The organism is Micromonospora haikouensis (assembly GCF_000876225.1).
Taxonomy (GTDB): Bacteria; Actinomycetota; Actinomycetes; order Mycobacteriales; family Micromonosporaceae; genus Micromonospora; species Micromonospora haikouensis.
Map to the genome: position 1 here is coordinate 912,135 of NZ_JXSX01000002.1, position 57,671 is coordinate 969,805.

The 57,671-nt window shown below is 73.9% G+C and carries 44 protein-coding genes and 1 pseudogene (2 of these 45 cut by a window edge); 21 read left to right on the forward strand and 24 right to left on the reverse strand.

Going from position 1 to position 57,671, the window contains the following annotated elements; translation table 11 throughout:
* A protein-coding gene (locus tag TK50_RS20755) for an alpha/beta hydrolase (protein ID WP_043966093.1) crosses the window boundary here: on the forward strand, positions 1-536 show its 3' portion. 274 nt of this gene lie to the left of the window's left edge; the window shows 536 of its 810 coding nt (coding positions 275-810); its start codon lies beyond the left edge, outside the window; its stop codon occupies positions 534-536.
* Between the two features lie 22 nt (positions 537-558).
* Here TK50_RS20755 and TK50_RS20760 read toward each other — a convergent pair whose 3' ends face one another.
* The 4 genes from TK50_RS20760 to mce form a co-directional block, all read right to left on the reverse strand.
* Positions 559-1,734, reverse strand: coding sequence for an AI-2E family transporter (locus tag TK50_RS20760; RefSeq protein ID WP_082106486.1), 1,176 nt, complete (start codon positions 1,732-1,734; stop codon positions 559-561).
* 279 nt (positions 1,735-2,013) lie between these two features.
* On the reverse strand, positions 2,014-4,134 hold the full coding sequence (locus tag TK50_RS20765; RefSeq protein ID WP_043966095.1) for a coiled-coil domain-containing protein: 2,121 nt from the start codon (positions 4,132-4,134) through the stop codon (positions 2,014-2,016).
* Between the two features lie 179 nt (positions 4,135-4,313).
* Complete coding sequence (locus TK50_RS20770) at positions 4,314-5,567, reverse strand: coiled-coil domain-containing protein (RefSeq protein ID WP_043966097.1); 1,254 nt, start codon at positions 5,565-5,567, stop codon at positions 4,314-4,316.
* Positions 5,568-6,300: 733 nt separating this feature from the next.
* Entirely contained in the window at positions 6,301-6,771 is a 471-nt protein-coding gene (gene mce / locus TK50_RS20775) for a methylmalonyl-CoA epimerase (RefSeq protein ID WP_043966099.1), read from the reverse strand.
* Between the two features lie 80 nt (positions 6,772-6,851).
* Here mce and TK50_RS20780 point away from each other — a divergent pair, with 80 nt between their 5' ends.
* The 6 genes and pseudogenes from TK50_RS20780 to TK50_RS20805 all read left to right on the forward strand — a co-directional run.
* Positions 6,852-8,048, forward strand: a complete 1,197-nt coding sequence (locus TK50_RS20780; RefSeq protein WP_043966101.1) for an acetyl-CoA C-acetyltransferase — start codon at positions 6,852-6,854, stop codon at positions 8,046-8,048.
* Between the two features lie 65 nt (positions 8,049-8,113).
* Positions 8,114-9,049, forward strand: coding sequence for a methylmalonyl Co-A mutase-associated GTPase MeaB (gene meaB, locus TK50_RS20785; protein ID WP_255705467.1), 936 nt, complete (start codon positions 8,114-8,116; stop codon positions 9,047-9,049).
* Between the two features lie 87 nt (positions 9,050-9,136).
* The gene (locus TK50_RS20790) at positions 9,137-9,550 is read left to right on the forward strand and encodes an Asp23/Gls24 family envelope stress response protein (RefSeq protein WP_043966105.1); all 414 of its coding nucleotides are present in this window, start codon (positions 9,137-9,139) and stop codon (positions 9,548-9,550) included.
* 94 nt (positions 9,551-9,644) lie between these two features.
* Entirely contained in the window at positions 9,645-11,333 is a 1,689-nt protein-coding gene (locus tag TK50_RS20795; protein WP_043966107.1) for a coenzyme B12-dependent isobutyryl-CoA mutase large subunit, read from the forward strand.
* Between the two features lie 142 nt (positions 11,334-11,475).
* The gene (locus tag TK50_RS20800) at positions 11,476-12,390 is read left to right on the forward strand and encodes a tetratricopeptide repeat protein (protein ID WP_043966109.1); all 915 of its coding nucleotides are present in this window, start codon (positions 11,476-11,478) and stop codon (positions 12,388-12,390) included.
* 65 nt (positions 12,391-12,455) lie between these two features.
* Positions 12,456-13,455 (forward strand): annotated as a pseudogene (locus tag TK50_RS20805) (arginase family protein); the annotation flags it as partial.
* Between the two features lie 622 nt (positions 13,456-14,077).
* Here TK50_RS20805 and TK50_RS20810 read toward each other — a convergent pair.
* Entirely contained in the window at positions 14,078-16,051 is a 1,974-nt protein-coding gene (locus TK50_RS20810) for a penicillin-binding transpeptidase domain-containing protein (RefSeq protein ID WP_043966112.1), read from the reverse strand.
* Positions 16,052-16,337: 286 nt separating this feature from the next.
* Here TK50_RS20810 and TK50_RS20815 point away from each other — a divergent pair, with 286 nt between their 5' ends.
* Positions 16,338-21,392: an NAD-glutamate dehydrogenase gene (locus tag TK50_RS20815; protein ID WP_043966113.1), complete on the forward strand. Its 5,055-nt coding sequence runs from the start codon at positions 16,338-16,340 to the stop codon at positions 21,390-21,392.
* Between the two features lie 73 nt (positions 21,393-21,465).
* On the opposite strand, the gene TK50_RS20820 is transcribed toward TK50_RS20815, so the two are convergent.
* Positions 21,466-22,191, reverse strand: coding sequence for a class F sortase (locus tag TK50_RS20820; RefSeq protein WP_043966115.1), 726 nt, complete (start codon positions 22,189-22,191; stop codon positions 21,466-21,468).
* Between the two features lies 1 nt (position 22,192).
* Entirely contained in the window at positions 22,193-23,143 is a 951-nt protein-coding gene (locus TK50_RS20825; protein ID WP_043966610.1) for a hypothetical protein, read from the reverse strand.
* Between the two features lie 590 nt (positions 23,144-23,733).
* On the opposite strand from TK50_RS20825, the gene TK50_RS20830 reads away from it, so the two are divergent.
* Positions 23,734-25,524: a glycoside hydrolase family 6 protein gene (locus TK50_RS20830; protein ID WP_043966117.1), complete on the forward strand. Its 1,791-nt coding sequence runs from the start codon at positions 23,734-23,736 to the stop codon at positions 25,522-25,524.
* 192 nt (positions 25,525-25,716) lie between these two features.
* Here TK50_RS20830 and TK50_RS20835 read toward each other — a convergent pair whose 3' ends face one another.
* The 3 genes from TK50_RS20835 to TK50_RS20845 all read right to left on the reverse strand — a co-directional run bounded on the left by TK50_RS20835 (position 25,717) and on the right by TK50_RS20845 (position 28,143).
* The gene (locus tag TK50_RS20835) at positions 25,717-26,085 is read right to left on the reverse strand and encodes a hypothetical protein (protein ID WP_043966119.1); all 369 of its coding nucleotides are present in this window, start codon (positions 26,083-26,085) and stop codon (positions 25,717-25,719) included.
* Positions 26,086-26,471: 386 nt separating this feature from the next.
* Positions 26,472-27,425, reverse strand: coding sequence for a hypothetical protein (locus TK50_RS20840; protein WP_043966121.1), 954 nt, complete (start codon positions 27,423-27,425; stop codon positions 26,472-26,474).
* A 10-nt stretch (positions 27,426-27,435) separates the two neighbouring features.
* Positions 27,436-28,143 (reverse strand): hypothetical protein, encoded by a 708-nt coding sequence (locus tag TK50_RS20845; protein ID WP_241774061.1) that lies wholly within the window; start codon positions 28,141-28,143, stop codon positions 27,436-27,438.
* A 300-nt stretch (positions 28,144-28,443) separates the two neighbouring features.
* Between TK50_RS20845 and TK50_RS20850 the strand changes: the two genes are divergently transcribed.
* From TK50_RS20850 to TK50_RS20880, 7 genes are all read left to right on the forward strand, one after another.
* Positions 28,444-30,849, forward strand: a complete 2,406-nt coding sequence (locus TK50_RS20850; RefSeq protein WP_043966123.1) for a sensor histidine kinase — start codon at positions 28,444-28,446, stop codon at positions 30,847-30,849.
* Positions 30,849-31,271: a roadblock/LC7 domain-containing protein gene (locus TK50_RS20855; protein ID WP_043966125.1), complete on the forward strand. Its 423-nt coding sequence runs from the start codon at positions 30,849-30,851 to the stop codon at positions 31,269-31,271. The genes TK50_RS20850 and TK50_RS20855 overlap by 1 nt, the downstream gene beginning before the upstream one ends.
* Entirely contained in the window at positions 31,261-31,647 is a 387-nt protein-coding gene (locus TK50_RS20860; protein WP_043966612.1) for a DUF742 domain-containing protein, read from the forward strand. Before TK50_RS20855 ends, TK50_RS20860 begins: the two co-directional genes overlap by 11 nt.
* The gene (locus TK50_RS20865) at positions 31,628-32,227 is read left to right on the forward strand and encodes a GTP-binding protein (RefSeq protein ID WP_043966126.1); all 600 of its coding nucleotides are present in this window, start codon (positions 31,628-31,630) and stop codon (positions 32,225-32,227) included. Before TK50_RS20860 ends, TK50_RS20865 begins: the two co-directional genes overlap by 20 nt.
* 132 nt (positions 32,228-32,359) lie before the next feature.
* Entirely contained in the window at positions 32,360-33,397 is a 1,038-nt protein-coding gene (locus TK50_RS20870; protein WP_043966129.1) for a lactonase family protein, read from the forward strand.
* Positions 33,398-33,579: 182 nt separating this feature from the next.
* The gene (locus TK50_RS20875) at positions 33,580-35,322 is read left to right on the forward strand and encodes a substrate-binding domain-containing protein (protein ID WP_043966131.1); all 1,743 of its coding nucleotides are present in this window, start codon (positions 33,580-33,582) and stop codon (positions 35,320-35,322) included.
* Between the two features lie 228 nt (positions 35,323-35,550).
* Positions 35,551-37,035, forward strand: coding sequence for a sugar transferase (locus TK50_RS20880; RefSeq protein WP_043966133.1), 1,485 nt, complete (start codon positions 35,551-35,553; stop codon positions 37,033-37,035).
* Between the two features lie 49 nt (positions 37,036-37,084).
* On the opposite strand, the gene TK50_RS20885 is transcribed toward TK50_RS20880, so the two are convergent.
* A complete protein-coding gene (locus tag TK50_RS20885; RefSeq protein ID WP_043966135.1) occupies positions 37,085-38,215 on the reverse strand; it encodes a PP2C family protein-serine/threonine phosphatase in 1,131 nt (376 codons plus the stop codon).
* A 99-nt stretch (positions 38,216-38,314) separates the two neighbouring features.
* Here TK50_RS20885 and TK50_RS20890 point away from each other — a divergent pair, with 99 nt between their 5' ends.
* A complete protein-coding gene (locus tag TK50_RS20890; protein WP_144420341.1) occupies positions 38,315-38,956 on the forward strand; it encodes a MarR family winged helix-turn-helix transcriptional regulator in 642 nt (213 codons plus the stop codon).
* An 86-nt stretch (positions 38,957-39,042) separates the two neighbouring features.
* On the opposite strand, the gene TK50_RS20895 is transcribed toward TK50_RS20890, so the two are convergent.
* From TK50_RS20895 to TK50_RS20905, 3 genes are all read right to left on the reverse strand, one after another.
* Entirely contained in the window at positions 39,043-40,056 is a 1,014-nt protein-coding gene (locus TK50_RS20895) for a cobalamin B12-binding domain-containing protein (protein ID WP_043966136.1), read from the reverse strand.
* Positions 40,053-41,726: a PP2C family protein-serine/threonine phosphatase gene (locus TK50_RS20900; protein ID WP_199486106.1), complete on the reverse strand. Its 1,674-nt coding sequence runs from the start codon at positions 41,724-41,726 to the stop codon at positions 40,053-40,055. Before TK50_RS20900 ends, TK50_RS20895 begins: the two co-directional genes overlap by 4 nt.
* A 123-nt stretch (positions 41,727-41,849) precedes the next feature.
* Positions 41,850-43,106, reverse strand: a complete 1,257-nt coding sequence (locus TK50_RS20905) for an ROK family transcriptional regulator (protein WP_199486107.1) — start codon at positions 43,104-43,106, stop codon at positions 41,850-41,852.
* Between the two features lie 49 nt (positions 43,107-43,155).
* Here TK50_RS20905 and xylA point away from each other — a divergent pair, with 49 nt between their 5' ends.
* The 3 genes from xylA to TK50_RS20920 are packed head-to-tail and all read left to right on the forward strand — an operon-like array spanning position 43,156 to position 47,255.
* Complete coding sequence (xylA, locus tag TK50_RS20910) at positions 43,156-44,343, forward strand: xylose isomerase (protein WP_043966141.1); 1,188 nt, start codon at positions 43,156-43,158, stop codon at positions 44,341-44,343.
* A 10-nt stretch (positions 44,344-44,353) separates the two neighbouring features.
* A complete protein-coding gene (gene xylB, locus TK50_RS20915; protein ID WP_043966143.1) occupies positions 44,354-45,796 on the forward strand; it encodes a xylulokinase in 1,443 nt (480 codons plus the stop codon).
* 34 nt (positions 45,797-45,830) lie between these two features.
* Complete coding sequence (locus tag TK50_RS20920; RefSeq protein WP_229406679.1) at positions 45,831-47,255, forward strand: MFS transporter; 1,425 nt, start codon at positions 45,831-45,833, stop codon at positions 47,253-47,255.
* A gap of 614 nt (positions 47,256-47,869) precedes the next feature.
* Here the strand turns inward: TK50_RS20920 and TK50_RS20925 are convergent.
* The 5 genes from TK50_RS20925 to TK50_RS20945 form a co-directional block, all read right to left on the reverse strand.
* Positions 47,870-49,546, reverse strand: coding sequence for a glycoside hydrolase family 13 protein (locus TK50_RS20925; protein ID WP_043966618.1), 1,677 nt, complete (start codon positions 49,544-49,546; stop codon positions 47,870-47,872).
* A gap of 99 nt (positions 49,547-49,645) precedes the next feature.
* Positions 49,646-50,734, reverse strand: coding sequence for a LacI family DNA-binding transcriptional regulator (locus tag TK50_RS20930; protein ID WP_043966145.1), 1,089 nt, complete (start codon positions 50,732-50,734; stop codon positions 49,646-49,648).
* Between the two features lie 61 nt (positions 50,735-50,795).
* Positions 50,796-51,761 carry a carbohydrate ABC transporter permease gene (locus TK50_RS20935; RefSeq protein WP_043966147.1) on the reverse strand — a complete coding sequence of 322 codons (966 nt, stop codon included), beginning with the start codon at positions 51,759-51,761 and terminating at the stop codon, positions 50,796-50,798.
* A 1-nt stretch (position 51,762) separates the two neighbouring features.
* The gene (locus tag TK50_RS20940) at positions 51,763-52,812 is read right to left on the reverse strand and encodes a carbohydrate ABC transporter permease (protein WP_043966149.1); all 1,050 of its coding nucleotides are present in this window, start codon (positions 52,810-52,812) and stop codon (positions 51,763-51,765) included.
* A gap of 71 nt (positions 52,813-52,883) precedes the next feature.
* Positions 52,884-54,230 (reverse strand): ABC transporter substrate-binding protein, encoded by a 1,347-nt coding sequence (locus TK50_RS20945; RefSeq protein WP_043966151.1) that lies wholly within the window; start codon positions 54,228-54,230, stop codon positions 52,884-52,886.
* A gap of 259 nt (positions 54,231-54,489) precedes the next feature.
* On the opposite strand from TK50_RS20945, the gene TK50_RS20950 reads away from it, so the two are divergent.
* Positions 54,490-55,263 (forward strand): M23 family metallopeptidase, encoded by a 774-nt coding sequence (locus TK50_RS20950; protein ID WP_043966153.1) that lies wholly within the window; start codon positions 54,490-54,492, stop codon positions 55,261-55,263.
* Positions 55,264-55,332: 69 nt separating this feature from the next.
* Here TK50_RS20950 and TK50_RS20955 read toward each other — a convergent pair whose 3' ends face one another.
* The 5 genes from TK50_RS20955 to TK50_RS20970 form a co-directional block, all read right to left on the reverse strand.
* On the reverse strand, positions 55,333-55,824 hold the full coding sequence (locus tag TK50_RS20955; RefSeq protein WP_043966620.1) for a TspO/MBR family protein: 492 nt from the start codon (positions 55,822-55,824) through the stop codon (positions 55,333-55,335).
* A 148-nt stretch (positions 55,825-55,972) separates the two neighbouring features.
* Positions 55,973-56,119, reverse strand: coding sequence for a GPGG-motif small membrane protein (locus TK50_RS34500; protein ID WP_013288160.1), 147 nt, complete (start codon positions 56,117-56,119; stop codon positions 55,973-55,975).
* Positions 56,110-56,883, reverse strand: coding sequence for a metallophosphoesterase family protein (locus TK50_RS20960; protein WP_043966154.1), 774 nt, complete (start codon positions 56,881-56,883; stop codon positions 56,110-56,112). The genes TK50_RS34500 and TK50_RS20960 overlap by 10 nt, the downstream gene beginning before the upstream one ends.
* Positions 56,884-56,896: 13 nt before the next feature.
* Positions 56,897-57,193: a hypothetical protein gene (locus TK50_RS20965; RefSeq protein ID WP_043966155.1), complete on the reverse strand. Its 297-nt coding sequence runs from the start codon at positions 57,191-57,193 to the stop codon at positions 56,897-56,899.
* Positions 57,190-57,671 carry the 3' portion of a nucleotidyltransferase family protein gene (locus TK50_RS20970; protein WP_255700247.1) on the reverse strand. It continues 160 nt past the right edge of the window, so 482 of the gene's 642 nt are visible here — the last part of the coding sequence; its start codon lies off the right edge, out of view — the gene reads right to left on this strand; its stop codon occupies positions 57,190-57,192. The genes TK50_RS20965 and TK50_RS20970 overlap by 4 nt, the downstream gene beginning before the upstream one ends.

Here is a 57,671-nt window from a genome sequence, read left to right on the forward strand (position 1 = left end):
GCGAGGGCGCGTTCGACAACGCCGTCGGCGAGCGCTTCGACGTCGCCGCCGCCATCGAGTACGCCGAGTTCGCCGAGCTGCCGAACGTCTGGCTGGTCGGCTGGTCGTTCGGCACCGACCTGACCCTCAAGTACGGCTGCGACCCGGCGGTGGCCGGCGCGATCCTGCTCTCCCCGCCGCTGCGTTTCTCCGCCCCCTCCGACCTCGAACACTGGGCGCAGGAGGGCAAGCCGCTGACCGCCCTGGTGCCGGAGTTCGACGACTATCTGCGCCCCGACGAGGCGCGGCGGCGCTTCGCGGCGGTGCCGCAGGCCGAGGTGGTCGGGGTGCCCGGCGCGAAGCACCTGTGGGTCGGCGACGCCGAGACCGTGCTCGACGAGATCGTCCGCCGGGTCAACCCGGCCGCCCCGCTGCCCCTGCCCCGCACCTGGGACGGCCCGATGGCCACCGGCGACGTCAGCGCGTACGCCGACCGGACGGTCGCCTCGTTCGCCGACGTCCCGGTGCCGGGCCCGAAGGCCGGCTCCGCCGACTGAGCCGGGGCGGGTCGGTCGCCCGTCAGCGGGCGTCCTGGCGGGGCAGCACCACCTCGCGCAGGATGAGCTGGCAGGCGGCCACCGTCGGGATCGCGATCAGCGCGCCGACCACGCCCATCAGCGACACCCCCAGCAGCGCGGCGAGCAGGGCCGCGACCTCGTTGACCTCGACCGAGCGGCGCATCACCTTCGGGTAGATCAGGTAGTTCTCCACCTGCTGGTAGACCACGAAGAACGCGACGCAGGCGATCCCCACCGGCAGGTCGGTGGCGAAGCCGACGAGGCTGACCACCACCGCGCCGAGGGTGGCGCCGATCTGCGGGATCAGGTCGGTCACCGCGACCACCACGGCCAGCGCGAACGGGTACGGCAGCCCGACGGCCAGCGCGAACACGAAGGTGGTCACCCCGGCGAGCACGGCGATGCTCAGCGCGCCCACCATGTACGCGCCGACCTTCGCCAGGATCTCGTCGCCGATGAGCCGCACCCGGTGCCGGCGGGAGCGGGGCACCAGCGCGTACCCGACGCGGCGCAGCCGGTCGAAGTACGCGAGGAAGTAGATCGTCAACACCAGCACGGTGAGCGCCCGGAAGACCGTGCCGAAGATGAGCTGGGCGCCGCCGAGGACCCCGCCCAGCGCCCGCCCGACGGTGTCGGCGTTGGCCGCGGCCTGCACCTTCGCCATCACGTCGTACCGGACGACGAAGTCGTTGACCGCCTCGTTGCGGCGCAGCTCATCGACGTAGCTGGGCAGTTGCTCGACGAACTGCCCGGACTGGGTGACCACCGGCGGGACCAGCGCCACCAGGCCGCCGACGATCAGCAGCAGCACGGTGAGCGTCACCGCCGCGACGGCCAGCCCGTTGGGCAGGCCCCACGAGCGCAGCCGGACCACCGCCGGGTTCAGCCCGACGGCGAGGAAGAGCGCGATGACGACCAGCACCAGGATGCCGGCCGAGTTGCGGACGCCGAGGAAGACGGCGTACGCCAGCAGCACGCCGAGCGCGCCGGTGAAGCCGACGAGGAAACTGTTGCGGCGCAGGGGCCGCCCCGGCACGCCGAAGCGGCCCGAGCTGGCGGCGGGCGACCCGGGCGGGTCGAAGTCGCCGGGGTCGCCGAGGTCCGCCCGGTCGTCGTCCGGCGCGGTCCGATCCGGCGCGGTCCGATCCGGCGCGGTCCGATCGGGTGCGGAGCGCATCGGCGGGGGGCCGACCGGGTCGGTGCGGCCCGCCGGGACGCCGTCCGGACCGGTGTGGCCCACCTGCCTGTGGCCCACCTGCCTGTGGCCCATCTGCCCGTGGCCCACCGGCGCGTGGTCCGGCTGCCCGTCGTGCGCCCGTCCGCCGTCCGCCACCGAGACCTCCTCCGCCCTCCGGCGGGTGCGCCCGGAGGGTCGTCAGCCGCCCGCGGCCCCGTCCGGGCGCGGGTCCTGCCGACAGGAGGGTAGTTGCCGGGCGGACGGCCCGGCCACCCCGGCTCACTCGGACTCGACGGACACCTTGCTCGGCCTGGCGCTGCGCTCGTCGGTCGTCGGCTTGGTCGGCCGCTTGCCGTTCTCACCGGTGCTGGTGATCTTCGTGGGGGTCGCCCCCCGGCCGCCCTCGCCGGGCACCGCCGCCACCGTCGGCTCGCCGTCCACCCCGGCGCTGGCCGCACCGCCGTCCACCGTGGTGACCGGCTCGGCCACCGGCCGGGTCCGGGCCGGGGCGGCGTCGTCGGTGGGTGCGGTCTTCGCCGCTCCCGCGTCGGCCGTCGCCTTGATCGGGGTGGGCTTCGCGGGCTCGCCGGGCCCGGCGGCGGCTGGCTTGCCCGACGTGGCGGCCTCGGCCGGCTTGCCCGGGGCGGCAGCCGCCTTGACCGGGGCCGTGCCGTCGGCGGCCGGGTCCGGTGCGGCGCCGTCGAGGGACACCGCCGGGGCGGTCGCCTTCGCCGGAACGCTGGCCGACAGGCGGGCACCGGCCAGCTGCTGCCGCAGGTCGAGCAGTTGATGCTGGAGCTCGTCCGACTCCTGCCGGGACTGCCAGGTCTCCTGCCGCAGGTCGGCCAGCTGCTGCTGGGCCTGGGCGATCTCCAACATCACCTGGGCGAGCTGCTGGCGGCCGGCGGCCACCTCCTGCTGGGTCGCCGCGAGGTGCTGCTGCGTGGTGGCCAGGTGCTGCTGGGTGGTGGCCGCGTACTCCTCGAACTGGCGACGGGACGCGGCGACGTGCTCGTCGGCCCGGCGTCGCTTGTCGGTCGCGTCGGCCTCGGCCCGGCCCAGCAGCTCGGCGGCCTCCTCCTCGGCCTGCCGGCGCATCGCGAGGGCGTCGTGCTCGGCGGCGCGCCGGATCTCCGCGGCACCGTCCTCGATCTCGGCCCGCCGGGCGGTGTACTGCTGCTCCAGCTCGGTCTCCCGGGCCGTGAACTGCTGCTCCAGCTCGTCCTGCCGGGCCGCGTGCTGCCGGTCCAGCTCGTCGCGGCGCTGGGAGTGTTCCCGCTCGGCGGTCTCCTTGCGCTGGGCCAGCTCCCGGTCGGCGGCCTCCCGCCGGCCGTTGACCTCCTGCTCCACCCCGGCCCGCCAGGCGCCCAGCTCCTGCTGCGTCTGGGCGCGGGACTGCTGCACGTACGCCTCGGTCTCCGTGCGCATCCGCTGCACGTACGCCTCGGTGTCGGCGCGTTGGCGCTTGCTGGCCTCGGTCGCCTGCGCGGTCAGCCGCTCGGCCTCCTGCCGGGCCCGGTCGCGGGTGGCCTTTGCCGCGCCCTCGGCGTCGTCGGTGATCCGCTTGGCCTCCTGCAACGCCTTGGCGTGGGTCGCCCGGCCGGCCTCGGTGGCGTTGTCAGTGAGCCGCTTCGCCTCCTGCTGGGCCTTGGCGTGCACCTCCTTGGCGGCCTCGCGGAGCTGGGTGGCCTCCTGCTGGGCCTTGGCGAGGGCCTCCTTGGCGGCCTCGCGCAGCTTGGTCGCCTCCTGCTGGGCCCGGGTGTGGATCTCCTTCGCGGCGTCCCGGAGCTGGGTGGCCTCCTGCTGGGCCTTCTCCAGGGCCTCCTGGGCGGCCTTGCGCAGCCGGGTCGACTCGTCCTTGGCCGCCGCACGCAGCTGGGCGGACTCGTCCTTGGCGGCCTTCAGCGTGGCGTCCGCCTCGGCGCGTCGGGCGGCACCGTGCCGCTCCTCCTCGGCCCGCCGGGCGGCGAGGGCGATCTCGAAGTCCTTGAGCGCCTGGGCGGCCTGCTCCTTGGCCTCGGCGACGATGTGCTCGGCGGCGGCCCGCCGCGCCTCGATCTCCTCGTTGGCGGCGGCGAGGATGTCGTCGGCCTGCTCCTCGGCGAGGACGAGGATCTGCTCCACCCGGGGGCCGAGGTGCCGGAACGAGGCCCGGTCCACCACGCCGACCTGCTTGCGCACCTGGGCGAGGTCGCGTTGCAGCACCTCGACCTGCCCGGCCAGCTTGTGGATCTGGGTGTACGCCTGCTCCCGCTCGGCCGCCAGTGTCGCGATCTCGTGCTCCGCGCGAGCGACGTACCTGTCGACCTGTCGTTTCTCGTACCCCCGCAGGGCGGACTCGAAGCTGGGCTCCGTCGTCACATCCCCGCCGAGAGCGAACAGTTCCTCGCCGTGCGACATGCCCCCATCCTCACACGCATCCGGCTCGGCTGGGGCGATACGGACGCCCCGGATGGGAGCTGATTCACTGCCGTTACCGGCGTCCGGGCCAGAGTGCGGGAAACGCATACGGCGCGGGGTCACACCGGTTACCCGGTGTCACCCCGCGCCGTGTCCATGCCCCCCGGCCGTGCGGTCGGTCAGCCAGCGGACTCCGCGTTCACCCGCTCGTCCTTGCTGTCCGCCTTGGCCGGCTCCGGCTTGGCCTGCGCCGGCGGCACGCCCGGCACGATGCCGGCGAGGCCCGACAGCATCTGGCCGAGCTGCGAGGTGACGGCGTCCTTCTGCCGGGTGAGGTCCTCGACCTCGCGGCGGGCGGCCTGCGTGGTCAGGTCGGCCTCGGTGCGGGCCTCCGTGAGCAGCCGCTTCGCCTCGGCCTTGGCCTCGTTGAGGGTCTTCTCGGACAGCGCCTTGGCCTTCTCGACGGTGTCGTTGGCGGTGCGCTCGGACTCGACCCGGCGGGCCTCGGCGCGCTGCTCGATCTCCTTGGCCCGCTCCTGGGCCGCCCGGGCGCGCTGCTCGGCCTCGCCGACCAGCTTCTGGGTCTGGGCGACCTGGGCCGCGTGCCGCTCGGACTCCTCGCGCTCGGCCTTCTCGCGCCGCTCGGCGAGCTGCAGCTCCAGCGCCTGGAGGTCCTTGTCGCGCTTGTCGCGGGCGTCGGTGAGGAGCTTGGTCGCCTCGGCGCGCTTCTCCTCGGCCTCCCGCGCGGCCTTCGCCCGCTGCTGGGTGATCTCCCGCTCGGCGGTGGCGCGCAGGGTGGCGACCTCACGCTCGACGGTCGACTTCAGCTCGGCGACCTCGTGCGCGGTGACGGTGCGCAGCTGCTTGGTCTCCCGCTCGGCGTCGGCGCGCAGGGTGTCGGCCTCCCGGCGGGCCTGCACGCGCACCTCGGCGGCCTCGCGCTCGGCGGCGGTGCGGACGCTGCCGGCCTCACGCTCGGCGGTGGCCTTCATCGCGGCGGCCTCGGCGCGGGCCTTGTCGGTGATCTCGCGCGCCTCAAGGCGAGCCGCGGAGAGGATGCCCTCGGACTCCCGCTTGGCCTCGTTGCGGTGGTCGTTGGCCTGCTCCTCGGCCAGCCGCAGGATCTGCTCGACGCGGGTGCCCAGGCCGGACAGGGTCGGCCGGCTGTTCTCCTCGAGCTGCTTGTTGGTCTCGGCGAGCTTCTGCTCCAGCGCGCTCTGGCGCTGCTCGGCCTGGCGGAGCCGACGCTGGGCGTCGTTCATCCGCTGCTCGGCCTCGGCGCGGGCCTGCTCGGACTGGGTCAGCGCGGCGGTCAGCCGACCGATGAAGTCATCGACCTGCCCGACGTTGTATCCGCGCAGGCCAACGGTGAAATCTGGCTGCGAGTTCGCGTTATCGAAGAACGCAAGAGGGGAGGACTGCTGCTGGGGCATTGGGACATACTCGCAGACCCCCCGGGGTGCTTCGCAAGAGCGGTGCGGGGCTTTCGTGTCCTGTTTACATGGTCAACAGGCCGTCGGCGGGCGGGTCCGATCGATGGGCGATCTTGGCAGCTCCGGGGCCGGTCGGGCGGCCGGTGGGCGGGTGGTCGGGCGGCCCGGTGGGCGGGTGGTCGGGCGCGCTGGAGGCGGGTGGTCGGGCGGCCCTGGAGGCGGGTGGTTGGGTGCGCCGGAGGCGGGTGGTCGGGCGCGCGGGGGCGTGCGGGAAAAGGGCCGCGGGAGCGCCCGGCGGTCCTTTGCCGGCCCGTGCCGGTTTCTGTTCGGCCCGTGCCGGTTTCTTGTCGGCCGGTGCCGGCGATCTTCCCTGTCGGCCGTGCCGGCATCGCGCGGAATGGGGACCGCAGCCGGCGTCGAAAGGCAATGCCTGACCACCGCGATGCCCGACTGGGCCTCCCCGGACGACTAGCCGGCGGCCGGGGGGTCAGCGGCTGCAGAACCGCTTGATCGACTTCATGTCGGCCGGATGGGGGTTTCCCGTCCCGTTGATATCGCCATGCCGCCGACATGAAGTCGATCAACTCGGCCGTGCACCACTGCGCGCGCGGGGGGCTGTTGTGGTGCCGGGGCGGGTGCCACCGGGGCGCGAGTCGAGGCGGGGTGGGGTGGGGTGGTTGAGAAGGGGCCCCTGCTCCACAGGATGCGTTAACAGGGGCCCTCCCTTCACCTTTCACCGCTGGGCGGGCTCGACCAACTCGACGAGGACGCCGCCCGCGTCCTTGGGGTGGACGAAGTTGATCCGGGAGTCGGCGGTGCCCCGGCGCGGGGTCTCGAAGAGCAGCCGCAGGCCGCGCTCGCGCAGCGCCGCGCACGCCGCGTCGATGTCGGCCACCGTGTACGCCACCTGCTGCACGCCCGGCCCGGAGCGGTCGAGGAACTTGGCGATGGTCGACTCCGGGGTGAGCGGGGCGAGCAGCTGTACGCAGCCGCCCTCGGCGGTCGGCCCGACCGTCAGCATCGCCTCGCGCACGCCCTGCTCGGTGTTGGTCTCGGTGTGCACGCAGCGCATGCCGAAGGTGCGCTGATAGAAGTCGATCGCGGCGTCGAGGTCGGCGACGGCGATCCCGACGTGGTCGATGCGGCGCAGGCCGATGTCTGTGACGAAGTCGGCAGCGGGCTCGGCGGGGGAGTTCTCAGCCATGGCGTTAGTCTGACCGAACACCCGTCCAACCGAACAATCGTTAAGGTTCACAGCTCGGCACCCCCCTCGGAGGCAGGCACATGGCTTCGGTGATCGTCAGCGGCGCGCGGACCCCGATGGGGCGCCTGCTCGGCAACCTCAAGGACCTCTCCGCCACCAAGCTCGGCGGCATCGCGATCAAGGCCGCGCTGGAGCGCGCCGGGGTGCCCCCCGAGCAGGTGCAGTACGTCATCATGGGTCAGGTCCTGCAGGCCGGCACCGGGCAGATCCCCGCTCGGCAGGCCGCCGTCGAGGCGGGCATCCCGATGTCCGTGCCGGCCCTGACGATCAACAAGGTCTGCCTCTCCGGCCTGGACGCGATCGCCCTGGCCGACCAGCTCATCCGGGCCGGCGAGTTCGACGTCGTGGTGGCCGGCGGCATGGAGTCGATGACCAACGCCCCGCACCTGCTGCTCGGCCAGCGCGCCGGCTACAAGTACGGCGACGTGACGATCAAGGACCACATGGCCCTCGACGGGCTGACCGACGCCTGGGACTGCTGCTCGATGGGCGAGTCGACCGAGCGGCACGGCGCGCGGCACGGCATCACCCGCGCCGAGCAGGACGCCTTCGCCGCCGCCAGCCACCAGCGGGCCGCCGCCGCGCAGAAGAACGGGCACTTCGCCGACGAGATCACCCCGGTGATCATCCCGCAGCGCAAGGGCGACCCGGTGGTGATCAGCGAGGACGAGGGCATCCGCCCGGACACCACCGTCGAGTCGCTGGGCCGGCTGCGCCCCGCGTTCACCTCCGACGGCACGATCACCGCCGGCAGCGCCTCGCCGATCTCCGACGGTGCGGCGGCCGTGGTCGTGATGAGCAAGGCGAAGGCCAGGGAGCTGGGGCTGACCTGGCTCGCCGAGATCGGCGCGCACGGCAACGTGGCGGGCCCGGACAACTCGCTGCACTCGCAGCCCTCCAACGCGATCAGCCACGCCCTGCGCAAGGGCGGCCTGGGGGTGGAGGACCTCGACCTGGTCGAGATCAACGAGGCGTTCGCCGCGGTCGGCATCCAGTCCATGCGCGACCTGGGCATCGGCGACGACAAGGTCAACGTCAACGGCGGCGCGATCGCGCTGGGCCACCCGATCGGCATGTCCGGCGCCCGGCTGGTGCTCACCCTCGCCATGGAGCTGCGGCGGCGCGGTGGCGGCACCGGCGCGGCGGCGCTCTGCGGCGGCGGGGGCCAGGGCGACGCTCTGATCATCCACGTGCCCGACCCCGCCGAGCAGCAGTGAGCGGAGCCGTCGAGCAGGTCCCGGCCGCCGGCGTGCCGTCGGTGCGCCGCAGCCGGGACGTGCCGATGCTCGTGGAGCGGGCCCGCGCCGGTGACCCGCGCGCCGTGGCCCGGCTGATCACCCTGGTCGAGTCCGGCGACGAGGTGCTGCCCCGGGTGGCGGCGGCCCTCGCGCCGTACGCGGGGCAGGCCCAGGTGGTCGGGCTGACCGGGTCCCCCGGGGTGGGCAAGTCGACCACCACCAACGAGCTGGTCCGGGCGCTGCGCTCGCGCGGGCACCGGGTCGGGGTGCTGGCCGTCGACCCGTCCAGCCCGTTCACCGGCGGGGCGATCCTCGGCGACCGGGTCCGGATGCAGGACCACGCCACCGACCCGGGCGTCTACATCCGGTCGATGTCCAGCCGGGGCCACCTCGGCGGCCTGTCGGCGGCGACCCCGCAGGCGGTGCGGGTGCTGGAGGGCGCCGGCTGCGACGTGGTGCTGGTGGAGACCGTCGGCGTCGGGCAGGCCGAGGTCGAGGTCGCCTCGCTGGCCGACACGACGCTGGTGCTGCTGGCCCCGGGCATGGGCGACGCGATCCAGGCGGTGAAGGCCGGCATCCTGGAGATCGCCGACGTCTTCGTGGTCAACAAGGCCGACCGGGACGGCGCCGACGCCACCGTCCGCGACATCCAGGGCATGATCGCCCTCGGCGAGCGGGGGCCCGGCGAGTGGCGGCCGCAGGTGGTCCGGTCGATCGCCGCGCGGGGCGAGGGGATCGACGACATCGCCGCCGCGATCGACAAGCACCGCGGCTGGCTGGTCGAACACGACGAGCTGCGCCGCCGCCGCGAGAAGCGGGCCGCCGCCGAGATCGAGGCGATCACGCTGGGCGTGCTGCGGGCCCGGATCGGTTCACTTCGCGACGGTACGGAGCTGCCGGCGCTCGCCGCGAAGGTGGCCGAGGGTGCGCTCGACCCGTACGCCGCAGCCGACGAGTTGCTGGCGCAGATCGGCTCCTGACGCGTCCACTGCGGAGCCTCGGCAACGAGTACGCTCGCACCGCTCCACGGTCGTCGTGGGGCGGTGTGCGCGTACTGGGGGAGAGGCATGGCTGACGAGGCGACGCAGGAGCTGTCGGTGACGCCGGACGCGGTGGCGGGCGGAACCACCCACGTCTCGGACGAGGTGGTGGAGAAGATCGCGGTGGCCGCCGCGCGTTCCGTCCCCGGGGTGGCCGACCTCGGCGGCGACGTGGCCCGGTTCTTCAACGCCGTCTTCGACCGGGTCGGCCTGGACCAGGTCGGCGACGCCCGGCGCGGCTGCTCGGCGCACGTCACGAACGGCGCGGCCGTGGTCAACCTGGTCATCGTGATCGACGCCGGCCAGCCGGTGCCGCAGGTGACCGACGGGGTGCGGGCGGCGGTGACCCGGGCCGTCGAGGCGTACGGGCTGCGGGTCGACGAGATCAACATCCGGGTGGACGACGTGACGCTCGGCGACCCCGCCGCGCCGCCGGCCTGACCCGGTTACCTGCCGGTACGCATCTCCTTAGCGATCGTTCAGGCCGGGGACTACACTCGGTCCTCTGACGAGGACTCGAGGAGGAGCCCTGCGCATGGACGCCGACGAGATCGCCGCCGGACGGGCACGCTGGCAGGCCCGCTACGACGCCGCGCGGAAGCGGGACGCCGACTTCACCACGCTCTCCGGGATGCCCGTCGACCCGGTCTACGGGCCGCCCGAGGGCGTCGCCTACCCGGGCTTCGAGCGGATCGGCTGGCCGGGCGAGTTCCCGTACACCCGGGGGTTGTATCCGACCGGCTACCGGGGACGGACCTGGACGATCCGGCAGTTCGCCGGCTTCGGCAACGCCCGGCAGACCAACGAGCGCTACAAGATGATCCTCGGCGCGGGCGGCGGCGGCCTCTCCGTGGCCTTCGACATGCCGACGCTGATGGGCCGCGACTCCGACGACCCGCAGGCCCTCGGCGAGGTCGGCCACTGCGGGGTGGCCATCGACTCGGCCGCCGACATGGAGGTGCTCTTCGACGGCATCGACCTGGCCGGCGTCACCACCTCGATGACCATCTCCGGCCCGGCCGTGCCGGTGTTCTGCATGTACCTCGTCGCCGCCGAGCGGCAGGGCGCCGACCTGTCCACCCTGGACGGCACGCTCCAGACGGACATCTTCAAGGAGTACATCGCGCAGAAGGAGTGGCTGTTCGACCCCGAGCCGCACCTGCGCCTCATCGGCGACCTGATGGAATACTGCGCGCGCGAGATCCCGCGCTACAAGCCGCTGTCCGTCTCCGGCTACCACATCCGGGAGGCCGGCGCGACGGCCGCGCAGGAGCTGGCGTACACCCTCGCCGACGGGTTCGGCTACGTCGAGCTGGGGCTGTCGCGCGGGCTGGACGTCAACGTGTTCGCCCCCGGGCTGAGCTTCTTCTTCGACTCGCACGTCGACTTCTTCGAGGAGATCGCCAAGTTCCGGGCCGCCCGCCGGATCTGGGCCCGCTGGCTGCGCGACGTCTATGGCGCGACCAGCGAGAAGGCCCTGTGGCTGCGGTTCCACACCCAGACCGCCGGGGTGTCGCTGACCGCCCAGCAGCCGGTCAACAACGTCGTACGCACCGCCGTCGAGGCGCTCGCCGCCGTGCTCGGCGGCACCAACTCATTGCACACCAACGCCCTCGACGAGACCCTGGCCCTGCCCACCGACGAGTCCGCCGAGATCGCCCTGCGTACGCAGCAGGTGCTGATGGAGGAGACCGGGGTGGTGAACGTGGCCGACCCGCTCGGCGGCTCCTGGTACGTCGAGGCGCTGACCGACAAGATCGAGGCCGAGGCGGAGGAGATCTTCGCCCGGATCCGGCAGCTCGGCGGCGAGGGCCCGCACCAGATCGGCCCGATGACCTCCGGCATCCTGCGCGGCATCGAGGACGGCTGGTTCACCGGGCACATCGCCGAGTCCGCGTTCGTCTACCAGCAGGCCCTGGAGAAGGGCGACAAGCGCATCGTCGGCGTCAACTGCCACACCGGCACCATCGCCAAGGACCTGGAGATCCTGCGCATCTCGCACGAGGTCGAGGTGGAGCAGCGCCGGGTGCTCGCCGAGCGCAAGGCGGCCCGCGACGACGCGGCGGCGCGCGCGGCGGTGACCCTGATGGTCGAGGTCGGCCGCACCGGCGAGAACATGATCCCGGCCATGCTCGACGCGGTCCGCGCCGAGGCGACCCTCGGCGAGATCTGCGACGCGCTGCGCGCCGAGTGGGGCACCTACCGCGAGCCGGCCCGCTTCTGACGGGTGTCAGGAAGGGCCCCTTCCTATCCGAAAAGCGTTGGGAAGGGGCCCTTCCTCGCAGGCCGGGGCGGGGGTGAGAGTCGCAACTGTCGCCGTCGCGGTTGATCTGAGTTCGGCGGGACACGTGCGAGACTAGATAACCATGAGCGACCCACGGATCACCTCGTCGATCTTCACCCGCGGCGCGGTCGACCTCAGCGCACTGCGCAACACCGCACCGCCCGCCACCCGCCCCAGCACACCGGCTCAGGCCGGTCCGTCCACCGGGCTGCCGGCCGCCGCCGGCGGCGGCCCCGTGATCGACGTGACAGAGGCCAACCTCCAGGCCGAGGTGCTCGAACGGTCCACCGCCATGCCCGTCGTGGTCTTCTTCGGCGCGGCCGGATACCCGGAGAGCGACCAGTTCGCCCCGGTGCTGGAGCGGCTGGCCGCCGAGGGCGGCGGCGCGTGGGCGCTGGCCCGCATCGACGTCCAGGACAACCCGCGGATCGCTCAGATGTTCCAGGTGCAGGGGGTCCCGACGGTCTACGCGGTGGTCGGCGGCCGGCCCGTCGACGCGTTCTCCGGCGCGGTCCCCGAGGCCCAGCTGCGGCAGTGGATCGGCGCGGTGCTCAAGGCCGGCGGCGTCGACGTCGCCGCACCGGGGGACCCCCGCCTCGACGAGGCCGACGACGCCCTGATGAGCGGCGACCTGGACGCCGCCGAGGAGGCGTACAAGAAGATCCTCGCCGAGTCGCCGGCGGACGCCGCCGCCGAGGCCGGCCTGGCCCAGGTCGGGCTCGCCCGCCGGGTCGCCGGCGCCGACCCGCGCGCGGCGCTCGCCGCCGCCGAGGCCAACCCCGACGACGTGCCCGCCCAGCTGCTCGCCGCCGACATCGAGGTGCTCAGCGGCATGGCCGAGCAGGCGTACGCCCGCCTGGTCGACCTGGTCCGCCGCACCTCCGGCGACGACCGGGACAAGGCGCGCCAGCACCTGATCGCCCTGTTCACCGTCGCCGGCCAGGACGACCCCGCCGTCGCCTCCGCCCGCCGGGCCCTGGCCAGCGCCCTGTTCTGAGTTCCGCCGTACGCCAGCGCGGGCCGGCGTTCGCCGGCCCGCCCGACCCACGAGGACGGGAGCCCATGATGCGCCGGATCGCCGTCCTCGACGCGCCGTCCAACCTCGGGCTGCGCCCGCCCACCCCCACCGCCGTCCCCGGCTGCGCCAAGGCGCCGGGAGCGCTGCGCGACCAGGGCCTGCTCGCCCGGCTGCGGGCGCGCGACGCCGGCTGCCTCACCCCTCCCCGGTACGACCCGGGCGACTGGCGCCCCGGCGACGGCGTCTGCCACGCCCCGGAGATCGCCGCGTACTCGGCGGCGTTGGCCGACCGGATCGGGGCGATCATCGACCGGGGGGAGTTCCCGCTCGTCCTCGGCGGGGACTGCTCGATCCTGCTCGGCTCGGCGCTGGCCATGCACCGGCTCGGCGAGGCGGTCGGTGGGCGGATCGGGCTCGTCTTCGTCGACGGCCACTCCGACTTCCGGCACCCCGGCAACGCCTCGTACGTCGGCGCGGCGGCCGGGGAGGACCTGGCGCTGGTCACCGGGCGGGGGCAGGCCGACCTGGCCGCGATCGAGGGGCGGCGGCCCTACTTCCGCGACATCGACGTGGTGGTCCTCGGCATCCGCGCCCAGGACGAATACCGCCTCGACCTCCAGGCCGCCGGGATCACCACCCGGCCGGTGCCGGCGCTGCGCGCCGAGGGCGCCGCCCGCACCGCCCAGTGGGCCCACGAGGAGTTGGCCGACTGCGCCGGCTACTGGGTGCACGTCGACGTGGACGTGCTCGACCCGGCGGTGATGCCGGCGGTCGACGCCCCGGACCCGGGCGGGATCGCCTTCGCCGAGCTGGAGATCCTGCTCGCCGGCCTGGTCGACACCCCGCACTGCCTCGGCGTGGAGCTGACCGTCTTCGACCCCGACTACGATCTCGACGGCGCGTACGCCGCCGAGATCGTCAACACGGTGGTGGCCGGGCTGGCCCCGGTGACCGCCCCGAGCGCGGTGCCGCCCCGCCTGCTCCCGGCCGCCCCGGAGCCCCGCCTGTCGCCCGAGCCGCGCCTGTCGCTGGAGTCCCGCCCGTCGCCCGAGTCCCGTCTGTCGCCCGAGTCCCGTCTGCTCCCGGCCCCGGAGCCCCGGCTCGTGCCCGACCGCCCCGCCGGCCCGAGCGGCGCTGCGGCCGGCGCGCTGGTCGCCGTCGGCGCGCCGACGGACCCGGCTGGCGTGGACGAGCCCGTGGACGGGCCGGAGGAACCGGGCGGGCCGGTGGACGAGGCGGACCTCGTCGCGGGTGCCCCACCCGGCCCGACCGGGGCCGCCGCCCCGCTGCTGGAGCCCGTCGGGCCGCCAGCCTCGGTCGGGCCGGGCCTGCTGCGCCGGGTCACCGGGTCGACCCCGGGCGACGCCCCGCCGACCCCCGAAGACGATGCCCCGCCCCGGCCGGCGGCCGGCATCGCCTGACCGAGGGCTCGCCGCCCCCTCCTGCCGCCGCGCCGCCCGCCGCCGCGCCGCCCGCCGCCGCGCTGGCCCCGTCGGGGGCCGTCGCGGGGCTCGGGCGCGCTGCCATGTCGGCGACATGGGGGCATCCCGCCGCCCCGGATACCGCCATGTCGCCGGCATGGCGGCCGGCCGAGGCCCGGCGGCCATCCGCCATCCGCCAGCCCCCGGCGAACAGGCCCGCCCGACAGTCCCGGCGGGCCGGCCCGTCAGGAGGCGGCCAGGGCGCGCAGGAAGCGTTCGGCGATCGGGACCGCGCTCGACCCGCTCGACCCGCCCCGCTCCACGAACACCGCGAACGCCACGTCGCCCTGCCAGCCGACGAACCAGGCGTGGGTGTGCGCCGGGTCGTCGTCGTACTCGGCGGTGCCGGTCTTGCCGTGCACGGGCCCGCCGGGGGCGTCCTTCAGGGCGGTGGCGGTGCCGGCGGTGACCACCTCGCGCATCATCGTGCGCAGTGGCTCCACCGACTCCGGCTTGAGCTGCGGCCCGGCGGGCGCGGCCTTGGCCGGGGCCGGGTCGACGACCAGCTTCGGCTGCTCCCAGCGGCCCCGGGCGACGGCGGCGGTGGCGGCGGCCATGGCCAGCGGGCTGACCAGGGTGGTGCCCTGCCCGAACGCGGCGGCGGCCTGCTCGGCCGGTGAGCCGTCGGCGGAGACCTTGCCGGTGAACGCGTCCAGGCCGAGGTCCCACTCGGCCTCCAGGCCCAGGGCCCGGCCGGTCTCGGCGAGGCCGTCGGGGCCGAGCTTCGGGGCGAGCGCGGCGAACGCCGTGTTGCAGGACTTCGCGAAGTCGGTGCGGAACGGCACCGTGCCGAGGGCGAAGTTGTCGGAGTTCTTGAACGAGCGACCGTCCACCGTGAACGTCTTCGGGCAGGCGACCGGGCCGTCCAGGGTGACCGCGCCCCGGTCGAGCAGGCCGAGGGCACTGACCATCTTGAACGTCGAGCCGGGCGGCACCTGGGCGGTGAACGCGAGGTTCTCGCCGGCGGCCCCCGGGCCGTTCGCGGCGGCCAGCACCGCGCCGTCGCCGACCCGCACGGCCACCAGCGCGGCGCGCCGCTTCTCGCCGCGCAGGGCCGCGTCGGCGGCGTTCTGGGTGGCCACGTCGAGGGTGGTCCGCACCGCCTGGCCGGGCTTCGGCTCCTGCCGGAACAGCTCCGTGCCGGTCGGCGCGACGGTGCCGTCCGGCCCGGCCCGCTCGCTGATCACGGTGAGCCCGGGCGTGCCGCGCAGCCGCTCGTCGTGCCGGCCCTGGAGGCCGCCGTGGCCGACGAGGTCGCCCTGCCGGTAGCGGTCGGGGTGGGCGGCCAGGTCGTCGGCCTGAGCCTGGTCGACCGAGCCGAGCACCGCCCGGGCGAACTCCCGGGTCGGGGCCAGGTCGAGCTTCTCGGCCCGGAACTTCGTGCCGGGCAGGTCGTAGATGCGGGACCGGATCTGCCGGTACGCCTCGTCGCGCAGCGTCACCACCTCGACGAACGCGCCCGGGTCGGCGTCGGCGAGGCGCTTGGGCAGGTCGGTCAGGTCGACCGGCGGGGTGATGGCCGGCCGGACCGCCCGGAACGCCGCGTCGAGCTGCCGCGCCACGGCCTTGGCGTCGGTGACCTCGCTCGGTTGCAGCCCGACGCGGACCACCGGCCGGGGCGTGACGATCGGCTTGCCCGCGCCGTCGAGCACCCCCGCCCGGGGCGCGGCGTCGCGGCGCAACGCGATCCGGTCGCCGTCGGTGAGCTGCTCGTGCACCACCTGGGGCTCCCAGATCACCCGCCACTGCCCGTCGTCGCCGGTGGTCAGCCGCACCTGCCGGTCGTACTCCCAGCGGATGCCGCCCGGCAGGGCCCAGGCCACCCGTATCCCGGCGGTCGCGACGTTCGCGTCGACCTTCGGGTCGCCGGTGCGGCGCAGGACCGGCGGGGTGTCGGCCAGCTCGCCGGAGAGCTCGCGGAGCTGGCGGGCCACGTCGGCGGCGGGGACCTTGAGCCCGGCCGGGGTCACGAAGCCGACGGCCTGCAGGTCGCCCTTGCCCCAACCCGACAGGAAGGCGTCGACGGTCGGTGCGGGGCCGTCGTCGGACGAGCAGCCGACCAGCGTGCCGGCGACCAGCACGGTGGCCGCCAGCGCCGCGAGTGACCGCCGGGCGCGGGTGCGGGCGCTGCCGCGACGGATCGGGTGCGTCTGGTGCATACGGGCGGTCCCTCCGGATCTCCGACTGACCGTCACGGTAGTACGACCGTCGCCCGCGCACCGCCCCGCCGAGCCCGTCACGTGCGGGAAGACGTGCCGCGGGGAGGTGATGAAGGTCGCGCGCCGGGGTACACCCCAGCCGGCCGACCAGGGATCTGCAACGGGTGAAAGGACGGAGTCCCGAACCGTACGTCCGGCCGTAGGTCCGACCAAAGCACCAATCGGGAGGGCCTAGGCTGGGCGGCAGAGTGACCCACAACGCGGTGGGTCGAGGGGAGTGGCACCGATGGACCGGCGTCCGGCGATCAAACCGGGACCCGACCTCCGGCAGGACGACACCGGCCGGGACGACAGTTTCGATTCGGCAACCGACGGGGACGGCTTCGGCCGACTCGACACAGGCGTGACCGGGATGACCGGTGCGAGCATCGACACCCTCTACGACCTCGGGCTGCCCGCGGAGGCGCTGGCCGACGACGTCGAGGACGCCGAGCTCGACGAGCCGGTCCCGAACGCCGAACGCCTGGTCGCCCAGGCCGTCGCGCTGGCCGGGGACGACCACGACGCGGCGACACTGGTCGGCCGCTTCTGGCGGTTCGCCCCCGACGAGGAGCTGATCGGGTTCACCGCGGAGGAGATGCTCGACGCGGCCCGCGCCCACCGGGACCTCGCCCAACAGCGGGTGCCGGGCGAGCTGAAGCTGCGCATCCACGAGCCGGACGCCGACCAGCACCACACGGTGATCGAGATCGTCACCGACGACATGCCGTTCCTGGTCGACTCGGTGACCGCCCTGCTCAACGCCCACCACCTCGACGTGCACCTGCTGGTCCACCCGCTGGTGGTGGTGCGCCGCGAGCCGCTGGGCCGCCTCGTCGAGGTCGCCGCCGACGTGGAGCCCGACGACTCGATCGACGGGGACCTCGTCGAGAGCTGGATGCGGATCGAGATCGACCCGGTCCGCGACGCCGCCGAGCGGGAGAAGCTGCGCCGCGAGTTGCAGCGGGTGCTCACCGACGTGCGGGAGGCCGTGGAGGACTGGCCGAGGATGCGCCAGCGCGCCCTGGCCCTGGCCGACGAGCTGGCCACCGCGCGCACCTCGGACAGTCGGCCGCCGGTGCCGGAGAAGGACATCACGGACTCGGTGGAGCTGCTGCGCTGGCTCGCCCACGACCACTTCACCTTCCTCGGCTACCGGGAGTACCGGCTGGTCGACGCCCCCGGCGGCGAGGGGCCGGCGCTGGAGGCGGTGCTCGGCACGGGCCTGGGCATCCTGCGGTCGGACTCCCCGGAGGCGCGGGCGCTGTCGTCGATGACGCCCGAGGCGCACGAGAAGGTGCTGGAGAAGCGCCTGCTGATCATCACGAAGGCGAACTCGCGGGCCACCGTGCACCGGTCGGCGTACCTCGACTACATCGGCTTCAAGGTCTTCGACGACGCCGGTCAGGTGGTCGGCGAGCGGCGGTTCCTCGGCCTGTTCTCCACGGCGGCGTACCGCACGAGCGTGCGGGAGCTGCCGGTGGTGCGCCGGAAGGTGGCCGAGGTGCTGGACCGCTCCGGCCTGAGCCAGCGCAGCCACTCCGGCAAGGACCTGCTCCAGATCCTGGAGACGTACCCGCGCGACGAGCTGTTCCAGATCAAGACCGAGGACCTCTACCACGCGGTGATCGGCGTGCTGCGCATGGCGGGTCGCCGGCAGCTGCGGGTGTTCCTGCGCCGCGACGCGTACGGGCGGTTCATCTCCTGCCTGATCTACCTGCCCCGGGACCGGTTCACCACGCAGAACCGGCTGCGCATGCAGGACATCCTGCTGCGCGAGCTGAACGGCGTCGGGGTGGACTACACCACCCGGGTCACCGAGTCGATGCTGGCCCGGGTGCACTTCATCGTGCGGACGGACCCGACCCGCCCGCCGGGGGACATCGACGCGGACCTGCTGGCCGAGGAGCTGGCCGACGCGACCCGGCTGTGGGACGACGACTACCGCCTGGTGCTGGAGCGCAAGCTCGGCGACGAGCAGGCCAAGCACCTGTTCAGCCGGTACGCCGACGCGTTCCCGGAGGGCTACAAGGACGGGCACACGCCGTACGAGGCGATGAAGGACCTGGCGAAGCTGGAGCTGCTGGAGGAGCCCGGCCAGCTGGAGATGCACCTGTTCCGCAAGCAGCTCGCCCCGCGCGCGGGCGGCGGCCGGGACGCCGACGTCGACGAGACGATGGACGTGCGGTTCAAGGTCTACCGCTACGGCGAGCCGATGATGCTGTCGGCGGTGCTGCCGGTGCTGCACTCGCTCGGCGTGAAGGTGGTCGACGAGCACCCGTACGAGGTGGAGCGCGTCGACGGGCGGATCTGGCTGTACGACTTCGGGCTGCGGCTGCCCGAGGGGCACCAGGAGCTGGCCGAGGTGCGCCCGCACGTGGAGAACGCCTTCGCGGCGGCGTGGCGGGGCGAGGCCGAGGTGGACGGCTTCAACGAGCTGGTGCTGCGCGGCGGGCTCACCTGGCGGCAGGTGGTGGTGCTGCGGGCGTACGCGAAGTACCTGCGGCAGACCGGGACGGTCTTCTCGCAGGACTACATGGAGCAGACGTTCATCGCGTACCCGAGGATCGCCGCGCTGCTGGTGGAGCTGTTCGAGGTGCGGTTCGCCCCGGGCGAGGCGAGCGTCGAGCAGCGCCGCGAGCGCGGCGGCGAGCTGGTGGCGGCGGTCAAGGCGGCGCTGGACGACGTCGCCAGCCTCGACCAGGACCGCATCCTGCGCTCCTACCTCACGCTGATCCAGGCCACCCTGCGCACCAGCTTCTACGCGAAGCCGGTCGGCGGCCGGCCGAAGCCGTACGTGGCGTTCAAGCTGGACCCGCAGGCCATCCCGGACCTGCCGGCCCCGCGCCCGCGGTTCGAGATCTTCGTCTACTCGCCCCGGTTCGAGGGCGTGCACCTGCGCTACGGGCCGGTGGCCCGGGGCGGGCTGCGCTGGTCCGACCGGCGGGAGGACTTCCGCACGGAGGTGCTCGGCTTGGTCAAGGCGCAGATGGTGAAGAACGCCGTGATCGTGCCGGTGGGCGCGAAGGGCGGCTTCGTGCTCAAGCAGAAGCCGGGGGACCGGGACGAGGCGGTCGCCTGCTACCAGGAGTTCGTCGGCGCGATGCTGGACGTCACCGACAACATCGTCGCCGGTGAGATCGTGCCGCCCGAGGACGTGGTCCGGCACGACGCGGACGACCCGTACCTGGTGGTGGCGGCGGACAAGGGCACCGCCACGTTCTCCGACATCGCCAACGAGATCTCGGCGGGGCACCAGTTCTGGCTGGGCGACGCGTTCGCCTCGGGCGGCTCCGCCGGGTACGACCACAAGAAGATGGGCATCACCGCCCGGGGCGCCTGGGAGTCGGTGAAGCGGCACTTCCGGGAGCTGGGGCACGACACCCAGACCCAGGACTTCACGGTGGTCGGCGTCGGTGACATGTCCGGCGACGTGTTCGGCAACGGGATGCTGCTCAGCGAGCACATCCGGCTGGTGGCCGCGTTCGACCACCGGCACATCTTCCTCGACCCGGACCCGGACGCCGCCGCCTCGTACGCCGAGCGGAAGCGGCTGTTCGACCTGCCCCGGTCGTCGTGGGAGGACTACGACGAGAAGCTGATCTCCGCCGGTGGCGGGGTGTACCCGCGCGCCGCGAAGTCGGTGCCGGTGTCGCCGCAGGTCCGCGCCGTGCTCGGGCTGGACGACGACGTCACCCAGCTCTCGCCGCAGGAGCTGATGAAGGCCATCCTGACGGCACCGGTGGACCTGTTCTGGAACGGCGGCATCGGCACGTACGTCAAGGCGTCCTCGGAGACCAACGCGGAGGTGGGCGACAAGTCCAACGACGCGATCCGGGTCGACGGGCGGAGCCTGCGCTGCCGGGTGGTCGGCGAGGGCGGCAACCTGGGCTGCACCCAGCTCGGCCGGATCGAGTACGCCCTCGCGGGCGGGCGGATCTACACCGACTTCATCGACAACGCGGCCGGGGTGGACTGCTCCGACCACGAGGTGAACATCAAGATCCTGCTCAACACGGCGGTCGCCGACGGGGAACTGACCGTGCCGGAGCGCGACGAGCTGCTGGCCGGGATGACCGACGAGGTCGCCGAGCTGGTGCTGCGCGACAACTACGACCAGGCCCGCGCGATCAACAACTCGCAGGCGCAGGCCGCCTCGCTGCTCCCGGTGCACCGGCGGATGATCAACGAGCTGGAGCGCTCGGGCGCGCTGAACCGGGCGCTGGAGGCGCTGCCGCCGGACGAGGAGCTGGCGGCCCGCACCGAGACCGGGCTGACCGCGCCGGAGTTCGCGGTGCTGCTCGCGTACACGAAGATCGTGCTGGAGCGGGAGATCCTGGCCGAAGGGCTCGCGGACGAGGAGTGGACGACCGACGTCCTGGTCAACTACTTCCCGACGCCGATGCGCGAGCGGTTCGCCGACCGGATGGGCCAGCACCGGCTGCGCCGCGACATCGTCACCACCGTGCTCGTGAACGAGGCGATCAACCGGGGCGGCATCACGTTCGTCTTCCGGGTGGTCGAGGAGACGGCGGCGTCGGCGGCGGACGTGATCCGGGCGTACGTGGTGGTCCGCGAGGTGTTCGGGCTGCGCGAGCTGTGGGACGCGGTCGAGGCGCTGGACAACAAGGTCGACCCGGAGCTGCAGACCGCCGTCTACCTGGACACCCGGCGGCTGCTCGACCGGGCGGTGCGCTGGCTGGTGACCAACCGGCGTTCGCCGCTGGACGTGCCGGCGGAGATCGCCCGGCTGCGCGACGGGGTGGCCCGGCTGCTGCCCGGCCTGGAGAACCTCTTCTACGGCAGCGAGCGGGAGGGCATCGCCGCCCACATCGACGCGATGACCTCGCGGGGGCTGCCGCGCGGGCTGGCCGAGCAGGCGACCCGGCTGATGTACAGCTTCGGCCTGCTGGACGTGGTGGAGACGGCGGCGACCAGCGGCCGGGACGTCGGCGAGGTGGCCTCGGTCTACTTCGTGCTCTCCGACCGGTTCCGGGTCGACTCGCTGCTGTCGAAGATCTCCCTGCTGCCCCGGGCGGACCGCTGGCAGACCCTGGCCCGGATGGCGCTGCGCTACGACCTGTACGCCGCGCTGGCCGCGCTCACCGCGGAGGTGCTCGGCTCGACGCCGGACTCGCTGCCGCCGCTGGAGCGGGTGGAGCAGTGGGAGCAGTCCAACGCGACGTCGATCCACCGGGCCCGGCGGGCGATGGGGGAGTTCGACGACTCGCGGGCGGACCTCGCCGCGCTGTCGGTGCTGCTGCGCCAGATCCGCACGCTGGTGCGCACCTCGGCGGCCTGACCCGGGTCGCGGGTGCGGGGCGCGGCCGGTCGGATGCCGACCGGCCGCGCCCCGCACGGCCGAACCGTCCGGGTCAGCCGGTCATCGTGGCGAACACGATGACGTTGTCCACGTAGCTGCCCGCCGCCTGGTCGAACTGCCCGCCGCAGGTGACGACCCGCAGGCCGGCCCGGTCGTTGGGTCCGTAGACCAGCTCGGTGGGGAAGGCGGCCTTCGGGTACGCCCGCACCTCGTCGACCGTGAAGGTGACGCGGCTGCCGTCGTCCCGGGCCACCTCGATGGTGTCGCCCGGCTGGAGCGCGCCGAGGGAGTAGAACACGGCGGGGCCGCCGACCTTCGCCGAGTCGACGTGGCCCACGACGACGGCGTTGCCGATCTCGCCGGGGCTCGCGCCCGGGGAATACCAGCCGGCGCTCAACGCCTGCTCCAGCGGGGGAACCTGGACGGTGCCGTCCGGGTTGGTGCCCAGCGTCATGATCGGTGCGTCGACGCCGATGCGGGGGATCCTGATGGTGGTCGGGGTGGCCCGGGCCAGGCCGGCCGTCGGCTGCCCCCCGTCCGCCGCCTCCGTGTCGGCGTCGAGGGGCCCCTGACCGGCGACGTTCCCGCCGTCGTCCGTGACCCCACCGACGCGGTCGGGGCCGGCCTGGGTGACCGGCTGGGGCGGGCGGGGGGTGGGCGCGGCGCGCATGGACGCGCCGACCATCCCGGCGCCCACCATGGCGAGCAGGACGACGACGGCCGCGCCGGCGGCGCGCCACGGTGTCCCGTGGCGGCCGCCGGCCGGTGTCGCCGTCACGTCAGGCGAGGGACCCATTGGCCCGACGCCGCCGCATCAGCACGATGCCGCCGAGCGCCGCGGCGCCCATCATGCTCGCCCCGGTGGTGGCGAGCCCACGGTCGGTGCCGCCGGCCGCGCCGCCGTCACCGCCCTCGACGTGGCCGCGCGGGAGCACGACGAGTTCGCCCTCGCCGCAGGAGCCCTTCAGCTCGTAGCGGCCCGGGCGGGCGTCCTCGGCGACCTCCGCCTCGCCGTAGTAGACGAAGTCCTTCTTGTGCTCCCAGGACTTCTCCTCGCCGTACCCCTTGTCCTCGCCGTAGCTGGAGTCCTCGCCGTAGCCCTTGTCCTGGCCGTAGCTGGAGTCCTCGCCGTAGCTCTTCTCCTTGCCGTAGCCGGAGTCCTCGCTCGACCAGTCCTTCTCGGACTTCTTCTCGGACTTCTCGGACTTGTGCCCGTAGCCCTTCTCGGCCTCCTGGTCGTGCTCGTAGCCGCTCCACTCGCCGGACGAGTCGTCGGCGGCGCCGCCGCCCTTGCCGCCCTTGGCCTTCTCGTCCTCCTTGGCCTTGGACTTCTCGTCCTCCTTGGCCTTGTCGCCTTCCTTGGCCCCGCCGTGCTCCTCGCCGGCCTTCTCGTCTTCCTTGGCCTCGCCGTGCTCCTCGCCGGCCTTCTCCTCGGCCCAGGCGCCCTCTTCCTCGCCCCGGTAGCCGTGGTCCTCCTCCGCCGGGTGCAGCTTGACCTTGCCGGTCACCTCGGACCAGACGGCGGCGTGCTCCTGGGCCTCGGGGCAGATTTCCAGGATCTTGACCTTCTCGCCGGGCTTGACGACGTGCGGCTTGGCATAGACCTTGCCGTCGCGGGTCTCGCCGTCGTAGTGGCCGTCCGCGAACGCGATCCCCGGCGTGAACACCAGCAGGGACGCGCCGCCGAGCGCGGCACCCGCAACGACCTTCCCGAGCATCTTGTTTGCCATGACCTGCGTCACTCCATCCCTCTTCGTCCTGAGCCCGACGTCAGCCGAGCTACCCACGACGTTAGCCCTGTTCGCGAGCTATCAGGGGAAAGATTCGTGTTTTACAGTTTGCCTGAGCATGAGGGTGAAGGTCACTTAAGCGCGTTTGACGCCATGTGTCGGATGAATCGGGTCGGTCGACGGGGTTGCGACCGGCCGGGCGTTCCCGCACCCTTTCGAGGGGGGAGGGTCGCTCACGTGCGGCGTCCCGGTCGGTTCCTCCGGTGCTCCGACGCCCCTACCGGGCCGCTCGTCCCCGGTGGGTGGGGCCGCCCGGCATCGAACCATTGCCATGGAAGCGCTCCCATGCAAGAATTCCCTCACGCGGTACGGGGAGCCACACCGCGCAAGGCAGATGTCGAGGGCACCGGTTCCACCGGACGACGTCCGCCGCCCGACCGGCCGTTCCGCGCGCCGGTCGCGCACCACCACCACACTGCCCGTCCGGGTCGGGCACCCCCGAAATCCCCCGTGGCGCCGTCGATGTCTTTCGATGTCGCGCGCCGTTCCGCCGGGCCGCGAGTCCGGTCTCGCCCAAGGAGATCAGTGGCATGAGTATGAGGAAGAGACTGTCCGGCCGTCGCCGGGCGCTCGCACTGACCGGTGCGGGCGCGCTGGTCGCCGGCGGTCTGGTGACCATTCCGGTCACCGCGGCCCAGGCCGCGACCCAGTGCAGCGTCGACTACACCACCAACGACTGGGCCGGCGGCTTCACCGGCAGCGTCACCATCAAGAACATCGGCGACGCCGTCTCGTCCTGGAACCTCGGCTTCACCTTCCCGAACAGCAGCCAGAAGGTCGTGCAGGGCTGGTCGGCGAAGTGGAGCCAGAGCGGGCAGAACGTCACCGCCACGAACGAGTCCTACAACGGCTCGATCGCCAGCGGCGGCAGCGTGACCCTCGGCTTCAACGGCTCGTGGAGCGGCAGCAACCCGAAGCCCACCTCGTTCACCCTGAACGGCGTGGTCTGCAACGGCGGCACCACCAACCCCACCACGCCGCCGCCGACCACCACCCCGCCGACGACGCCCCCGCCGACGACCCCGCCGCCGACCACCCCGCCGCCGACGACCCCGCCGGGGCAGAAGGTGGACAACCCGTACCTGAACGCCAAGGGGTACGTGAACCCGGAGTGGAAGGCCAAGGCCGAGTCCGTCGCGGGCGGCAACCGGGTGTCCAACACCCCCACCGCCGTGTGGATCGACCGGATCGCCGCCATCAACGGCACCCCGGACAGCAGCTCCAACGGGGCCATGGGCGTGCGTGACCACCTGAACGCCGCGCTGGCCCAGGGTGCGAACTACATCCAGTTCGTCATCTACAACCTCCCCGGCCGCGACTGCTCCGCCCTCGCCTCCAACGGTGAGCTGAAGCCGGACGAGCTGCCCCGCTACAAGACCGAGTACATCGACCCGATCGCGGCGATCCAGGGCGACCCGAAGTACGCCAGCCTGCGGATCATCAACATCGTCGAGATCGACTCGCTGCCGAACCTGATCACCAACACCTCGGACAAGCCGGGCGGCACGGCGACGTGCGACACGATGAAGGCCAACGGCGGGTACGTCAACGGCGTGGGCTACGCCCTGGCGAAGCTGGGCGCGATCGGCAACGTCTACAACTACATCGACGCCGGCCACCACGGCTGGCTGGGCTGGGACAGCAACTTCAGCCCGAGCGCCGCGATCCTGCGTGAGGCCGCCGGCGCGTCCGGCAGCACCCCGGCCAACGTGCACGGCTTCATCGTGAACACCGCGAACTACTCGGCTCTCAAGGAGCCGTACTTCAAGGTCACCGACACGGTGAACGGCCAGACCGTCCGCCAGTCCAAGTGGGTCGACTGGAACTACTACGTCGACGAGCTCTCCTTCGCCCAGGCGTTCCGCAACGAGCTGGTCTCCAAGGGCTTCAGCAGCAACATCGGCATGCTGATCGACACCTCCCGCAACGGCTGGGGCGGCTCCGCCCGGCCCACCGGCCCGGGTGCGATGACCAGCGTGGACACCTACGTCAACGGCGGCCGGGTCGACCGGCGCTTCCACACCGGCAACTGGTGCAACCAGGCCGGCGCGGGCCTCGGCGAGCGTCCGAAGGCCGCTCCGGAGCCGGGCATCGACGCCTACGTCTGGGTGAAGCCCCCGGGTGAGTCGGACGGTTCCAGCACCGAGATCCCGAACAACGAGGGCAAGGGCTTCGACCGGATGTGCGACCCGACCTACACCGGTAACGCCCGTAACGGCAACAGCATGAGCGGCGCGCTGTCGGGTGCCCCGATCTCGGGCGCCTGGTTCCCGGCGCAGTTCGCCCAGCTGATGCAGAACGCCTACCCGCCGCTCTCCTGACCAGGCGGAAGGCCTACCGGCCGCCGCGGGAGTGAGGCACCGCGCCGGCAGGTTCCCCCGGCCCCTGGTCCGACCGTCCACCGGTCGGGCCAGGGGCCCCCGCCTGTTCCGGGCCGGCGAGTTCCGGGCCAGAGCAGGCCCGGGCCGGCCTGTTCCGGGCCCTCAGGCCCGAGCCGGTGAGGTGCGGGCCGGTCAGGGCACCGTCCGCTCCACCGCCGCCCGGCCCTGCTCGGCCAGGTCCCGGCGGGCCCGCTCGATGTTCTCCGGGGTCGGGTCCTGGCCCCGCGCCAGCACCAGGTCCTCCGGGTCCCACGGCTGCTCCGCGCCGGTGCGGATGTTGTCCCCGCCGGCACCCGTGCCCCCGCCGTACGGGTCGCCGAGCAGGTCCTCGGTCGAACCGACCCCCTCCACGGCTTCCCCCGGCCCGGCGAAGGACGGGTTGTCCCGGTCGGCCCCGCCGCCGGTACGCAGCTGCGGCACCGTGCTCTCGTCGTCCACCGCCGCCGCCACCTCGGGGCTCTCCTCCAGCGGTCGCCCCGCGTTCGGTTCGCGCTCCGTCATCCTGCTGCCCTCCTGTGCGCCAGGTGCTGCCTGATCCCCCTCGCGTACCCCGCAGGGCCGAGGGCATGCCGACGACGCCGGGCCCCGGTCGGCCCCGCTCCTTGCCCGGTCAACCCCGCTCGTCGCCCCGGGCCGGCCCGGGCGGCGCGGCCGGGCTGAGCCACTGCCAGAGCAGGAACAGCAGGCCGCCGCCGTCGCGTCACCCCTCGTGCGGCCGTAATGCGCGCGCCACCACCCCGACGCGACCCCCCCCGCCCTTCGACGCGTGGTCCGGCGAATCTTGGACAGGTGCTGTTCGCCGGGCGAACGGTAACTGTCCAAGAATCAGAGGGCGGACGCCGACGCGCCCCGGCCGTGGTCGGCCGGGGCGCGCGCAGCGGGGACGGTCAGCGGCCGAGCACCCGGTCCAGGAAGTCGCGGTACCCGCGTACCGCGATCCGGAGCTGCTCGGTGTCGTCGCCGGTCTGCTGCCAGTCGCCCAGCTTGTTCTTCTGCTCCGCGAGCGCGGCGGCCAGCGCTTCGATCGCCTCCCCGACCAGCGACTCGGCCTGGCCGGCGGCGGCCCGGGGATCGTCGACGAAGCGGAGCTGGACGTCGCGCCAGCGGTCCCTGAAGCCCTGGGCGGTGCCGGGCTCGAAGAGCGTGGCGGCGTCCTCGGGCACCGCGCCCGTGGTGGGCCGGGCCGCCGCCGTGACCGCAGCGACGCCGTCCCGCGTGTGCGCGCCGACGCCGGGAGCGGACGGGGCGTCGTCCCGTGCGTCCGGGTCGATCATGCCGGGCTCGGGTCGGCCGTACCCGGCCGCGCCGGCGACCACCGCGTCGGTCTGGTCGCGGTCCGCGCCGGCCCGCCCGTCGACCGCGTGGCGGGCCCCGGTGCGCCCGTCTCCCGGCTCGTCGGTCGTCCACCGGGACCGGTCGTGCAGTCGGTCGGCGGCGGTCGGGTCGGCCCGCTCGTCGTCGAACGCGTCCGTCCTGCCCGGCGCGCCGTCGCCCGGCCGGGCGGTGTCCTCGCCGCGCGGGTCCCGCTCGTCCTCGGGGCGGCCGCTGGCCATCGCCGAGGCCGCGACCGCGCCGCCGACCGTGGTCGCCCCGAACGCGGTCGGCAGCGGGGCCGGCTCGTGGAACTCGGGCGCGCTGTCGCCGCGCTCGTCGGCCACGGCCGGGTCGTCGAAGGTACCCCGGTCGTCCAGCACGTCCTCGGGCACCTCGGCGCGGCCCTCGACGTCCCGGCCCCGGCGGGCCGCCGCGTCGCCGGTCGCCCCGCCCGGGGGCGGCACCGGCACCGGCGCGGACCTGACGGCCTCGGGGTGGTCGCTGCTCACCTGCTGCTCCTGGCGCATCTGGCTCTCCTCAACGGCTCGTGACGTCGTGCGGACGGTCGACCGGCGTCTGCTCCGCCTCCCGGGCCGCGCTGTCCGGCTGGCGCTGCTCCGGGTGGTGCTGCTCGGGCCGGCGGGGCTCCGGGTGCTGCTGGTCCAGGTGCTGCTGGTCCGGGTCGCGCTGCTCGGGGACGCGGGCGGCCACCGGGTCCGCGCCGAGCAGGTCGGCGAAGAGCGCCCGGTAGTGGACGACTGCCTGGCGCAGCTCCTCGGTGCCGGCCTCGCCGCGCTCGTTGCGCAGCCGGATCTCGTGGGCGTCCCGGTAGTGGGAGAGCGTCCGGGCGTGTTCGACGGAGAGGTGGGCGATCTGGTCGGAGAAGTCCCCGGTCGGGTACCCGCGCTCGGCGACGAGCCGGCCGACCAACTCGTCCGCGTCGCTGACCGTCTCGGCGGGGGAGTCGACGAAGCGGACCTGGAGCTCCTCCCACGCCGCCGCGTACCGGGCCCGGGACTCGGGGGTGAGCGGGGTGAGCGTCAGCTCCGCGTGCCGGCGTTCCCGGTCCCGCAGCTCCCGCTCGGCGTCGGCGCGGCTGTCCCGCTCGGCGACCACCCGGTCGTACTCGGGCCCGAACCGGGACCGCAGCGCGCGGCGGCGGGCGACCTGCCGGCCGACGACGGCCAGGGCCGCGACCACCACGAGTACGACGAGAACTATGACGATTACCTGCGTGGGCGACATGGCTCCTCCTTCGTCCCTCCGGTATTCCCTCCGGTCGCTGATCGCCAATCCCGATCCGGGCGACTTTCCTGGGCGATCGGCGGATGCCGGGTGACGGATGGGGGGTTCCCGCCCTGATGGGTCCGGACTCCGATACAGCAGAGCGTGCCGGGGCGAGCGCACCGGGCGAGAGGCCGGTACCGCATCCGCCGACGATTACGTATCCTGCCCAAGGCGCCCGTGCCGGTGCCCCGGTGCCGTGGCGGCGAAGCCTGGCCGGTGCCGGTGCCACCCGCTGCCACACGTTCCGGGCGAGGTCTGATGAACACCCGCGACTGGCCGATCCGCTCGAAGCTGACGGCCCTGGTCGTAGCGCCGGTCAGCGCGCTGCTGGCCCTGTGGATCTTCGCAACCACGCTCGCCTTCGGCCCCGCGCTGGACCTGCTCTCCGCGGGCACCCTCCTCTACGACTTCGGCCGGCCCGGGGAGACCGTCGTCGCCGAGCTGCAACGCGAGCGCCGGCTGACCGTGGTGCAGCTCGCCGGCACCGCCGAGCTGCCGGAGCTGACCGAGCAGCGGCGACGCACCGACGTCGCGGTCGCCGAACTGCGCCGCCGGGTCAACGGCGAGCGACTGCGCGACGCCGCCGGCGACCTGCTCGACGCCCGGCTCGACCGGCTGCTCGGCGCGCTGGACGCGCTGCCCGCCGGCCGGGGGTTCATCGACCGCCGTCAGGTGGACCGGACGGGCGCGATCGGCCTCTACAGCGGCATGGTGGGCGCGGCCTTCCAGGCGTTCACCGCGCTGGCGGCCCTGCCCGACAACGAGCTCAACCGGCAGGCGCTGGCGCTGACCGCGCTCGGCCGGTCCCGGGAGCTGCTCGGGCAGGCCGACGCGCTGCTCGCCGGGGTGCTCGTCACCGGGCGCTACGCCACGGGCGAGCACACCCAGCTCGTCCAGATCATCGGCAACCAGCGGTTCCTGACCGAGACGGCGGTGGCCGACCTGCCGGCGGACGACCGGGCGGCCTACCAGCGGCTGGCCGAGAGCGAGGCGTTCGTCCGGTTGCGCGTCCTCCAGGACGAGCTGGTGCGGGCCGATCCCGGCCGGGCACCGCGGCTGGACGCCCGCGCCTGGGAGACCAGCCAGGAGGCGGTCCAGCGTGGACTGCGCGACTTCGAGCTCACCCAGGCCGACGCGATCGCCGACCGGACGGTGCCGGTGGCGGTCGGCATCCTGGCCCGGCTCGGCGTGGCCGGCGTGCTCGGGCTCGCCGCGATCGTGGCGTCGGTGCTGTTCTCGCTGCGGGTCGGCCGGTCGCTGGCGCGGCGGCTCACCGCCGTGCGCGACGCCGCCCTGGAGATGGCCGAGCGCCGGTTGCCGGACGTGGTGACCCGGCTGCGTCGCGGCGAGGACGTCGACGTGGCCAGGGAAGCCCCGCCGCTGCAGTACGGCGAGGACGAGATCGGCCAGGTGGGGCGCGCGTTCACCGAGGTGGGCCGGACGGCCGTCCGTTCCGCCGTGGACGAGGTGACCCTGCGGCGCGGGCTCAACGAGGTCTTCCTCAACATCGCCCGGCGCAGCCAGGGGCTGGTGCACCGGCAGCTCGCCCTGCTGGACCGGATGGAGCGCCGCGTCGAGGACCCGGACGAGCTGGCCGAACTGTTCCGGGTGGACCACCTGGCCACCCGGTTGCGCCGGCACGCCGAGGACCTGGTGATCCTCGCCGGGGCCGCGCCGGGCCGGGGCTGGCGCAATCCGGTCGCGATGGTCGACCTGGTGCGGGGCGCGATCTCCGAGGTGGAGTCGTACGACCGGGTCGACATCGCCGACGTGCAGCCCGCAGCCACCGTCGGCCGGGCCGTCGGCGACGTCATCCACCTGCTGGCCGAGCTGATCGAGAACGCCACCGCGTTCTCCCCGCCCGGCACCCGCGTCGTCGTGCGGGGGCAGAGCCTGCCCAACGGGTACGCCGTGGAGATCATCGACCAGGGTCTGGGCATGGCCGCCCCGGCGCTGGAGGAGGCCAACCGCAGGCTGGCGACGCCGCCGGAGTTCGACCCGGCCGACAGCGCCCGGCTCGGGCTGTTCGTGGTCGCCCGGCTCGCCGCCCGGCACGGCGTCCGGGTGCAGCTGCGGCCGGCCGCCCAGGGCGGGGTCACCGCCGTGGTGCTGATCCCGCACGACCTGGTGACCAGCGAGCCGCCGCCCGGCCCGCCCCGCAGGCGGGAGGCGCAGGGCGCGGGCGACGACCGGCGGATGGCCAAGGTGACCCGGCTCAACACGCTGCCCCGGCCCCGGTCCGCCCGGATCACCCGGGAACGCGGCGACTCGTCGACCGCCGTGGTGCCGCTGGTGCCCAGCCGCTCCGTGCCGGCCGACCCGGGCGGAGACGGCGACGGCCTGCCCCGGCGGGTGCGCCGGCGTGGCCCCACCACCCGCCCCCGGCCGACGGCCCAGGACGCCCCGGCCCCGCGCGCCCCGGAGGAGGCCCGCCGGCTGATGTCCGCGCTCCAGGCCGGCACGGCCCGGGGCCGCCGGGACGGCGCGGCCGGCACCACCGCCGCCGACCTGCCCGCGGTCGGCGACGGCACCGCCCCGACCACCGCCGCCCCGATCTCACCCGCCGCACCCACCCCGACCACCGCCGCCGACGCGACACCGGAACCGGACGCCCCGGCGGCGCCCCCGCAACAACCCACGACCGCAACTGAGAGGGACGCCTAGTGGTGCACACGACGAAGCCGAACGTCGATCTCGACTGGTTGCTCGATGAGCTGGTGGAGCGGCTACCAGCCGCCCGTGAGGCGGTGGTGCTCTCGGCGGACGGGCTGCTGCTCGGCGCCTCCGCCGAGCTCGACCGGACGGCCGCCGAGCACCTCTGCGCCCTGGCCTCCGGCTTCTCCAGCCTGGCCAAGGGCGCCAGCCGGCACCTTGCCGCCGGCGGGGTGCGGCAGACGGTGGTGGAGATGGAGTCGGCGTACCTCTTCGTCACCGCCGCCGGCCAGGGCGCGTGCCTCGCGGTCGTCGCCGAGGCCGACGCGGACATCGGCCTGGTGGCGTACGAGATGGCGATGCTGGTGATCCGGGTGGGCGAGAACCTGGCGGCGCCGGTCCGGGCCTCCTCGGGTGGGGCCGATGCGGGCTGAGTCCCCGGGGCCCCAGCACGAGTGGCTGGACGGCGACGCGGGCCCGGTCGTCCGGCCGTACACGCTGACCGGCGGGCGGGTCCGGCCGCCGGTCGGCCTCGACCTGGTGGCGTTCGTGCTCGCCGGCCGGGGCGCGGACCCGGCGGCCCACCCGCGGCTGCACCCGGAGCACCGCCGCCTGGTGGAGCTCGCCCGGCGGCCGGTCCCGGTCGCCGAGCTGGCCGCCGAGCTGGACCTCGCGGTGGGTGTGGTCCGGGTGCTCGTCGGCGACCTGCTCGCCCGTGGCCTGGTCTCGGTGCACGAGCCGGCCGGCACCGCGTTCCTACCCGACGACAACATCCTCAAGGCGGTGGTCAATGGACTCCGTGCGCTATGACCGGAACGGGTCCGGGGTGCGGATCCCGCTGGCCCTGAAGATCCTCATCGCGGGCGGCTTCGGTGCCGGCAAGACGACGCTGGTGAGCGCGCTGAGCGAGGTCCGGCCGTTGCAGACCGAGGAGGTCCTCACCGGCGCCGGGATCGGCGTGGACGACCTTTCGGGCGTGGAGGGCAAGTCCACCACCACGGTGGCGATGGACTTCGGCCGGATCACCATCAACGAGGATCTCCAGGTCTATCTGTTCGGCACCCCGGGACAGGACCGGTTCTGGTTCCTCTGGGACGAGCTGGCCTTCGGGGCGCTCGGGGCGGTGGTGCTCGCCGACACCCGCCGGCTGGCCGACTGCTTCCCGTCGATCGACTACTTCGAGCAGCGGAACATCCCGTTCGTGGTCGGGGTGAACTGCTTCGACGACGGCCGCCGGTTCAGCCTGGACGCCGTACGCCACGCCCTGGACCTCGACCCGGGCGTGCCGCTGGTGTTCTGCGACGCCCGGGACCGGCAGTCCGGCAAGCTGGTGCTGATCTCCCTGGTCGAGCACGTCGCCCGGCAGCGCGGCGAGCCGGTTCCGGCCTGACCCGGCCGCGCGGGCGAGGACCCGGACCGACGTGGGTAGGGATCCGGACCGACGCGGGTAAGGACCCGGGGTGACGGGCACGGACGGCGGGCCGGGACGGCCGGCGACGGACAACAGCGGAAGGCGGACCGGATGACCGGGCAGCAGACGATCGTCCACCTTGGGTGCTACACGGCGGCCAGCGGCGGGCGGGGCGAGGGGATCGTCGCCGCCCGGCGCGACCCCGTGACGGGCGCGCTGACCCCGCTCGGCACCGCCGCGGCGACCCCGTCGCCGTCCTTCCTCACCCGGCATCCCACCCTGCCGGTGCTCTACGCCGCCAACGAGCTGCCCGAGGGGGAGGTCAGCGCGTTCCGGGTCGGCCCGGACGGCGACCTGACCCCGCTCGGCTCGCGCGGCACCGGCGGCGCCGAGCCCTGCCACCTGGCGGTCACCTCCGACGGCGGGCACCTCGTGGCGGCCAACTACGGCGGCGGAAGCCTGGCGGTGTTCCCGCTCGACCCGACGGGCGCGCCGGGCGAACGCAGCGACCTGGCGGTCCACGCCGGGCACGGGCCCGACCCGCAGCGGCAGGAGAAGGCGCACTGCCACATGGTCTCCCCGGCGCCGGACGGCGGGCCGCTGCTCGCCGTCGACCTGGGGACCGACTCGGTCTACCGGTACGACCTCGACGCGGCCTCCGGGCGGCTGGTGCCCCGGGCGCCCCGGGTGCACGCCGCGCCCGGCTCCGGCCCCCGCCACCTGGCCCGGCACCCCGACGGCCGGCGCTGCTGGCTGGTCGGCGAGCTGGACGCCACGGTCACCGCGTACGAGCTGACCGCCGACGGGGCGCTGCACCAGCGGGGCCGGGTGGACGCCAGCACCCGCGCCGGGCACGTCCAGCCTTCCGAGATCGCCGTCGGCGTGGACGGGCGCTTCCTCTACGTCGGCAACCGGGGCGTCGGCACGGTGTCGGTCTTCGCCCTCGCCGGAGAGCTGCCCGAGCCGGTGGCGGAGGTGGAGACCGGCGGGGAGTGGCCCCGGCACTTCGCGCTGACCGGCCAGCACCTGTACGTCGCCGACGAGCGCGCCGACATGGTCCGGGTGTTCCGGGTGGACGCCGCGACGGGGGTCCCGACGCCGGTCGGGGAGCCCGTGGCGCTGCCCAGCCCGACCTGCGTCCTGCCGTGACCCCCGGCTCCGGGCGGTTCCGGCCCTGATCAGGGGCGTGTCGGCGACCTCGGGGCACCGGGTCGTCACTCAGCGTAGGAAAAGTGATGACATCTGTCTCTCCTGAGTAACTTTCGTCCGAACGGACGTGGCAGTACCAGCAGCGGGTCCGCAAGATGGTCACCGTGTCAGGCCGCCATCGCATGCAGTCAGGTATCCGCGGAGCAGGCGCAGTCGCGTCGGCGACGGCGCTCGTCGTCGTCATCGCGGGTGCCTGGTTCGGCTACCGGGAGCTGGTCCAGCCCGCCTGTTCGGGGCAGGTCCAGCTGGCGGTGGCGGCGGCCCCCGAGCTGGCCCCGGCCGTGCAGGCCGCCGCGGCCCAGTGGATGGCCGACGGGGCGGCGGTCGGCGGCACCTGCATCGCCGTGAACGTCTCCGAGTCCGAGCCGGTGGACGTCGCCGCCGCGGTGGCCGGCAAGCACGGGGTGCAGCTGGCCGGCGTCGGCCAGGCCAGTGGCACGGCGGTCACCCCGGACGTCTGGGTGCCGGACTCCTCGACCTGGCTGCTGCGGCTGAAGAACGCCGGGGCCACCGCGTTCGCCCCGGGCAACGGCGCGTCCATCGCCCGCAGCCCGGTGGTGGTGGCGGTGCCCGAGCCGGTCGCCGAGACCCGGTTCGGCTGGCCGGAGAAGAAGCTGACCTGGACCGACCTGCTGCGCCAGGTGAGCAGCAGCAAGCCGATCCGCGCCGGGATCGTCGAGCCGACCCAGGACGCGGCCGGACTGTCGGGGTTGCTGTCGCTGACCGCCGCCGCGAGCGGGGCGGGCGGCGACGCGCAGCAGGCCACCACGGGGGCCTTGCGGGCGCTGGCCACCGGCCGTTCCGCGCTGCGCGAGGACCTGCTGGCCCGGTTCCCGCGTTCCTCCGACCCGACGGCGATCGCCTCCGGCCTCGGCGCCGCCGCGCTGTCGGAGGAGGACGTGATGGCGTACAACGAGCGGAAGCCGCCGATCCCGCTGGCGGCGCTCTACCTGGAGCCGTCGCCGATGCCGCTGGACTACCCGTACGCAGTGCTGCCGGGCATCGAGCCGGCGAAGCAGGCCGCCGCGAAGGTGCTGTTCGAGGTGCTCACCACGCCGGGCTTCCGCAACCGGCTGGCGGAGCGGTCGCTGCGCGCGCCGGACGGCAACTGGGGCGACGGCTTCAAGGCCCCGCAGGGCGCGCCGAGCCCGGCTGGTGGGGCGGCGACCGCGCCGGCGCCGGGTGGCAACGGCGCGGGGGGCCTGGACCCCGTCGCGATAGAGCGCGCCGTCTCCAGCTGGTCCATCGCCACCCAGTCCGGGCGCATGCTCTGCGTCATCGACGTCTCCGGGTCGATGAAGCAGCCGGTGCCCAGCGCCAACAACGCCACCCGGGAGCAGGTGACGGTCGCGGCGGCCAGCCGGGGCCTGAACCTCTTCGACGACTCCTGGTCGATCGGGCTGTGGACCTTCTCCACCGAGCTGGTCGGCAGCCTCGACTACCGGGAACTGGTGCCGATCAACCCGCTGTCCAGCAACCGCAGCCGACTGGAGCAGGGGCTGGCCACGATCCGGCCCTCCAGCGGCGACACCGGCCTGTACGACACGATGCTGGCCGCCTACAAGGCGGTGCAGGAGGACTGGGAGCCGGGGCGGGTCAACTCGATCGTGCTGTTCACCGACGGCAAGAACGAGGACGCCAACGGCATCTCCCAGCAGAAGCTGCTCGCCGAGCTGAAGCGGATCGCCGACCCGGACCGGCCGGTGCAGGTCGTGATCATCGGCATCGGCAACGACGTCAGCAAGTCCGAGCTGGAGTCGATCACCAAGGTCACCGGCGGCGGCAACTTCGTCACCGAGGATCCGACCAAGATCGGTGACATCTTCCTCAAGGCGATCGCGCTCCGCCCGAACGCGCCTCGCTGACCGTGCACCATACTGAGTCCCGAATCAGCGACGGTGGCTTGCCGCGCGGGAAACCGTTGCGCCAAGCCGCCTGCCGCACCGGTCCGCCAGCAAACTGACGGCAATACGTCCGAAGTAGTTGGTGGCCATAGTTGTTAAGAGAAGATGTCGAGGTGCTCCGGCGCCGTCGGTCCCGTTGGGGAGACCGAGCAACGACCGGGGCCTTTCTCAGCAGAGTGGGGAGGGCCGGTGACGTCGGCGACGCTGTTGACCGCCACCAGGACGCCGCCGCGGCCTGGGGCTGACCGGGGCGGGCCCGTGGCCCGCGTCGACGAGCGGGCGTACGTTCGCATGCTGGTGGTGCTGGACACCGCCGTCCTGGCGGTCGCGGTGCTGATCGGCTACGTCGCCCGATTCGGCGACGAGGAGCCGGTGGGCTCGAAGATCCCGTACGTCGTGGTGGCCCCCGTGCTGCTGCTCACGTGGCTGCTCTCGCTCAAGGTCCTGCGCTGCTACGACGACCGGGTGCTGGGCTACGGCGCCGACGAGTACCGGCGGGTCGGCAGCGCCAGCCTGCGCCTCGCGGGCGGCACCGCCATCGCCGGCTACATCGCCGACGTCGGCGTCTCCCGGGGCTTCCTGGCCATCTCGTTCGCCGTCGGCATGCTGGGCCTGGAAGTGGCCCGGTTCGCCGCCCGCAAGCGGCTGCACCGGGCCCGGTCCCGGGGGCGCGGCTGGTCCCGCAAGGTCCTGGTGGTCGGCGACACCGCGCACGTGCTGGAGCTGGTCCACCAGCTGCGCCGCGAGCCGTACGCCGGCTACCACGTGGTGGGGGCCTGCATCCCGGACGCGCTGCTCGCGCCGGTACCGCAGCGGCTCGGCGACGTGCCGGTCGTCGGCTCGTTCCGGGGCATCCCCGAGGCGGCCACCGCGATCGGCGCGGACACCGTGGCCGTCACCGCCTCCGGCGAGCTGACCGCGACCCGGCTGCGGCGGCTCGGCTGGCAGCTGGAGGGCACCGGCGTCGACCTGGTCGTCGCGCCCGCGCTCACCGACGTGGCCGGCCCCCGCATCCACACCCGGCCGGTCGCCGGCCTGCCCCTGATCCACGTGGAGGCCCCCGAGTTCCGGGGGGCCCGCAAGCTGGTCAAGGGCTTCGTCGACCGGTCCGCCGCCGCCGTGGCGCTGGCCCTGCTGCTGCCGCTGCTGGCCGTGATCGCCCTGGCGATCAAGCTCGACAACCGGGGGCCGGTGCTGTTCCGGCAGATCCGGGTCGGCCAGGGCGGCCGCGAGTTCGGGGTGTTCAAGTTCCGCACGATGGTGGTCAACGCCGACGCCCTGCTCGCCGAGCTGACCACCCGCAACGAGACCGACGGCCTCATGTTCAAGATGCGCGACGACCCCCGGGTGACCCGGGTCGGCCGGGTGCTGCGCAAGTGGTCGCTCGACGAGCTGCCCCAGCTCGCCAACGTGCTGCTCGGGCAGATGAGCCTGGTCGGCCCGCGCCCGCCGCTGCCCTCCGAGGTGGCCCGCTACGACGGCGACGTGGCCCGGCGGCTGCTGGTCAAGCCCGGGATGACCGGCCTCTGGCAGGTCAGCGGCCGGTCCGACCTGAGCTGGGAGGACGGCATCCGGCTCGACCTCTACTACGTGGAGAACTGGTCGCTCGCCGCCGACCTGACCATCCTCTGGAAGACCTTCGGCGCGGTCGTGCGCAGCCGGGGCGCGTACTGACCGGTGGGTGTCCCGGGCCGGCGTCGCGCCGACCCGGACACCGGGCCGGTCAGGGCTGCGGGCCCGTCCAGTCGAGGCAGACCACCACCGCGTCGTCGACCAGGTCACCGGCGACGAACGCCCGCAGGTCGCCGATCAGCGACCGCACCGCGTCCAGCGGCTCCATCGGGCCGGTCCGGCGCAGGAACCGGTCCAGCGCGGTCTCGCCGTACCGGACGTTCTGCCCGGTCGCCTCGACCACGCCGTCGCTGAGCACGAAGAGCCGGTCGCCGCGGCGCAGCGTGAACTGCTGCTCCCGGTAGTCGGTGCCGTCGAACATGCCGAGCGGGAACTGCGCCTCCAGCGGCTGCTCCACGACCTCCCCGCCGCGCAGCAGCACCAGCCGGGGCGAGCCCGCGTCGACCACCGTCATCACGCCGCCGGCCAGGTCCAGCTCCAGCAGCAGCGCCGAGACGTGCTGCTCGCCCCGGTGCAGCGCGTACACGGCCTGGTCGGCGAGGGCGGCCTGGTCGGCCAGGCCCAGCCCCGCCCGGCGGGCGTTGCGCAGGGCGTGCGTGGCCAGGGCGGTCAGCACGGAGGCCTGCACCCCCTCGCCCATCCCGTTGATCGTCGACAGCCACAGCCGGTGCCCGTCGTCGGACCAGTCGAAGCTGTCGCCCCGCACCGCGTACGCCGGTTCGAGCTGGCCGGCGAGGCTGAAGGACGGGCGGATCCGGCTGCGCCCGGGCAGCAGCTCCCACTGCATCTCGGCGGCGAGGGTGAGCCGGCGGCTGCGGCGGGCGGCCCGGTAGACGTCCGTGCCCTCGTTCACGGCGACCAGCTCGTGGCCCAGCGCGGTGGCCACCCCGAGCAGCTCGCCCACGGCGGCCGGATCGCCGGGCACCGGCGACACCCGGAGCACCCCCCGCCGGTCGCCGCGCATGCTGACCGGGAGGTAACCGGTCCGCTCGGTGACGATCGGCTCCTGGTGGTCGAAGCAGCGCCAGGCGGGGTGCCCCGGGCCCTCGATCGGTTCACCCTCGGTGAGCGGCAGCAGTGCCGAGAGGCGGTAGTCGACCTGGAAGAGTTCGACCTCCGTGATCCCGTACGACCGCAGGAGTTCCCCGGCGAGCCGGTCGACCAGCAGGTCGGCGGGCGCCTCGGTCAGGGTACGACGGGCCCGGTCTTCCGCACCGCTCATCGTCACTCCTCTGTTCGGAGGGGCCGGCGACCAGGGACGCCGGGTAGTCTCTTGCCCAACATGACCGAAGAACACGGTCCGCACGGACCAGAAGCGAGTATGGCCGCCGCCCTCGACGCGGCGGCCGGCACCCTGCTCACGGTCTTCGAGGCGGCGCGCGAGCGCACCACCAGCCGGCTCTCCGGGGCGCAACTGCGCGCCGTCATGGTGGTCGAGCAGCACGACGGGATCAACCTGCGTCGGCTGGCCACGCTGCTCGACATGCTGCTCTCCTCGGCCAGCCGGCTCTGCGACCGGCTCGTGGCGGCGGGCATGCTGGAGCGCGAGCCGGGCCGGTCCGACCGGCGGGAGATCTCCCTGCACCTCACCCAGGAGGCCGAGAAGCTCCTCGCCGAGCTGCGGGCCGACCGCCGGCAGCGGCTGGCGGCGATCCTGTCCGGGATGACCCCCGAGGGGCGGCAGGCCCTGCTCGGCGGGCTCCAGGAGTTCGACGAGGTCGCCCGGCTGCGGCACCCGCCGGAGCCGCCGACGGCGGAGTTAGCCGCCGAGGCCCGGCCGGACGAGTGGGCTCCGCCGCCCGGACAGGGCTGGCCGGCGGGGGAACACCCGGCCGGGTGGGCGACCGGGGGCGTGCCGCGCGGCCGACCGGCGACGGACTCGGCCCCGGGCGGCTGGCCCGGCGACGGCACCGCGGGCGGCGGCTGGTCGGCCGGCGACCCGCAGGTGGCCCGCACCGCCTGACCCCGCACCGCCTGACGGCAGCCCGGCGCGGCGTGCCTCTCGCGGCACGGCAGGTGTTGGGAGGGGCCCTTCCTATACAGAAGGCGTTAACAGGGGGCCCTTCCTTGCGCCGCCGCCCGCAGGTGCTCGCACGCGCGGGGGTGGTCGGCCAGGACGGTGCCGCAGGCCGCCAGCACGGCGTCCAGCAGCGGCTCGCGGCCCGCGCCCCGAGCCGCCAGCACGCCGGCCTGCCACGTCGTGTGGTCGAGCAGGAGCTGCGGATCGCCGACCCGGATCGCGGCGGCGAGCGCGTCCACGAGGTGCCCGACGGCGGCGGCGAACTGGTCGGCCTCCGCCTCGGGCGGGGCCACCGCGCGCAGGGCGAACTGCACGACGTCGCGCCGCCGGCGCAGCACCGCGGCGTACTCGTCGCCGCCCGCCGCGGGCGGCGGGCCGGTGTGCCCGGCGAAGAGGTCCGTCTCCAGCAGCCGGGCCGCGTCGCGGGCGGACGCGCCCCACGCCGCCGCCCCCACGGCGGCGGCCCACCGGCCGTCGGGGCCGAACCCCGGGCCGCCGGCGACCACCGGGACCCCGGCCGAGCGGCACGCCTCGATCGTGCGCCCGGCCCGGACCAACCGGCTCGGCTGCACGCAGCTCAGCAGCACCGCGTCCGGCCCGGTCTGGTGCAGGTAGGAGACCAGGTGGCGGGCGGGGACGCTGGCGCCGAGGAAGGTCACCCGCCAGCCCGCGGCGCGGACCACCTCGGCGACGATGCGGGCGGCCAGCGCGTGCCACTCGCCCTCGACGCAGGCCAGCACCACGTGGCCGCGCGCCGGCCGGCCGGTGGTCCGCGCGCCCACGGCGGCGACGACCAGCTCGCTGACGTGCGTGGCGGCGTGCTCCTGGGCGACGCTCCACCGCCCGGCCGACCAGCGCAGGCCGATCTCCCGCTGCGCCACGGCCACCACGTCCACCAGGACGTCCGCGACGCTGGCCCCGGCGTCGAGCAGGTCGAGGGCGAGTTCGACGGCCGCCGGGTGGTCGGCGGCGTCCAGGCAGGCGAGGTACGCCTCGACCGCCGCCGCCCCCGGCCCGGCGGCGACGGGAGACGCGGTCGTCACCGGCCGCCCGCCCGCACGGCGAGCATCGCGATGTCGTCGTGGGCCTGCCCGTCGAGCCACTCGTCGACGAGCTGGAGCACCCGGTCGACCAGGGCGGCGGGCGGCAGCCCCGCCCCCGACGCGACCGCCCGGCGCAGCCGCTCGTCGCCGAACATGTCGACCTCGCCCGCGCCGCCCCGGGCCTCGGTCACCCCGTCGGTGTAGGCGAGTAGCACCTCGCCGGGGGCGAGGCCGACCTCCGTCTCGGCGAACCGGGGGGCGGCGAGCGCCCCGATCGGCATGCCACCGACCCGGACCTGCTCGACGGCGCCGTCGGCCCGGACGACCAGCGGCGACGGGTGGCCGCCGCCCGCGACGCGGACCAGCAGACCCCCGTCGGACCGGGGCGTGAGGGTGCCGAGTAGGACGGTGGTGAACTGGTTGCGCCGGGCGGCGTCCGGCGCGTCGAACAGGGCCCGGTTGAGCAGCCGCATCAGCTCCAGCGGGCGCTGCTCGACCAGGCGCAGCGTCTGGAGGGACTGGCGGACGCGACCGGTGAGCACGGCCGCCCCGACGCCCTTGCCGCAGACGTCGCCGAGGGCGAACAGCGCGCCGTCGGCGGTGGGGAAGACCTCGTAGAAGTCCCCGCCGATGCGCAGGCTGTCACCGGCCGCCCGGTAGCCGCCGGCGAGGGTGACGCCGCCGATCGTGGGCAGCTCGGGCGGCAGGAGGCTGTGCTGCAGCACCCGCGCCAGGTGGGCCTGCTCGCCGTAGAGCTCGGCGGTGGCCAGGGCGGCACCGGCCCGCGCCGCGAACTCCCGGGCCAGCTCGATCTCCCGGGCGTCGAAGCCGGGTCGCCCGGCCCGCCGGATGAGCACCAGCGCCCCGGCGGCGCCGGCCGCGCCGAGCATCGGGCTGACGAGGACGGTGCCGGGCCGCCCGAAGCCCGCCGGCAGCACGGCACCGAGGTCGGCCAGCTCGGCGTCGAGCCAGGGGCTCGGCTCGGCGTGGTCACCGGCGAGCGCCTCGGCGAGGCCGGGCACCGCCAGGGGCAGGCCCGCCGGCGTGACCCCGGCCGTCGGGCCCCGGTCGCCCTCGGCGTACCGGAGCCAGTGCGGGGCGTCCTCGGCCGGGGGTGGCGGGCGGTGCACGACCAGCGCCGCGTCGGCCAAATACGGCACCGGGAGGGTGGCCGCGGCCCGCAGGGTCTGCTCGCGGTGCAGGGAGAGCCCGAGCCGGCTGCCGGCCTGGGCCAGGAACGTGGTGCGCGACCGCTCGGCCAGCAGGGCGTCGGTGCGGGCGCGCTCCTCGGTGACGTCGCGCACGTACCAGGCGAACCGGCCGCCCCGCAGCGCGCGGCGGACGCCGTGCAACCGCCGGCCGTGGTGCTCGGCGTCGAACGTGTCCGCGCCGGCCGCCGCCGCCCCGGCCAGCGCGGGCACCGCGCACCCGGCCAGCTCGCCGCCCGGCGCGAGCTCCGGCAGCAGCTCGCCCGCCATCGCGTTGAGCAGGGTGACCACGCCGGCGTGGTCGGTGGTGACGACCGCCTCGGCGAGCCCGTCCAGCAGCTCCCGGGCCAGGCCGGTGTCGGCCGGCAGCGGGGGCTCGGCGGTGCGTCGGTGCGTCGGGCGGGACGCCTGCCCGCCGCCGCTGACCGGCCCGGCGAGACCGCCCCGTCGGATGGTCGTCACGGCCGGGCGCCGGTCGGAGGCGCTGTGTGCATGCTGGTCGTGCGCTCCTCCGCTGCCGAGAACTTGCCTTCGGGCAAGGGTACCGAGGGGCTCCGACGGTCGCCCATCGAGCGGAAGGGGAGGTCAGCCCTGTCGGGTCAGCCAGCCGACCGGTTCGGCGACGATCCGGCGGACGACCGAGCCGGCCGCGCCGACGACGGCGGCCTCGGGGCCGAGCGTCGACGGGCGTACGGTGACCGGCGCCCAGCCGGCGGTGAGCACCCGCCGGGACACCTCGGCCAGCACCGCCGGCCGCAGCCAGGGGGTGAGGAGCGCGTAGCCGCCCCCGAGGACCACGGTGTCCAGGTCCAGCAGGTTCACCACGCCCGCCACCGCGACCCCGAGGGCCTGCCCCGCCTCGGCCAGCGCCGCCAGGGCGGCGGGATGGCCGGCGGCGGCGAGGTCGGCCAGCCGCGCGGCGGCGGTGTCCGCCGGCAGGTCCGCCCGGTCCAGCCCGGCGGCGGCGAGCACGGCCTCCTGGCCCGCGTACTGCTCCAGGCAGCCCCGGCCGCCGCAGCGGCAGGGCCGCCCCTGCGGCTGGACGGGGATGTGACCGATCTCGCCGCTCCACCCGCGTACCCCCCGGAACAGCGCGCCGTCGAGGACGATCCCGGCACCGATGCCCACCTCGCCGGAGACGTGCAGGAAGCTCGCCGGCCCGGTCGGGTCGGCGTGCAGCTCGCCCACGGCGGCCAGGTTGGCCTCGTTGTCGACGACCAGCGGCGGGACCCCGGGCACCGGACCGGCCAGCGGCGGGTGGTCGGCCAGCAGCTCGGGCACGGCCACGTCCCGCCAGCCGAGGTTCGGGGCGAGCCGGACCAGCCCGGCGTCGCCGACCAGGCCGGGCACGGCGAGGGCCACCCCGGCCAGGGTGAGACCCTGCCCCTCGGCGTCGGCCCGCGCCTCGGCGGCCAGCGTGACGAGCCGGGCGAGGGCGTCGGCGGGGGAGACCGGGCGCAGGTCGGCCCGGCGCACCGTGTGGTGCCGGACCTCGCCGGCCAGGTCGACCACGCAGGCGGCCAGGTAGTCGACGTTGATCTCCAGCCCGAGGCCGGCCGGGCCGGACCCGGCCAGCACCAGCCCGCGCGCCGGCCGGCCGGCCCCGGCGCGCGGCGCGGGCTCCGACTCGGCGACCAGCCGGCCGGCGATGAGGTCGTCGACGACGGCCGAGACGGTGGCCCGGGTGAGGCCGGTCGAGGCGGCCACGTCGGCCCGCGACGGTGGGCGGGGCGCGGCGGCGATCCGGCCGAGCACCACGGCGAGGTTCAGCTCGCGCAGGCTGCCCTGGCGGACCGCCCCGGGGACAGGGGCGGGGCGGGTCACCCCTTGACAGTGCCACATGCCCGCCAAATAATTCAACCACTGAACAAATAGCTACCGGAGGTCTGCCATGGCACCCCGTCCCACCCCCGCCGACAAATTCTCCTTCGGCCTCTGGACGGTGGGCTGGCAGGCCCGCGACCCGTTCGGCGACGCCACCCGCGGTGAGCTGGACGCCGTCGAGGCCGTGCACAAGCTCGCCGAGCTGGGCGCGTACGGGATCACCTTCCACGACGACGACCTGATCCCGTTCGGCGCGGACTCCGCCGCCCGCGACGCCCAGATCGCCCGGTTCCGCAAGGCCCTCGACGAGACCGGCCTGGTCGTGCCGATGGTCACCACCAACCTGTTCACCCACCCGGTGTTCAAGGACGGCGGCTTCACCAGCAACGACCGCGACGTGCGGCGGTACGCGCTGCGCAAGGTGCTGCGCAACATCGACCTCGCCGCCGAGCTCGGTGCCAAGACGTACGTCATGTGGGGCGGCCGGGAGGGCTCCGAGTACGACCTGGCCAAGGACATCCGCGCGGCGCTGGACCGCTACCGCGAGGGCGTCGACCTGCTCTGCGAGTACGTCGTCGACCGCGGCTACGACCTGCGCTTCGCCATCGAGCCGAAGCCGAACGAGCCGCGCGGCGACATCCTGCTGCCCACCGTCGGCCACGCGCTGGCGTTCATCTCCACCCTGGCCCGCCCCGAGATGGTCGGCCTCAACCCCGAGGTCGGCCACGAGCAGATGGCCGGGCTCAACTACGCCCACGGCATCGCCCAGGCGCTCTGGCAGGGCAAGCTGTTCCACCTCGACCTCAACGGCCAGCGCGGCATCAAGTACGACCAGGACCTGGTCTTCGGCCACGGCGACCTGATGAACGCGTTCGCCCTGGTGGACCTGCTGGAGAACGGCGGCCCCGACGGCGGGCCGGCCTACGATGGCCCCCGCCACTTCGACTACAAGCCCTCGCGCACCGAGGACTTCACCGGCGTGTGGGCCTCGGCCGAGGCGAACATGCGCACCTACCTGCTGCTCAAGGAGCGGGCCGCGGCGTTCCGGGCCGACCCGGAGGTGGCCGAGGCCCTCGCCGCGAGCCGCGTCGGCGACCTGGCCATCCCGACCGTCGCCGACGGCGAGGGCTACGCCGGGCTGCTGGCCGACCGCTCCGCCTTCGAGGAGTACGACGTCGACGCCGCCGCCGCGCGGGGCTTCCACTTCGTCCGGCTCAACCAGCTGGCCGTCGAGCACCTGCTCGGCGCTCGCTGAGGCCGCCGCCATGCCCCTGGTCGCCGGGTTCGACTCGTCCACCCAGTCCTGCAAGCTGGTGATCCGCGACGCGGAGACCGGGGCGCTGGTGCGCTCCGGCCGCGCCGCCCACCCCGACGGCACCGAGGTCGACCCGGCGGCCTGGTGGGCGGCGCTGGAGGCCGCCGTGGCGCAGGCCGGCGGCCTGGCCGACGTCGCCGCCGTCTCCGTCGCCGGTCAGCAGCACGGCATGGTCTGCCTCGACGCGTCGGGCGAGGTGGTCCGCCCGGCGCTGCTGTGGAACGACACCCGCTCCGCCGGTGCCGCCGCCGACCTGATCGAGGAGGCCGGCGGCGGCGAGGCCGGCGGGCGGTTCTGGGCCGACGCCGTCGGTGTCGTCCCGGTGGCCAGCTTCACCGCCACCAAGCTGCGCTGGCTGGCCCGGCACGAGCCGGCCAACGCCGACCGGGTCGCCGCCGTCTGCCTGCCGCATGACTGGCTGACCTGGCGGCTGGCCGGCGCGCCCGGCCTGGACGCGCTGCGCACCGACCGCAGCGACGCCAGCGGCACCGGCTACTGGTCGCCGGCCACCGGCGAATACCGGTTCGACCTGCTCGAACGCGCCTTCGGCCGGCGGCTGGAGGTGCCCGTCGTGCTCGGGCCGACCCAGACCGCCGGGGCCCTCGACCCGGCGGCGCTCGCCGCCGGCGGGGGGCCCGGCGGGGCGCTGCTCGGGCCGGGGGCCGGCGACAACGCCGCCGCCGCGTTCGGCGTCGGGGCCCGCCCCGGCGACGTGGTCGTCTCCATCGGCACCTCCGGCACCGTGTTCAGCGTCGCCGACGCGCCGACGGCCGACCCGACCGGCACCGTCGCCGGGTTCGCCGACGTGACCGGCCGCTATCTCCCCCTGGTCTGCACGCTCAACGCGGCCCGGGTGCTCGACGCGGCGGCCACCATGCTCGGGGTCGACCTCGACACCCTGTCCGACCTTGCCCTGTCCGCCCCGCCCGGCGCGGACGGCCTGGTGATGGTCCCCTACCTGGAGGGGGAGCGGACCCCGAACCGGCCGTCGGCCACCGGGTCGGTGCACGGGCTCACCCTGCGCACCTCCACCCCGGCGCACCTGGCCCGCGCCGCGGTCGAGGGGATGCTCTGCGCGCTCGCCGACGGCCTCGACGCGCTGACCGCGCAGGGCTGCCGGGCCGAGCGGGTGATCCTGGTCGGCGGCGGGGCCCGGTCGGCGGCGGTGCGCCGCATCGCGCCGCAGGTCTTCGGCCGCCCGGTGGTCGTGCCGCCGCCGGGGGAGTACGTGGCCGACGGGGCCGCCCGCCAGGCGGCCTGGCTGGCCCTGGGCGGGCAGGCCGCGCCCGACTGGTCGCCGGCCGGCACCCAAGAGTACGCGGCCGACGGCGTCGCGGCCGTCCGCGAACGGTACGCGGCGGCCCGCGACCGGGTGCTCGACCGCCCCGCCTGACGGGGGCCGACCCGGCAGCGGGCATGCTGGGTCGGTGACGGGTCGGTCGGTGGTACGGCGGCGGGGCTGGGGCGGCGGCGCGGCGCACCGGTCGTACAGCGTGCTGGTGTTCGTGCTGCTCGCCTCGCTGGACAACGTGGCGATCGGCCTCGTCCCGCCGCTGTACGGCCCGATCTCCGGCTCGCTCGGCGTGTCCCAGCGCCTGCTCGGGCTGGTCACCGCCGTCAGCTTCCTGGTCAGCGCGGTCGCCGCCGTCGGTTGGGCGTACGTCGGCGACCGCACCGACCGCAAGCCGCTGCTGATGGTCGGCACCCTGGTCTGGGCGGCCGGCACCGGCGGCAGCGCGCTGGCGCAGGGCTACCCGGCGTTCCTGGCCGCCCAACTCGTCGCGGCGGTCGGCCTCGGCGCGGTCGGTTCGGTCGGCTTCTCCGTGGTCACCGACCTCATCTCGCCGCGCCGCCGGGGGCTGGTGATGAGCTTCTGGGGGCTGTCCCAGGGCGTCGGCACCCTGGCCGGGACGCTCGTCGGCGGCCTGCTCGGGGCCGCCGACTGGCGGCGGCCGTTCTGGCTGCTCACCGTGGTCGGGCTGGCGGCGACGGCGGCGTACCTGTTCACGTACGACATCCGGCGCGGGCAGAGCGAGCCGGAGCTTGCCGGAGCGCTGGCCGGCGGCGCGGAGTACGACTACCGGATCACCCGCGCCGACCTGCCGGGCATCCTGGCCCGGCGGACGAACCGCTGGCTGGTCCTGCAGGGGCTGACCGCCCAGGCGGCCTTCGGGTCGCTGGTCTGGCTGCCGGTGCTGTTCGCCCAGCGGGCGCAGGCCCAGGGCTACTCGGCGGCGACGGCCGTCGTGGTCGGCAGCGTCTTCGCCACCCTGTTCCAGCTCGGCGGGGTGCTTTCCATCGTCGGCGGCCTGGTGGGCGACGCCGTGCAGCGGCGTACCCCCCGGGGCCGGGCGCTGGTCGCGGCGGTGGGCATCCTCGCGGCCCTGCCGTTCTACCTGGTCCTGTTCTTCGTGCCGCTGCGCATCGACGTGCCCGATGGCGGTTCCACCGGCGCGGTGGTCGGCGCGGTGCTGGCCAGCGTCGTCACCGAGCCGACGGTCGGGCTGAGCCTGCTCACCGCCGTCTTCGCGCTGGCGCTGACGTCGGCGAACTCGCCGAACTGGTTCGCCCTCATCGCCGACGTCAACCCGCCCGAGCACCGGGGCACCGTCTACAGCCTCGGCAACCTGGTCAACGGGGTCGGCCGGGCGGCCGGCAACGGGCTGGTCGGGGTGGCCTTCCACGCGCTGCGGGCGGCGTTCCCGCCGCCGCTGAACTACGCCGTCGGGCTGGCCGTGTTCCAGCTCTTCTTCGTGCCGACGGGCGTCATGTACTGGTTGGCATCCCGCACCTCGCCCCGCGACATCGACGCCGTGCGGACCCTGCTGCACGAGCGCGCCGAACGCCTGTAGGACGCGGTCGCGGCGGGCTCCCGGCGCGTGCGCCTTCAGTCGCGACGGGCTCCCGGCTAGGGATCCTCCGCCGCATAGGGAGCTGATGTCGTAGATGACTCACGGGGCCCGTGCAGCCCCGGCTGCGACCACCCGCTACGCCCCTGCCCTTGTCCGCCCGCTGTGCGCGTGCTGCCCTGTCAGTCCCGCCCGTCTGCTGTGCGCGTTGCCCTGCCCGTCTGCTGCCCTGCCGGTTCTGTCCGCCTGCTGCGCGCGTGCTGCCCTGTCAGTCCCGCCCGTCTGCTGCCGCACGCTGGCCTGCCCCGCTGCGCCCATCCGTTGCTCCTGCCCCGGTCGCCCCGCCTGCCGCGCGTCCCCGCCCCGCCCCGCCTCACCGGTCGGCGGGGCGGGGCGGAACGGGGGTGAGTCATCTACGACATCAGCTCCCTATGCGGCGGCAGAGCCCCTGAGCACCCGCCGGATCGCCCCGCGACACCGGCGGAGCACCCGGTGCGCGGCAGGCCAGGCCGGGCGCGGCCAAGGCGCGCAGCCGGGCGGGGCCGGGCGGGGCCGGGCCAGGCATGGCGGGGCCGGGCCAGGCATGGCGGGGCCAGGCGGGGCGGGGGCGGCGGGGATCAGGCGGGGCGGAACCAGACGGTGACGTCCTGCCCGACGGTGCCGTCGTCGGGCAGCGGGGCGCTGGCGTGCAGCACCTGCGCCCCGGCCGGCACCGGCACCGGCATCGCGCCGAAGTTCGTCAGCACGGTGACGTCGCCGTTGCGGAAGCTCACCACCTCGTCGCCCGAGGCCAGCCAGTAGAGGCTGCCCCGGCCGAGCCCGTGCTCGCGGCGCAGCCGCAGCGCGGTGCGGTACAGCTCGTACGTCGAGCCGGGCACGTCGAGCTGCCGGTCGAGCGCGTACTCGGCCCACGACGGCGGCTGGGGCAGCCAACTCGCGTCGGTCGGCCCGAAGCCGTACGACGGGGCGTCGGCCTCCCACGGGATCGGCACCCGGCAGCCGTCCCGGCCGCGCTCGGTGTGCCCGCTGCGCTCCCAGGTCGGGTCCTGCCGCACCTCGTCGGGGAGCGTCATGTGCTCCGGCAGGCCCAGCTCCTCGCCCTGGTAGAGGTAGGCCGAGCCGGGCAGGGCCAGCATCAGCAGGGTGGCCGCCCGGGCCCGGCGCAGGCCCAGCGCGGCGTCGGGCTGCGGGTCGCCGATGCCGATGCCGTTCGGGCGGGGGGTGCCGACGGGCAGGCCGAGGCGGGAGGCGTGCCGGACCACGTCGTGATTGGACAGCACCCACGTGGTGGGCGCGCCGACGGCGTCGGTGGCCTCCAGCGAGCGGGTGATCACCGCGTACTGGGCGGGTGCGGTCCAGGACGCGGTGAGGTACTCGAAGTTGAACGCCTGGTGCATCTCGTCGGGCCGCACGTAGCGGGCCAGCCGCTCGGCCGGCTCCACCCACGCCTCGGCGACCAGGATCCGCTGGCCGTCGTACGAGTCGAGCAGGCGACGCCAGTCCCGGTAGACCTCGTGGACGCCGTCCTGGTCCCACATCGGCGGGCGGGGCTTGTCGACCTCGCTCCCGGAGAGGATCTCCTGCGGCTCCTGCCAGTTCGCCAGGTCGGCCTGCTTGATCAGGCCGTGCGCCACGTCCACCCGGAAGCCGTCGACGCCCCGGTCGAGCCAGAACCGCAGCACGTCGAGGAACTCGGCGCGGACCTCCGGGTTGTCCCAGTTCAGGTCGGGCTGCCCGGGGTCGAACAGGTGCAGGTACCACTGGCCGGGCCGGCCGTCGGGCTCGGTGACCCGGGTCCACGCGGGGCCGCCGAAGACGCTGGTCCAGTCGTTGGGCGGCTGGTCGCCGTCGGGCCCGAGGCCGTCGCGGAAGACGTACCGGGCGCGCTCGGGGCTGCCCGGGGCGGCGGCGAGGGCCGCGGTGAACCAGCGGTGCGCCGACGACGTGTGGTTGGGCACGAGGTCGACGATGACCCGCAGCCGGCGGGCGTGCGCCTCGGCGATCAGCCGGTCGGCGTCGGCGAGCCGCCCGAACAGCGGGTCCACGTCGCGGTAGTCGGCCACGTCGTACCCGGCGTCGGCCTGTGGCGACGGGTAGAACGGCGACAGCCAGACCGCGTCCACGCCCAGCTCGACGAAGTGGTCGAGGCGGGCGGTGATGCCCGGCAGGTCGCCGATGCCGTCACCGTTCGCGTCGGCGAACGAGCGCGGGTAGATCTGGTAGATCACTGCCTCGGTCCACCAGTCGGTGGTGGGGCCGGTGGACTGCTGCTGTGGGGTCGCGTCGGTGTTCAGGGCCTTCTCCCGTGTGTCGAAGCCGTCCCGGTCATGGTTCCCCGGTGGCACGCGGACGAACCCGTCCAGTCTGCCCGGTGCCGGGCGGACGGCCCGCCTTCAGTCCGCCCGGGGCGGGGCGGTCGAGTCGCGTACCACGAGGCGGGTGGGCAGGACCAGCGGCGCGGCGGACGGCCCGGCCGGGCCGACCCCGCGAGGGCCGGGCACGAGCGGCCCGGGCACGAGCGGCCCGGCCGGTGGCGGGAGGTCCCGGCCGCCGAGCGGGTCGAGCAGGATGCGGGCCGCGAGCCGGCCCTGCTCCGCCGCCGGCTGGGCGATCGTGCTCAGCCCGAGCACCCCGGACAGGTCGTGGTCGTCGATGCCGATGACGCTGACGTCCTGCGGGACCCGCAGGCCCGCGTCGCGCAGCGCGCTCATCGCGCCCATGGCCATCTCGTCGCAGGCGGCGAAGATGGCGGTCGGTGGCTCGCCCCGGGCGAGCAGCTCGATCGTGGCCTGCTCGCCGCCGTCGATGGTGAACTGCGACTCGACGTCCAGGCACGGGTCGGGCTCGATGCCGGCGGAGCGCAGCGCCTCCTGGTAGCCCCGGCGCCGGTCCAGGTGGGTGGTGAAGGCCAGCTCGTCGTCCGGGTCGCCGGAGATGTGCGCGATCCGGCGGTGGCCCAGGTCGAGCAGGTGTCGGGTGGCGGTCCGCGCGGCGGCCACGTCGTCGATGCGTACGCAGGGCCAGCCGGGCACCCCGCTGCCGGAGCTGATGGTCACGCCGGGCAGGTCCAGCACGGTGAGCGCGGCCAGCTCGGCCCGGCGCAGCGGGGTGGCGACCAGCATCACGGCGTCCACCCGCTTGTGCAGGTTGGCGGTGCCCAGCACCCGCTGGCGGGTGCGTTCCCGGCCGCCGAGGTTGTAGAGCAGCAGGTCGTAGCCGGACTCGTGCAGGGTCTCCTCGACGGCCTCGACCACGGTGCCGAAGAACCAGCGGGTGATCCGGGGGACGATCACGGCCACGGTGGCGGTCCGCCCGCCGGCGAGCCGCGACGCGCTCGGCGAGACCGCGTACTGGAGCTGCTCGGCGGCGGCGAGGACCCGGCGGCGGGTGGCCGCGGAGACCGTCGGCAGGCCGCGCAGGGCCCGCGAGACGGTGGCGGTGGAGACCCCGGCCAGGCGGGCGACATCATCGATCTTGGTCATGGATTCCCGCTCCGGCCCGGACCGCCGCCGCCCGGGGGACGCGGGCGGCGGCGGTCGCGAGTCAGCCCTTGACGCTGCCGGCGAGCAGGCCGCGCACGAAGTATCGCTGGAGCGACAGGAACACGATCAGCGGTACGACGATCGAGACGAACGCGCCCGAGGTCAGCCGCTGCCACTCGTTGCCCCGGCTGCCGGCCATCTCGGCCAGCCGCACGGTCAGCGGGGCGGTCTCGCTGCTGCCCCCGGCGAAGATCAGCGCGACCAGCAGGTCGTTCCAGACCCAGAGGAACTGGAAGATGCCGAAGGCCGCGAGGGCCGGGGTGATCAGCGGCAGGACGATGGTGCGGAAGATCTTGGGGTGGGTCGCCCCGTCGACCCGGGCCGCCTCCATCAGGTCCTTGGGGAGCTGCGCGATGAAGTTGTGCAGCAGGAAGACGGCGAACGGCAGCGCGAAGCAGGTGTGTGCGAACCACACCTGCGCGAACTTCTGCTCGTCGACCAGGTCCCAGGCGGGCATGAGGGTCACCCCGCCGAGGGTCACGCCGGTGGAGAAGAACTTCAGCAGCGGCACCAGCGCCATCTGGAGCGGGACGATCTGCAACGCGAAGATCGCGATGTACGCCCAGTCCCGGCCCCGGAAGTTGATCCACGCCAGCGCGTACGCCGCCAGCGACGCGAACGCGATCGGGAACAGCACCGAGGGGATGGTGATCGCCAGCGAGTTGATGAAGTAGTTGGCCAACTGCCCCGACGACGAGGAGCGCCCGAACAGCACCTCCTGGTAGTTCTCCAGGGTGAACTGCGGGTTGGTGAAGAACGTCCACCAGCCCGTGGTCTTGATCTCGTTCTCCGGCCGGAACGAGGAGACGAACAGGCCGAAGGTGGGGATCGTCCAGAACACCGCGATGACGATCGAGATCAGCGTCGCCGTGCGGCTGTTGAGCCGCTTGCGGACCCGGCCGGCGGTGGTGGTGGTCTTCCCGGTGGCCTGTGCCCCGGCGGGGAGCGTGGGCGTCGTGGTGGTCATCTCAGCCCTCCCGCTGCTGACGCAGGTTGCGGATCTGGTAGATCACGAGCGGGATCACCAGGACGAAGAGGAAGACCGCCAGCGCCGAGCCCTGCCCGTTCTGGCCGTACCGGAACGCCTGGTTGTACATCTCGTTCGCGATGACGCTGGTGTCGTAGTTGCCGTTGGTCGCGGTCCGGACGATGTCGAAGACCTTCAGCGTGGCGATCGACAGCGTCACGACCACGACGATCAGCGCCGGGCGGATGCTCGGCATGGTGATCTGCCAGAACATCTGCCACGGGGTGACCCCGTCGAGCCGGGCGGCCTCGACGATGTCGGCCGGGATGGCCTTGATCGCCGCGGAGAGCACCACCATGGCGAAGCCGGCCTGGATCCAGACCATGATCACGATCAGCAGCAGGGTGTTCAGCGGCGATTCCAGCAGCCACTGCTTGGGCTCACCGCCGAGGCTCACCACGATCTGGTTGAGCAGGCCGATCTGGTCCTGCCCCTCTCCGCGGTAGGCGTAGACGAACTTCCAGATGATCGCCGCGCCGACGAACGAGATCGCCATCGGCATGAAGATCAGGGACTTGGCCACCGACTCGAACCGGGCCTTGTCCACCATGACCGCGTAGAGCAGCCCGAAAGCGGTGGCCACCAGCGGCACCAGCAGCACCCACACGAGCGTGTTGATCAGCACCCGGATGATCGAGCTGTCGGAGAACATCCAGGCGTAGTTGTCGAGTCCCACCCAGTTGCGGCTGCCGCCGTCCATGAACGACAGCAACGTGGTGCGGATGGCCGGGACGACCAGGCCGATCATGAGCAGCAGCACCGCTGGCAGCAGGAAGAAGAACGCGAACATGCCCTCGCGCGGCTTGCGGCGCCGGGGCAGTGGAGCCCCGTTCGCCGCGGCGGCGATCAGCTGTGCCTCGTGGCGTCGGGCGAAGTAGGACGGCACGGCGTCGAGGAGCAGCAGCAGGCCCCCGACGACCACGGCGAACGCGATCAGCCCGTACAACAACATGAGGAGCTTCGGCTGCACGTCGGCGAAGTCGAACTCCATCAACCCTCCTTCGGGGTTTCGGCTCGGCCGGTGGGCCGGCCCGTGTCGACGGACCGGCCCACCGCCTCAGATCACTTCGGCCAGCTGCTCTCGATGCTCTGGAGCACGGTCGCGGTGTCCTTGCCGTTGATCCAGTCGATCATGCCCTTCCAGAACGTCCCCGTGCCGACGGCGGCCGGCATCAGGTCCGAACCGTCGAACCGGAAGACGCTCTTCTGGTCCTGCAGGATCTGCACGGAGAGCTTGTCCACCGGGTTCGGCACGTTGGCCAGGTCGAGCTGCTTGTTGGCCGACACCCAGTCGCCGATCTTGGCGCGGCTGTTGGCGTACTCACCGGAGGCCAGGTACGTCTGCACGGCCTGGACCTCGGGACGGTCGGCGAAGGCCGCGACGAACTCGCCGCCGCCCAGCACCGGCTTGCCCTTGGCCGGGTCGATGGCCGGGAAGTAGAACGCGAAGACGTCGCCGTCCTCGGCCACCTTGGTGCCCTGCGGCCACTGGTTGGCGTAGAAGGACGCCTGCCGGTGCAGGGCGCACTTGCCGGTGGTGATCGGCGTGCCCGCCTCCTGGAAGGAGGTGGTGGAGATGCTCTTCACGCCGCCGAAGCCGCCGTTGACGTACTTCTCGTTCTTGAGGATGGTGCCGGCCTTGTCCACGGCCTCGGCGACCTTCGGGTCGTTGAACGGGATGCCGTGGGTGGTCCACTGGTCGTAGACCTCGGGGGTCTGCGTCCGCAGCATCATGTCCTCGACCCAGTCGGTGGCCGGCCAGCCGGTCGCGTCCTGCGACTCGATGCCCGCGCACCACGGCTTGGTGCCGCTCGCCGCGATCTTGTCGCTCAGGGCGATCAGCTCGTCCCAGGTGGTGGGGACGGTCCAGCCCTTCTCCTTGAAGGTCTTCGGCGAGTACCACACGAAGGACTTCACGTTGGAGCCGAGCGGGGCGCCGTAGAACTGGCCGTTGACGGTCCCGTACTTCAGCCAGTCGGCCGAGTAGTTCTGCTCGGCCATCGCCTTGGTGTCGGCGCTGGCCGCCTTGAGCTTGCCGGCGTCGGCGAACCGCTTGACCAGACCCGGCTGCGGGATGAAGGCGAGGTCGGGCGCGTTGCCGCCGTCGACCCGGACACCGAGCTGGGCCTCGAACTCACCGCTGCCCTCGTGGTCGATCTCGATGCCGGTGCAGTCCTCGAACTGCTTCCAGGACTCGTCGAGGCGGTCGGCCTCGATGTCCCGGATCGACGAGTAGATCGTGACCTTCTTGCCGTCGTTGCCCTGGTACTTCTCGTAAGCCGCACACTCCGCGGAGTCCGCCTTGTCGCTGCTCTTGTCGTCGCCGGTGCCACAGGCAGTGACGCTGAGCGCCAGCCCCAGTACGCCGGCGACCGCGAGAGCCTGGCGTGGTCTGGCAAAGACCGCCATGCCGTTCTCCTTCCTTGCCGGCGCGGTCGCGTTCAACCGGCGCCGGTCCGATGGGCGTCACCACATGTAAGCGCTTGCATTGGAGCGCGTCCACCCCCCATCGGACACGGACGAGTAACAATCCCGAAACCAGCTCACCCCTAGTGGGCACGCTCCCACCGATAGGGGGGTTCCACCCTCCGTGACCCCTTTCGGTCGATGCAGGAATCTGTCACGCTGAAGGCAATCGATTGAAGTTTATCGACATCGGAGGTGCTGGATGCGTAAGCGGTGGTACAGCCTCGCGGCGGTCGGCGCACTGATCGCGGCGACCCTGGTGCCGGCGACCCCGGCCATGGCCGCCCCGACCTTCAAGGTCCCCTTCCCCTGCGGCCAGTCCTGGTCCGGCCAGACCCGCTCCGACCACAGCCCGGCGTACGCCGTCGACTTCAACCGCACCGACGACCAGGGCGACCCCGTGGTGGCCAGTGCCCCCGGCACCGTCGACCGGGTGACCGACCTCGGCGGCACCAGCTACGGCAAGTACGTCCGCATCGACCACGGCGGCGGCTACACCACCTACTACGCCCACCTCAACGGCTTCAACGTCTCCGTCGGCCAGAGCGTCGGCTACGGCAAGGTCATCGGCTGGGTCGGCAGCACCGGCGGCTCCACCGGCCCGCACCTGCACTACGAGCAGCGGCTCAACGGCAACGACATCCAGGTCCGGTTCAACGGCAACCTGGCGCTGTACTGGGGCACCAAGACGTACACCAGCGACAACAACTGCTCGTCGAGCACCGGCTCCGGCACGGTCGACACCAGCGGCACCCCGCTGACCGTCCGCTCCGGCCCGGGCACCGGGTACTCCTCGGTCGGCACGGTCGCGGACGGGACGAAGGTGACGATCCACTGCCAGACCAGCGGCACCACGGTCACCGGCACGTACGGCACCAGCTCGATCTGGGACCGGATCGGCAGCGGCCGGTACATCGCCGACGCGTACGTCTACACCGGTTACGACGGCTACATCCCGAACGTCCCGCGCTGCTGACCCGCCGCGCGGGTCAGGAGGGGCCCCCTGTGCAACAGAAAGCGTGGAGAGGGGGCCCTTCCTTGCACCTCAGTTGAGCTGCCAGATGGAGAGGTTGAGGGCGGCGGCGAAGGTGACCCACGCCCAGTAGGGGAGCAGCAGCGCCGCCGCCAGCCGGGAGACCCGCGCGAACAGCACCACGGTCACCCCGATGGCCAGCCACATCAGCACGATCTCGGCGAACGCCAGGCCGTACCGGCCGGCGCCGAAGAACAGCGGGGTCCAGATCGCGTTCAGCACGAGCTGGGCCGTCCAGGCGTACAGCGCCGGACCGAAGCCGACCCGCCGCCACACCAGCCACCCGGCGATCGCGATCAGCGCGTAGAGGAACGTCCAGACCGGGCCGAAGACCCAGGACGGGGGCGCCCAGTCCGGCTGGTTCAGGCTCGCGTACTCCTCGGAGGTGCCCCGCACGCCGAGCCCGCCGATCGCGGCGGCGACCGTCACGGCCGCGCCGAAGCCGAGCAGCGCCCACCACTTCCGCCCCCCGGTCCTGCGCCGGAGGCTGTCCGAAACTGTCATGTGCAGCAGGTGCCCGGCGGCCGGCGCGGGCAAACCCCGGACGGCATGGCGCCGGGGTCGTCCTGCCCGGTGGCCCCTGTCTGGGAGGACGAGGCTCCGGTCACGACGACCCCGGCGGGTCGGTGGTGGATACGACGAAGTCGGGGAATCAAGTGTTGAAGATGCTGACCCCGCCCGGGCCGACCAACAGCCCGACCACGATGAGGACGATGCCCCACAGGATCTGCCGGCGGAACAGCGCGAGAATGCCGGCGACCACGAGTACGACTGCGAGAATCCAGAGAATCAGCTCCATGGTTGCTGAGTACCCGATTGACCGATCCGGGAAACCTCCCCGGCGTCCAGGTGATCTCCCAGGTGGAAGATGCTGTACGCCTGCTTGATCACCGGGTGGGCCACGTTGCGCACCCGCACCCCGCCCGGGGTGGTGCCCCGCTCGCTGCCGGCGTGCGCGTGCCCGTGCAGGGCCAGCGCGGTGGGGGCCGAGTCGATGGCCTGCCCGAGCTGGTACGACCCGAGGAACGGGTAGATCTCCAGCGGCTCGCCGGCCAGCGTGTCGGGCACGGGGGAGTAGTGGGTCAGCGCCACCAGCAGGTCGCAGTCCAGCCCCCGTAGGGCCGCGCCCAGCGCCTCCGCGCTCTCGTTCGTGGTGCGGACGAACGCCTTCATCTCCGGCTCGCCGAAGTCGCTGGCGCACCGGCCGGCGAAGCCGCCGCCGAAGCCCTTCACCCCGGCCACGCCGAGTCGCCCGGCGGGGAACTCCAGCACGATCCCCTCGCCCTCCAGCACCCGGATGCCCGCCTCCTCCAGCACCTTGACCACCTGCGGCACCTGGTCGCACTGGTGGTCGTGGTTGCCGAGCACCGTCACCACCGGCACGCCCAGCCCGCCGAACTCCCGGGCCACGCAGCGCGCCTCGGCCTCGGTGCCGTGCCGGGTCAGGTCGCCGGCGAGCAGCAGCACGTCGGCGCAGTCGGGCAACTCGTCCAGGGCGGGCCGGAACCGGCCCACCACGTCCTCGTCCAGGTGCACGTCGCCCACGGCGGCGATCCGGATCACCTTCCGACCTCCCTCACGGCAGCTGTTCGACCTGCGTGGGCGCCTGCGTGCGGATCACCCCGATGTCGCTGGTGACCGGCACGTCGGGGAAGCGCTCGGCGACCCGGCGCAGGATCTCCTCGCGCCGGTGCGGGCTCTCCACCTCGCCGTAGAGGACCAGGCCGCGCTCCCGGCGGACCACGGTGATCCCCTGCTCGGCGACGGCCGGGTCCTCGGCCAGCAGCCGGTGGATCTCGGCCTCCACGTACTCGTCGGGCGGGCCGGCGGTGACGGCGGGCGTCCCGGCGGCGCTGTCACGGTGCTCGCTCACGCGGTCTCCTTCTCCTCGGTGGCGCCGGCGTACGGCACCACGTCCAACCGGTCGAGCAGCACCAGGAACGCCTCGGCGTACGGCGAGTGCTGCGTCTCCTTGCGTACCCGTTCCCAGTCGATCTGTTCGCGCAGTGACCGGGCCAGCGGCAGCGCCCGGGCGAAGTCGCAGTAGTGCTGGGAGAAGCTGAGCAGCTTGTGCACCATGAGCAGGGACGCGGACAGCACGGGCATGTGGATCGCGTCGACCGGGCGGTCGATCGTGTCGGCGAACGTCTCCTCGGTGACCGGGGTCTCGATCGGGCGGTGGATCAGATCCACCATCCGGCCGTCGTCGTAGACCTTCACCAGCCAGTCCTCGGGCGGGCGCTCGGCGTCGAAGCCCGCCTCGACCAGCGCCTCCAGGGCCCGGTCCACGTCCTCGCCCCGGATCAGGAAGTCGACGTCGTGCTCGCTGGAGTGCCCGCCGTGGGCGTACA

What these genes read in the sequence shown, in the direction of transcription:
- TK50_RS20760 (WP_082106486.1), bottom strand. Translation starts at nt 1,734, where the DNA reads ATGCGCTCCGCACCCGATCGGACCGCGCCGGATCGGACCGCGCCGGAT.
- TK50_RS20765 (WP_043966095.1), bottom strand. Translation starts at nt 4,134, where the DNA reads ATGTCGCACGGCGAGGAACTGTTCGCTCTCGGCGGGGATGTGACGACG.
- TK50_RS20770 (WP_043966097.1), bottom strand. Translation starts at nt 5,567, where the DNA reads ATGCCCCAGCAGCAGTCCTCCCCTCTTGCGTTCTTCGATAACGCGAAC.
- mce (WP_043966099.1), bottom strand. Translation starts at nt 6,771, where the DNA reads ATGGCTGAGAACTCCCCCGCCGAGCCCGCTGCCGACTTCGTCACAGAC.
- TK50_RS20780 (WP_043966101.1), top strand. Translation starts at nt 6,852, where the DNA reads ATGGCTTCGGTGATCGTCAGCGGCGCGCGGACCCCGATGGGGCGCCTG.
- meaB (WP_255705467.1), top strand. Translation starts at nt 8,114, where the DNA reads ATGCTCGTGGAGCGGGCCCGCGCCGGTGACCCGCGCGCCGTGGCCCGG.
- TK50_RS20790 (WP_043966105.1), top strand. Translation starts at nt 9,137, where the DNA reads ATGGCTGACGAGGCGACGCAGGAGCTGTCGGTGACGCCGGACGCGGTG.
- TK50_RS20795 (WP_043966107.1), top strand. Translation starts at nt 9,645, where the DNA reads ATGGACGCCGACGAGATCGCCGCCGGACGGGCACGCTGGCAGGCCCGC.
- TK50_RS20800 (WP_043966109.1), top strand. Translation starts at nt 11,476, where the DNA reads ATGAGCGACCCACGGATCACCTCGTCGATCTTCACCCGCGGCGCGGTC.
- TK50_RS20810 (WP_043966112.1), bottom strand. Translation starts at nt 16,051, where the DNA reads ATGCACCAGACGCACCCGATCCGTCGCGGCAGCGCCCGCACCCGCGCC.
- TK50_RS20815 (WP_043966113.1), top strand. Translation starts at nt 16,338, where the DNA reads ATGGACCGGCGTCCGGCGATCAAACCGGGACCCGACCTCCGGCAGGAC.
- TK50_RS20825 (WP_043966610.1), bottom strand. Translation starts at nt 23,143, where the DNA reads ATGGCAAACAAGATGCTCGGGAAGGTCGTTGCGGGTGCCGCGCTCGGC.
- TK50_RS20830 (WP_043966117.1), top strand. Translation starts at nt 23,734, where the DNA reads ATGAGTATGAGGAAGAGACTGTCCGGCCGTCGCCGGGCGCTCGCACTG.
- TK50_RS20835 (WP_043966119.1), bottom strand. Translation starts at nt 26,085, where the DNA reads ATGACGGAGCGCGAACCGAACGCGGGGCGACCGCTGGAGGAGAGCCCC.
- TK50_RS20840 (WP_043966121.1), bottom strand. Translation starts at nt 27,425, where the DNA reads ATGCGCCAGGAGCAGCAGGTGAGCAGCGACCACCCCGAGGCCGTCAGG.
- TK50_RS20845 (WP_241774061.1), bottom strand. Translation starts at nt 28,143, where the DNA reads ATGTCGCCCACGCAGGTAATCGTCATAGTTCTCGTCGTACTCGTGGTG.
- TK50_RS20850 (WP_043966123.1), top strand. Translation starts at nt 28,444, where the DNA reads ATGAACACCCGCGACTGGCCGATCCGCTCGAAGCTGACGGCCCTGGTC.
- TK50_RS20860 (WP_043966612.1), top strand. Translation starts at nt 31,261, where the DNA reads ATGCGGGCTGAGTCCCCGGGGCCCCAGCACGAGTGGCTGGACGGCGAC.
- TK50_RS20865 (WP_043966126.1), top strand. Translation starts at nt 31,628, where the DNA reads ATGGACTCCGTGCGCTATGACCGGAACGGGTCCGGGGTGCGGATCCCG.
- TK50_RS20870 (WP_043966129.1), top strand. Translation starts at nt 32,360, where the DNA reads ATGACCGGGCAGCAGACGATCGTCCACCTTGGGTGCTACACGGCGGCC.
- TK50_RS20875 (WP_043966131.1), top strand. Translation starts at nt 33,580, where the DNA reads ATGCAGTCAGGTATCCGCGGAGCAGGCGCAGTCGCGTCGGCGACGGCG.
- TK50_RS20885 (WP_043966135.1), bottom strand. Translation starts at nt 38,215, where the DNA reads ATGAGCGGTGCGGAAGACCGGGCCCGTCGTACCCTGACCGAGGCGCCC.
- TK50_RS20890 (WP_144420341.1), top strand. Translation starts at nt 38,315, where the DNA reads ATGGCCGCCGCCCTCGACGCGGCGGCCGGCACCCTGCTCACGGTCTTC.
- TK50_RS20905 (WP_199486107.1), bottom strand. Translation starts at nt 43,106, where the DNA reads ATGTGGCACTGTCAAGGGGTGACCCGCCCCGCCCCTGTCCCCGGGGCG.
- xylA (WP_043966141.1), top strand. Translation starts at nt 43,156, where the DNA reads ATGGCACCCCGTCCCACCCCCGCCGACAAATTCTCCTTCGGCCTCTGG.
- xylB (WP_043966143.1), top strand. Translation starts at nt 44,354, where the DNA reads ATGCCCCTGGTCGCCGGGTTCGACTCGTCCACCCAGTCCTGCAAGCTG.
- TK50_RS20930 (WP_043966145.1), bottom strand. Translation starts at nt 50,734, where the DNA reads ATGACCAAGATCGATGATGTCGCCCGCCTGGCCGGGGTCTCCACCGCC.
- TK50_RS20935 (WP_043966147.1), bottom strand. Translation starts at nt 51,761, where the DNA reads ATGACCACCACGACGCCCACGCTCCCCGCCGGGGCACAGGCCACCGGG.
- TK50_RS20940 (WP_043966149.1), bottom strand. Translation starts at nt 52,812, where the DNA reads ATGGAGTTCGACTTCGCCGACGTGCAGCCGAAGCTCCTCATGTTGTTG.
- TK50_RS20945 (WP_043966151.1), bottom strand. Translation starts at nt 54,230, where the DNA reads ATGGCGGTCTTTGCCAGACCACGCCAGGCTCTCGCGGTCGCCGGCGTA.
- TK50_RS20950 (WP_043966153.1), top strand. Translation starts at nt 54,490, where the DNA reads ATGCGTAAGCGGTGGTACAGCCTCGCGGCGGTCGGCGCACTGATCGCG.
- TK50_RS20955 (WP_043966620.1), bottom strand. Translation starts at nt 55,824, where the DNA reads ATGACAGTTTCGGACAGCCTCCGGCGCAGGACCGGGGGGCGGAAGTGG.
- TK50_RS34500 (WP_013288160.1), bottom strand. Translation starts at nt 56,119, where the DNA reads ATGGAGCTGATTCTCTGGATTCTCGCAGTCGTACTCGTGGTCGCCGGC.